Raw genomic sequence first — 57,671 nt, forward strand, 5'->3', positions numbered from 1 at the left:
GTAGGCGCAGATCATGTTGAGGCGAACACCTGGCAGCCCTGATGCAATCTCTGCCCCGGACCCTCCACCGGCAAAATACGGTTGGGCTGGGAGGTGTTCGCCTTTACAGGTGCAGCGCCTGGGAGATCGAGCGCCGCCCGCGCGGCGCATCGCTACCGTTTTTTTCTGGCCAATGTTGCCTGAGGCAGGGGGCGCGAGGCTGTGTAAAGCCATGCCCCGGGTCAATTATCCCGCCGCAAATCCGCCGGAATCGGCAGGTCATCCTTAAGCGGATCCGGGCGCTTGCCCTTGCCAGCGTGGTACTGGCGGATCTGGAACACATAGGCCAACACCTGGGCAACGGCCAGGTACAGGCCCGCAGGGATTTCGTGCTCCACTTCGGTGGAATAGTAGATCGCCCGCGCCAGCGCCGGTGACTCCAGAATCTGCACCTTGTGCTCTACCCCGATCTCCCGGATCTTGAGCGCCATGAAGTCGCTGCCCTTGGCCAGCAGCAAAGGCGCCGCATTGCCGTTTTCGGGGTCGTATTGCAATGCCACGGCGTAATGGGTGGGGTTGGTGATGATCACGTCGGCCTGGGGCACGGCCGCCATCATGCGCCGCTGCGACACCTCGCGCTGCAACTGGCGGATACGTTGCTTGACCTCAGGTTTACCTTCGCTGTCCTTGTATTCGTCGCGCACTTCCTGCTTGGTCATCTTCATTTTCTTGTGCGTCTGCCACAGCTGGTACGGCGCGTCCGCTGCCGCAATCAGCAGCAGCCCGGCAGACATCCACAAGGCACTCCAGCCCACCACCTGCAAGCTGTGAATGATCGCCTGCTCCAGCGGCTCGTTGGCAATCGACAACAAGGCCTGGCGGTCATTGACCAGCACCACCACGGCCACGATCAGAATCACGCAAAACTTCGCCATGGCCTTCAGCAGTTCGGTCAGGCCGTGCATCGAGAACATGCGCTTGAGCCCCGACAACGGGTTCATGCGGCTGAACTTGGGTTGCAGCAGGCTGCCGGAAAACACAAAGCCGCCCAGGGCGATCGGGGCCACGAAGGAGATCACGAACAACAGGATGAGCAAAGGCTGTACAGCCCAGATGGCCATCTTGCCGGACACCAGCAAAAACGCACCCATCGACCGCTCATCGACAATCACCTCACGGGTGAGGCTGAAGTTCATGCGCATCAGCGTCAGCAGCGTCTCGGCCAGGTTCCCGCCAAACGCCAGCAGCCCGCCAGCGCCCGCCAGGGTCACCGCCACCGTGTTCAGCTCTTTGGAGCGCGCGATCTCGCCCTTTTCGCGGGCGTCGCGCTTGCGTTTCTCGGTGGGGTCTTCTGTTTTGTCCTGACCGCTCTCGCTTTCCGCCATGCTCAGCGCGCCCTCGCCAGCTCACGCAGCCATTGCAGCGTCTCGCTGGCCAATGCCTGGTAATGGGACAACACATCGGCCAGGCCCACCCAGAAAATGAGCATGCCCATGACCAGTGTCAGCGGCAGGCCGATGGAAAAGATGTTCAGTTGCGGCGCCGCCCGTGTCATCACGCCGAAGGCGACGTTCACCACCAGCAAGGCGGCAATCACCGGCAGAATCAAAATCAACCCGGCCGCGAACATCCAGCTCATGCGCCCGGCCAACTCCCAGAAGTGGTTCACCATCAGCGCATTGCCCACCGGCAAGGTGGTGAAGCTTTCGGTCAGCACCTCGAACACCACAAGGTGCCCGTTCATCAGCAAAAACAGCACACTCACCAGCATGGTCATGAACTGGCTGATGACCGCCACGTTCACGCCGTTGGCCGGGTCCACCATCGACGCGAACGCCATGCCCATCTGCACCGCCACGATCTGCCCGGCGATGACGAACGCCTGGAACAGCAACTGCAGGGCTAAGCCGAACAGCGCGCCCACGATGATCTGCTCGGCGCACAGCAGCAGCCCTCGCAGGCTCAGGGGGTCGAACTGGGGCAATGGCGGTAACGCTGGCACGATCACCACGGTAATCGCCACCGCAACGTACAGGCGCACCCGTGCCGGCAACATGCGCGTGCCGAAGATAGGCATGGTCATCAGCACCGCCGTTACCCTGAACAACGGCAGGATGAACGTGGCTACCCAGGTGCCGATCTGCGTGTCAGTCAGTTCCAGCATCAGGCCGTCAACCGATCAGTTGCGGAATGTTGGTGTACAGGTTAGTGATGTACTCCATGAACTTCTGCACCAGCCAGGGCCCGGCCACGATCAGCGTGACCAGCATCACCAGCAGGCGCGGCAGAAAGCTCAGGGTCTGTTCGTTGATCTGCGTGGCGGCCTGGAACATGGCCACCATCAACCCCACCAGCAGGCTCGGCACCACCAGCACGGCCACCATCAGCGTGGTCAGCCACAAGGCATCGCGGAACAGGTCGACAGCAACTTCAGGCGTCATTCACAGCGCTCCCAGGCGGCATCACACGCCACCAAAACTGCCAGCCAGCGTACCCATGATCAGCGCCCAGCCGTCCACCAGCACGAACAGCATGATCTTGAACGGCAACGAGATGATCAGTGGCGACAGCATCATCATACCCATGGCCATCAACACACTGGCCACCACCATGTCGATGATCAGAAAGGGAATGAAGATCATGAAGCCGATCTGGAACGCCGTCTTCAGCTCGGAGGTGACGAACGACGGCACCAGGATGGTCAGCGGCACCTGGTCAGGGCCGGTGATGTCGGTGCGCTTGGACAGGCGCATGAACAGGTCCAGGTCGCTTTGCCGGGTCTGCGCCAGCATGAAGTCCTTCAGCGGCGCCTGGGCCTTGTCGATGGCCTCCTGCGCGGTCATCTGCTCGTTCAGGTAAGGCTGCAGGGCGGTCTGGTTCACCCGGTCGAACACCGGCGCCATGATGAACAGGGTGAGGAACAGCGCCATGCCCGTCAGGATCTGGTTGGACGGCGTCTGCTGAAGGCCCAGGGCCTGACGCAGGATGGAGAACACAATGATGATGCGGGTGAAGCTGGTCATCAGGATGACGAACGCAGGGATGAAGCTCAGCGCCGTCATGATCAGCAGAATCTGCAGGCTGACCGAATACTCCTGTTGCCCGTTCGCCCCGTTGGACAAGGTGATGGCGGGGATCGACAAAGGGTCGGCAGCCAGGGCCAGCGGCGCGGCCAGCAACAGCAGCAGGGTGAACAACGTACGCAGCGTGGCGCTCATCGCGTCTTGTCCTTAGGGTCCTTGCCCATCAGTTCCATCAGCCGTTGGGCAAACTCAGGCGTTGCCTGGCGCGCCCCCTGCGGGACCTCGACCGGCTCTGCCAGTACATGCAGGGTCTCGATGCTGCCGGGGCTGTGACCGATCAGGATCTGCTCCTTGCCCACCTGTACCAGCAGCAACCGGTCCCGCGGGCCGATGGCGCGGCTGCCGACGATCTCGATCACCTGCCCGCCCTTTACCGCCGAGCCCTGCACACGCCGCAGCAGCCACGCCAGCAGAAAGATCAGCCCCACTACCAGCAGCAGGCCGAACACCATCTGCGCCAGCTGGCCGCTCAGGCTGCCTGGCGGCGCCGCCGGGGTCAGTGCCGGCGTGGCCGCGGCCTGGCATAGCTGGCTGGCCAACAGTGCGATGGGTGCCGCGCTGGCGCGCCTCATGCCCTTCACTCAGCGCAGCTTCTTGATACGTTCGCTGGGGCTGATCACGTCGGTCAGGCGAATGCCGAACTTCTCGTTGACCACCACCACCTCGCCATGGGCGATCAGCGTACCGTTGACCAGCACGTCAAGCGGCTCACCCGCCAGGCGGTCGAGTTCGATCACAGACCCCTGGTTGAGCTGCAGCAAGTTGCGGATGTTGATTTCGGTGCTGCCCACTTCCATGGAAATGCTCACCGGGATGTCCAGGATCACATCAAGGTTCGGGCCTTCCAGGCTGACGTTGGGGTTGGGCTTGGGCGAGCTGGCAAACTCTTCCATGGGCAGGCGGCCCGGCCCTGGGTTGTTGCCGGTATCGCCCAGCAGTGCATCGATATCGGCCTGGCCGGCCGCGCCGGTTTCCTCCAGCGCCGCGGCCCACTCATCGGCCAGCGCCTGGTCTTCTGGAGAGGTGATCTCGTTTTCGTTAGCCATGGTTTCCTCGACAGGCATTCAATTCGGTAAAAGCGAGCGGCACGCGCTCAGCGGCGTTCGATCGGGTCGATGATCTGCAGGGCCAGGTTGCCCTTGTGCGAGCCCAGGCGCGCCTTGAACGCTGGTACGCCATTGGCGCGCAGCACCAGGTGCTCGGGCAGCTCGACCGGGATCACGTCACCACGCTGCATGTGCAGAATGTCGCGCAGTTTCAGCTGGCGGCGGGCGACGGTGGCGGTCACCGGCACGGCAACGTCCAGCACGTCTTCGCGCAAGGCCTTGACCCAGCGCTCGTCCTGGTCGTCCAGGTCGGACTGGAAGCCCGCATCGAGCATCTCGCGCACCGGCTCGATCATCGAGTAAGGCATGGTCACGTGCAGGTCGCCGCCACCGCCGTCCAGTTCGATGTGGAAGGTGGACACCACCACCGCCTCGCTGGGGCCGACGATGTTGGCCATGGCCGGGTTGACCTCGGAGTTCATGTACTCGAAGTTCACCGGCATGATCGCCTGCCAGGCCTCTTTAAGGTCGATGAAGCACTGGTCCAGCACCATGCGCACCACCCTCAATTCGGTAGGGGTGAACTCGCGGCCTTCGATCTTGGCGTGGCGGCCGTCGCCGCCGAAGAAGTTGTCCACCAGCTTGAACACCAGCTTGGCGTCGAGGATGAACAGCGACGTGCCGCGCAGCGGCTTGATCTTCACCAGGTTCAGGCTGGTGGGCACGTACAGCGAATGCACGTACTCACCGAACTTCATCACCTGCACGCCCCCCACCGCCACGTCGGCAGAGCGGCGCAACAGGTTGAACATACTGATGCGGGTGTAGCGGGCAAAGCGTTCGTTGATCATTTCGAGGGTAGGCATGCGCCCCCGAACAATGCGGTCCTGGCTGGTCAGGTCGTAGCTTTTGATGCTGCCAGGCTCGGATGCACTCTCGGTCTGTACCAGACCGTCGTCGACGCCATGCAACAGGGCATCGATCTCATCCTGGGACAGCAGGTCCTGTACGGCCATTGCCCACTCCTACTGCAATACGAAATTGGTGAACAGCAACTGGTCGATTACCGGCTTGCCGACTTCCTTCTGGGCCACTTCCTGCACCACCACGGTAGCCTTCTGGCGCAGCATCTCTTGCCCCACTGCACTGCTGGCCAAGGTATCGAAGCCAACCCCGGAGAACATCATCACCAGGTTGTTGCGGATCACCGGCATGTGCACCTTGAGGGCGTCCAGGTCCGCCTGGTTGCGGGCCTGCAGGGTAATGCTGACCTGCATGTAGCGCTGGCGGCCGTTCTGGTTGAAATTGACGACGAATGCCGGCGTCAGTGCCTCGTAGATGGCGGCGGGCTTGACGTTGGTAGCGGCGGCATCGGCAGCCGGGGCCGGCTCGCTCTTGTGCATGAAGAACCAGGTGGCGCCCACCGACAGGCCAATGGCCAGCAACAAACCCGCAACGATGAGCAGGATCAGCTTGAGTTTGCCTTTAGCGGCGGGGTCTTTCACTGCTTCGGTATTCGCCATGCCAATAATCCGTCGTCCATCAGGGGTTATAGGAAGAATGGGATGGCTTGAGCAAGTGTTATGCCAGATTGCGCGCAGCCCAGCTTACAGCTGCGCGAAGGGGGAATCGCCGTGTTGGCGAATCAGGCGTAGTAGTCGACCGCGCTGTCGCCGATGACCACCTGCTGCTCGACGGGCCTGGATGCCTCGGTCGTTTCAGCGGCGCCCTGCTCCGCTCGGCGCGCAGCCACCCCGGACAGCTGGCTGCCCTGCTGCTGCGCCTGGCCCTGCTGCTGGCCGCGGGACTGGTCGGCAACGTTGACGTCCGGCTGCGCCAGGCCCTGCTGGGTGAACAACTCCCGCAGCCGGTGCACCTGGCTGTCCAGGGCGTCGCGTACGCCAGCATGGCCGCTGATGAAGGTCACCTGGGTGGGCTGGTCGGCGGCAACGTTGACACGGATATCCAGGCGACCCAGCTCGGCCGGCTCCAGTTGAATATCTGCCGACTTCAGGTTCTGGCTGGACAGGTACATCACCCGGTTCACCAAACCTTCAGTCCAGGCACCCTGATTCATCGGCAGAGGCTGGTGCAGCGGGTTGGGGTTGACCGGTACGGCATTGGCAGTCTTCGCGGTGGCCGCTTGGGTCAGGTTGGCCAGGCGGCTGGCGAAATCATCAACCCGGGTATCGCTGGCGGCGCTCTTGGTATCCTTGAGGCCATCTTCGAGCAGGGCGCCGAAGGCCTTGTCGCCAGTACCGTCGGCCTCGCCCTCGGCACTGGTCACGCCACCCGCCAAGGTATTGACGGCAGTAGCATTACTTTCACCCTGGGTGCGGTCCGCGTCCAGCGCATGAGCCGATGTACTGCCTTTGGCCTGAGCGCTGTGCTCAAGCGCCAGGCGCAGCGTCGGTAGATTGGCGAGCGGGTCGGCATCTGGGTCAAACGCCTGCTCGGCAGGTGATTCTTCAGGCTGCGGGCCAGCGGCCTGGAGCACGGGTGCCACAGCCTGTGCCTGGGCCTGGATCAGTTGCGCGCCTGGTGGGGCGTCGGTGACCTGCCCAGCGACGAGGCTGGCGTCACGCATGCCGGTGTCGGCCGCAGTGGTGTCCTCGGCCGGCAACTTATTGCCGTCATCGGCAACCTTGCCCTTATCGGCTGCCGACTGTTTGCCGCTTACAGCCCCATCGCTTTTGTCCGACGGTTTGCTGGCAACAGCTTTATCGGCAGGGCCGGCAACCTTGTCGCGCCCCTGACGCGCCATTACCTGGCCGAAACCATCGCCGTTGTTGCCCTGTACCTGCGGCGTTTTGCCCGCTGACGCGGGCGCCGTACGGGAGGGATCGCCAAGGGTATTGGCTTGCAACAAGGGGTTGGATGCGACAGGCATTAAGCGGTCTCCGCGCCATAAACTGAATGATCACGTCGGTGTATGAGCAAAAGTCGCGCCAAGTTACCTGTCAGCCTGCGGATATGCCCTGCTGCTCGGCACGGTAGAAGCGCTGCACCTCGGCGAACTCCTGATCGATACGGCTGATCAGGTCTTCGATGCCGAACAAAGGGGGGCGGCGGGCACGTTCCTCCAGTTGCTGGCACAGGCCCGCCAGCGCAACGGCGCCCATGTTGCTGCTGCTGCCCTTGAAACTGTGGGCAGCGGCGCCCAGCTCCTGGGCGCTGCGGGCCGCATGCAGTTGCCCCAGGCGTCGCTCGGAGTCGTCTAGAAAGGTCTGTACCAGCTGCAGGTAGCCATCTTCCATGACTTCTCGCAGGTCGCTGAGTACCTTGTGGTCGATATGCATGTCAGCCACTTGTTCGCTCCTTGATCAAGCCAGATAAATGCTTGAGCCCGCCCCAGGCTCACCAGGCGAACTCCACGCGTGCGCACCGGCCACCTTCGGCCCAGGTCGCGCTGCTGGACAGGCGCCGGACCAGTTCCAGCCCGCGCCCGCTCAATCCCTGTTGCAATGCGGCCCGTGACAGCACCTGCTGCACGTCGAAACCCTCACCGCTGTCACGCACGTCGATCTTCAGACGCCCGCCCTGGGCATGCGGTTCAACCACAAGGTCGATGCGCACGAAGCCCTCGCTCAACAACGCCAGGCGCCGAGCGCGCTCCTGATAATAGTCGGCAAACCCCTGCACATCCCGCTTGAGCTGCGAATCCAGGCCAAGCACGCCATGTTCAAGCGCGTTGGAGTACAACTCGCTGAGCACACTGTACAGGTTCCCGCCACGGGCACGCAGGCCATGAACCTGCTGCAACAACTGCACCAGGTACGGCACGGGGTTGAACTGACGCAGGCTTTGACCGCGAACCTCGAACCCCAGCGACCAGTCTGCCGGGCTGGTCGGGCCGCTGTCCGGGTAGTTTACAGGAGCCGGCAACGGCTCTTGGGCGCCGGGCATGCGGATATCGCACAAACTGATGTCATCCCGAGGCTGCCCACCAAAAAGCGCCAGCGCCTGCATCAGCTCACTGAACAGCAGCGCTGGCTCGCGGTTGCCGGCCAACACCGACCGCAGGCGCTGCTCACCGAACAGGCGCTCCTGGGCATCCGCTGTTTCCAGCACGCCGTCGGACAGCAGCAAAACCCGCTCGCCCGCGGCCAGCGGCCACACCTCGACAGCGTCATCGAACTGCCCAGGCCCCAGAATACCCAACGGTAGATGACGTGACTGCAATGGCGTCAATACAGCACCTTCCGCCGACAGGCGGTAGCCGTCGGGCATGCCGCCGTTCCATACCTCCACTACCGCCCGCTGCTGGCTGAGGTTGAGCAACAGCGCGCAGCAGAACATGTCGACGGGCAGGATGCGTTTGAGCTTGGCGTTCATCTCGCGCAGCACCTGGGGCATGGTGTAGCCCTTGGCCGTCATGCCGTAGAACACCTCGGCCAGGGGCATGGCACCGACCGCTGCCGGCAGGCCATGGCCGGTGAAATCCCCCAGGAATACGCGCATGTCACCGGACGGCGTGAAGGCCGCGAGCATCAGGTCGCCGTTGAACAGCGCGTAAGGCGACTGCACAAAGCGGATGTTGGGCGCGGCAAGGCAACCGGAGTGGGCGACCTTGTCGAATACCGCCTTGGCTACCCGCTGCTCATTCAGCAGGTGGTGGTGATGCCGGGCGATCTGGTCACGCTGCTGGAGCACCGTGTCCTGCAGCCGGCGCAGGCGGTCCATGGCGCGGATCTTGGCAGCCAGGATCACGGCACTGTACGGTTTGGCCATGAAGTCATCGCCGCCCGCCTCCAGGCACCGCACCAGCGCCTGCTCTTCATTGAGGGATGTCAGGAAGATGATCGGCACAAGCGCCTCGCCGGCCAGGGCCTTGATCTGCCGCGCGGCCTCGAAGCCGTCCATCACCGGCATCAACGCATCGAGCAGCACCAGCTGCGGGCGGCGTTCGCTGAACAATGCCACCGCTTCCTGGCCGTTCTGCGCAGTGACCACCACGTGCCCCTGGCGCTTGACGATCTGCGCCAGGAGCATGCGGTCGACGTCACTGTCTTCGGCAACCAGCACCGTCAAACCCTGCCCGGCCGGCATATTGGCGCTCAACTGATGTCGAAGAGTTTGTCGAAATTGGAGATGGCGAGGATCTTGCGCACATCCGAGCTGGCATGCACCACCCGCACATCGGCTTCATCGCCCCCGGCGTGGTCGCGCAGCATCAGCAGCATGCCCAGCGCCGAGCTGTCGAGGTAAGTGGTGTCTTGCAGGTCGACCACCACGGCATCGGGGCGGCTTGGCTGACGCTCGTAGGCATCGCGAAATTCCTGGTGCCTGCCGAAATCGAAGCGCCCTTTGATCCTGATCGTGAGCTTTTTGCCGTCCTGCGAAAAATCCGTTTCAACTGCCATTTCAGCGATTCCTTCGATGATGGCGGGTGCGTCCTCATGAAGGTGTAGCAGCCACGGCGGGGGGCCGCAAGTGGTGGAGGCTAGAGCGATTCCTGGCGCGGCAGGCGCTGGGACAGTTCATCGAGCAGGCGCTGCTCGCGCTTGTCTTCGGCACGCCGGGCTTCATCCATGTAGCGCTGCACCAGTTTGCGCAACCCCTCAACCCGCGCGTAGGCCTGCTGCCACACGCCCCGCGCATTGTTGAGGTTGTTCTGGTGCCACACCAGGCTCTGACGCTGCTGGGTCATGGCGGTTTCGAGCTGCCCGAGAAAGCGCTGGTAATTGACCAGCCAACTGCCATTCACCCCCTGGCCACCGCGGTTGATCCACTGCTGCTGGTAATCTTCGCGAAAGCGCTCCAGCTCTGCCAGCTTGGCCTGGGCCGTGGCCACCTGCTGCTGGAACTGCCCCAGGCGCTGGGCGGCCTTGCGCTCGGCTTCTTCGGCCATGCCCACCACCGGCGCAAGGCGCGCGGCGCGCCCTGGCAGCGCCACCGGCTATCAGCCTGCCGGGGGCGTGAAAATCGCCCCCAACTGGTCGCGGCTTTGCGCCATGCCCACGTTCTCCTGCAACCCCTGGCGCAAATACTCGACCAGGCGTGACTGCAGGGCGATGGCCAAATCCGTTTCAGGGTCGCCACCTGCAACATAGGCCCCCACGCTGATCAGGTCGCGGCTTTGCGAAAGGCGCGACCACAGCTGCTTGAACTTCTGCGCCTCGCGCAGGTGATCGGCATCCACCACCTGCGGCATCACCCGGCTGATGGAGGCCTCGATATCGATGGCCGGGTAATGACCCTCTTCGGCCAGGCGCCGCGACAGCACGAAGTGACCGTCCAGCACGCCCCGCGCCGAGTCGGCGATGGGGTCCTGCTGGTCATCGCCTTCGGACAATACCGTGTAGAACGCCGTGATGGAGCCGCCACCCGCCTCACCGTTGCCGGCCCGCTCCACCAGCTTGGGCAACTTGGCGAATACTGACGGCGGATAACCGCGGGTAGCCGGTGGTTCGCCGATGGCCAGGGCAATTTCCCGCTGGGCCTGGGCGAAGCGGGTCAGCGAGTCCATCAGCAGCAGCACGTTTTTACCCTTGTCGCGGAAGTACTCGGCGATGCGGGTGCAGTACATGGCAGCGCGCAGGCGCATCAGCGGCGCATCATCGGCAGGCGATGCCACCACCACCGAGCGCTTGATCCCCTCCTCGCCGAGGATGTGCTCGATGAACTCCTTCACCTCGCGCCCCCGTTCGCCAATCAGGCCCACCACAATGATCTCGGCTTCGGTGAAACGGGTCATCATGCCCAGCAACACCGACTTGCCCACACCGGTGCCGGCAAACAGGCCAAGGCGCTGGCCGCGGCCTACGGTAAGCAGGCCATTGATACTGCGAATGCCCACGTCCAGCGGCTTGCTGATAGGGTCGCGGTTGAGCGGGTTGATCACCGGGCCGTCCATGGGCACCCAGTCCTCGGCCTTCATGCCACCCTTGCCATCCAGTGCACGGCCGGCACCATCGAGCACCCGGCCCAGCATGCTCATGCCCATGGGCAGGCGACCGCCGTCGTCCAGCGGTACCACCCGCGCGCCAGGGGCAATGCCGACAATACTGCCCACCGGCATCAGGAACACCTTGGGCCCGGCGAAGCCCATTACCTCGGCTTCAACCTGCACAGGGTGGTAGCTGTCATCGTTGATGACCAGGCAACGGCTGCCCACGGCAGCGCGCAGGCCTTCGGCTTCCAGGGTCAGGCCCACCATGCGCAGCAGGCGGCCTTCGACCACCGGTTGCGCCGGCAGCCCGATGGCCTCGGCGTAAGTGCCCAGGCGCTTGCCGAAGCTGGTGCGTTCAAGGCGCATCCGCTGGCTCCGCCGGTGCATCCAGGTCTACCGAGAGGTCAGCGGCGGCAGGGTGCAGGGAATGGTCGTGCAATTGATCGAACAGTTGTGCCACCGCTTTTTCGATGCGGGTTTCCATGGTCGCGTCGATGCGGCTTTGGGCCGTTTCGATGCGGCAGCCGCCCGGCAGCAAGGTGCTGTCTTCCAGCAGCCGCCAGTTTTCTTCATGGCGCTCGCGCAGGGCCTTGGCCAGTTCGAAGTCCTGCGGGTTGAGGTGGATGCGGATGTTGTCAGCGCCCATCGGCAGCAGTTTCAGCGCGCCGCGCAGTACCTGGGTGATCTGGCTGGAATCGTTGTGCAGCTCGCGGCCAATCACCTGCCGGGTGATGTGGGCCACCAGGTGCACCAGGGTTTTCTCGATGTGCGTGTCCTGCTCGGCGATCGGTTCCATCAGGTGGGTCATCAAGCGTTCGAGGCTGGCCAGCTTCACCTTGAGGGCTTCGTCGGCTTCTTGACGCACCTTCAGCTGGGTGCTGTGAAAACCTTCACGCTCCCCGGTGGCGAAGCCCTCGTTATAGGCCTCCTGGCGAATGGCTTCGAGTTCTTCGAGGGTAAGCGGCTGGACGTCTTCCAGCGGCACTTCCTCGACCTCTTCTTCCACTTCTACCGGCTGTTCCGGTTCGGACCGAGGCGGCGGCTGGGGGTCAAAACTGGGCAGCGCCCATACGTCCACACCCTCAAGGTCACGGGCACGGATCAGGTCGCTGGGATGATGTTCTTTGGTGGACATGAACTCGCCTGTTTAAATAGCTGCAAGTGGCAAGCTGCAAGCTGCAAGCTGCAAGCTGCAAGCTGCAAGCTGCAAGCTGCAAGCCAAAGCAGACTGCATGAGGGCTGCTTTTTTCTTACCCCTTGAAGCTTGTATCTTGCAGCTTAAAGCTACAAGCCTAAGCAGGCTGCATGGGGCTGCTTTTTCTTGCAGCTTGCAGCTTAAAGCTTGCCGCTTTCAGATCATTTCTTCGGCGCCCTTGCCACCGAGGACGATTTCGCCGGCGTCGGCCATGCGGCGGGCGATGGTGAGGATTTCCTTCTGCGCCGTTTCCACGTCGCTGACCCGCACCGGGCCCTTGGCCTCGAGGTCGTCGCGCAGCAGCTCGGAGGCACGCTTGGACATGTTCTTGAAGATCTTGTCCTTGACCCGCTCGTCTGCACCCTTGAGGGACACCACCAGCACATCCGAAGACACCTCGCGCAACAGCGCCTGGATACCGCGGTCGTCGACGTCGGCCAGGTTGTTGAACACGAACATCAAGTCTTCGATCTGCTCGGACAGGTCGCTGTCGATCTCGCGGATCGAGTCCATCAACGCGCCTTCCACCGAGCTGTCGAGGAAGTTCATGATGTCGGCAGCGCGCTTGATACCACCCAGGGTGGTACGCGCGGCATTGGAGTTGCCGGAGAACTGCTTCTCCAGAATCTGGTTCAGCTCTTTCAACGCAGCCGGTTGCACGGTGTTCAGCGACGATACCCGCAACACGATGTCCAGGCGCACCTTGTGGTCGAAGTTGCTCAGCACTTCACCCGCCTGGTCCGGGTCCAGGTAGGCCACCACGATGGCCTGGATCTGAGGGTGTTCGTAGCGGATCACGTCGGCAACCGCGCGCGGTTCCATCCATTTCAGGCTGTCCAGGCCGCTGGTGTTGCCACCCAGCAGAATGCGGTCGACCAAGCCATTGGCCTTGTCTTCACCCAGCGCCTGGTTGAGCATCTTGCGGATATAGGCATCGGAACCCACGCCCAGGCTGGTCTGGTCGCCGACCACTTCGACGAACTCGCTCATCACCTGCTCGACCTGGTCGCGGTGAATGTTGCCCATCTGCGCCATGGCCACACCCACCCGCTGCACTTCCTTGGGCCCCATGTGGCGCAGCACCTGCGCGGCATCGGTTTCACCCAGTGAAAGCAGCAGGATGGCCGCCTTGTCGACGCGGCTCAGCTTGGCGGTAACGGCTCGGTTATCACTCATCGGCATTGATCCAGTCTTTCACGACCTGGGCGACACGGCCCGGGTCCTCGGCCACAAGGCCTTTGATTGCGTTGAGCTGTGCCTCGTAGCCCTCGGTGGGGCTTGGCAGCAGAATGCTTGTCGGGCCACCCAGGCTGACGCGGTCGCTGGCCAGTTCGCCATCGAGCCCGATCATGCCGCCCAGCTCCATGTCGCTGTCCGGGGCAGCCTGCTTGCCACCCCCTGTGAGGTTGTTGAGCACCGGGCGCAGCACGCCGAACACCAGCACCAGGATGAACAGCACACCCAGCACCTGCTTGACGATATCCCAGAACCACGGTTGCTGGTAGAACGCGATGTCGGCAATTTCTTCACCGCGGTCTGGTGCGAACGGCACGTTGATCACCGTGACGCTGTCGCCCCGGCTGGCATCGTAGCCCACCGCATCCTGTACCAGGCGCGTGAAGCGTGCCAGGTCTTCGGCGCCCCATGGCACATGGGTGGTGTTGCCATTGGCTGCATCGACCTTGACCTGGTCATCCACCACCACCGCCACCGACAGGCGCATGGTGCGCCCCTGCTGCTGGCGAGTATGGCTGATGGAGCGGTCCAGCTCGAAATTCTTGGTGCTTTGCTGACGCTTGTCCGACGGGTAGGGCGCGAGCATGGGCTGGCCGGTGGCCGGGTCCATGATCTGCTGGCCATTGGCATCGACCAACGGCTGGCCAGGCTGGATCGCCCCGGCCGCCGTGGCCGCGCCACCGGTGGTCTGCGGCGCGGACGCAGCGCCCGGCGGCTGGTTGCTCAAGGCTCCGGGCACACCCTGCGGGCCCTGGCTGCTGGCACGCTGCTCGTCTACCGACTGCTCGCTGCGCAGCGCGGGCTGGTCAGGGTTGAACTGCTCGGAGGTGGACTCGACCGCACTGAAATCCAGGTCGGCAGACACCTCGGCCTTGTAGCGGTCATTGCCCAGCACCGGCTGCAGAATGTTGTGCACGCGCTGGGTGAGCATGCTCTCCACCCGGCGGCTGTAGTCGAACTGCTTGCCTGCCTGGGTCAGCGCAGAGTCCTGGATCTGGTCAGACAGCAGGTTGCCCTTCTGGTCGACCACGGTCACCTGGGACTTGTCCAGCTCCGGCACGCTGGTGGCAACCAGGTTGACGATCGCCATCACCTGCCCAGGCTCCAGGGCACGGCCTGGGTACAGCTCAACCAGTACCGAGGCACTGGGTTTGCGTTCATCACGGACAAACACCGAGCTTTTCGGGATGGCCAGGTGCACGCGGGCGGCCTTGACGTTGTTCAGGCTCGACACGGTCCGCGCCAGCTCGCCTTCCAGGCTGCGGCGGTAGCGGGTGGCTTCCATGAACTGGCTGGTGCCCAGCCCCTGTTCCTTGTCCAACAGTTCGAAGCCGACATTGCCGTCGCTGGGTGCCACGCCGGCAGCTGCCAGTTTCAGGCGCGCACGGGAGAGGTCGTCGGCCTTCACCAGCAGGGCGCCGGAATTGGGTTCCACGTTGTAGGGGATGTCAGCGGCCGACAGGGTATCCATGACCTGCTTGGTGTCCATGCCCGACAGGCTGCCGTACAGGGGGCGGTAATCAGGCTGCTGCGACCACAGCACCACGGCAAAGCCGATGGCCACGCTGGCGGCCAGGCCAACCATGAGGCCGATCTGACGCAGGATGGGCATCTGCGCGATGTTTTCCAGAAACGCCAGGCGCAGCATCGGCGGCTTGGACGCTGGCGGGCCACTTTTGGCGGGCGCGTTGTCGACGACTGCTTCAGCCATGGTCTACGTCCGCCCTCACACCGGCATCTGCATGATGTCCTGGTACGCCTGAACCAGCTTGTTGCGTACCTGGGTCAAGGCCTGCATCGAGACGCTGGCCTTTTGCGAAGCGATCATCACGTCGGTGAGGTCAACGCCGCTCTTGCCGATTTCGAAGGCGTTGGCCAACTGGTTCGAAGCCTGCTGGGTTTCGTTCACCTTGCCGATGGCCTGGCCGAGCATGTCGGCGAAGGTGCTTTGCCCAGGTGCCAGTTCAGGGGCGACAGCCACCTTCGGCAACGACATGGCGTCGGCCTGCATGGCGCGCATGTCCAGCATCAGACGATTGAATTCAACACCTTGGCTCATGACCTTCTCTCTCCTGCGGCCGCATTTTTTTGACAGTGATGCGGCAGATACCCTACCTAAGCAACAAAGGTGCCAGCCTTGGCAGGAGCGGTCGGGATGTTAGAGGGGAGGTGTTCTACTTACCTGGGTCTGCACCTATGAAACCGAGCGCCGCTGCAACCTGGCAGCCAGGCTCACTCACCGTACAAGCTGGCTTCCACATCGAAGCCGGCATCACGCATCTGTGCCAGCTTGTAGCGCAAGGTGCGCGGGCTGATGCCCAGGCGTTCGGCGGCTTCCTTGCGCCGACCGCGCTCGGCACGCAGGGTGTCAATGATCATCTGGTACTCGTGCCGGCGAACATCGCCCTCCAGCCCGGCGTTCTCCAGTAATGGCTCAGTGCCAGCTGCCAACGGAATGGCGCCTTCCAGACAAAAATCCGCCGCCTCGATCATCCCGCCCTGCTGCAGGATCAGCGCACGCTGCAAGGCGTTGTCCAGTTCCCGCACGTTTCCCGGCCAGGCCCAGGCCTGCAGGCAGGCACGGGCTTGTGCAGACAGCCGTACAGGTGGGTGCTTCATCTTCTGCGCATGCCGCGCCAGCAACTTTTCGGCAAGCGGCAGGATGTCGCCCTGGCGCTCGCGCAGTGGTCGCCAGGCCAGCGGGAACACCGAAAGCCGGTAGTACAGGTCTTCCCGGAAGCGCCCCGCCGCCACTTCGCCCGCGAGGTCGCGGTTGGTGGTGGCCAGCACGCGGATATCCAACTGAATGGGCCGTCGCCCGCCCACCCGCTCCACCTCACGCTCCTGCAGCACCCGCAACAGCTTGGCCTGCAAGCCCAGGGGCATCTCCGAAATCTCGTCAAGCAGCAGGGTGCCGCCGTCGGCCTGTTCGAACTTGCCGGGCTGGGCGGCGATAGCCCCGGTGAAGGCACCCTTCTCGTGGCCAAACAGCGTGGCTTCCAGCATGTTGTCGGGGATGGCTGCGCAGTTGATGGCCACGAACGGTTGGCTGGCACGGGTGGACTGCTGGTGAATGTAGCGCGCCAGCACTTCCTTGCCCGTGCCGGACTCACCAGAGATCAGCACCGTGGAATCGCTGCGGGCCACCCGCGCGGCCAGCTCCAGCAATTGGCGGCTGGCGGGTTCGCAGGCAATCGGGCCGTCCGCGTCCTCGGCGCGCCCTGCCGCGTGCTGTTGTACCAGGCTGAGCAAGGCCTTGGGTTCGAAGGGCTTGACCAGGTAATCAACGGCGCCTTGGCGCATGGCCTCTACGGCGCGCTCCACGGCGGCGTGGGCGGTCATCAGCAACACCGGCAGCTGCGGTTGCTGGCGACGTAATTGCGTCAACAATTGGTGCCCGTCCATACCAGGCATGTTCACATCGCTGATCACCAGGTGGAACGACCTTTCGCGTACGGCCTGCAGGGCCTGCTCGGCACTGCTCACCGCCTGATGGGCGACGCCGCCGAGGTCGAGGGTATCGGCCAGCGCCTCACGCAGCACGCGGTCATCCTCGACCAGCAACACTGTAACGGGCATCACGGGCCGTCTGCCCCATCGATCAGCGGCAGCTCGATGCGCACGCAGGTGCCACGGCCAACCTTGGAACGCAGGCTGAGCGCGCCGTCATGGGCCTTGACCACGGCCTTGACCACCGCCAGGCCCAGGCCGGTACCCGTGGATTTGGTAGTGAGGAACGGTTCACCCAGGCGGCCCAGCAGCTCGGGGGCGATGCCACTGCCGGCATCACTGACGCACAGGTGCAGGGTGCCCTGACGGCGCCACAGGTGAACCTTGAGCCTTGCCGGCGCCGGGCTGGCCTGCAAGGCATTCTCGATCAGGTTGAGCAACGCGCCTACCAGGGTGTCGCGGTTACACAGCAACTCGCCCAGGCGGCTGTCGCACTGCCAGCGTACGGCATGGCCCTGAACGTGGGTCTGGGCCGCTTGCTGCAGCGCTTGGAACAGCGCCTTGGGGGTTACACGGTCCTGTAGCGGCAGCTCTCCGCGGGCAAACACCAGCATGTCGCGCACTTGCTGTTCCAGCTCATGAAGGCGTTCTTTCAGGCTGCTGGCAAAGCGCTGGCGGGTTTGGGTGGTGAGGGCCTGCTCGGGGTCTGCCAGGTGGCTGGCGTACAGCATGGCGGCCGACAATGGCGTACGGATCTGGTGCGCCAGCGAGGCCACCATGCGCCCAAGGGACGACAGGCGTTCATGACGGGCCAGTTGATCTTGCAGGCGACGGGTTTCGGTCAGGTCATTGAGCAGCACCAACTGCCCGGGCTCGGCGTCCAGCGAACGGGTTGCAATGGACAAGCGGCGCCCGTCGCGGAGCGAAACCTCGTGGCCGTCGTCCTCACGCGGGGCGAAGCTGCGCGCGATCACGTGCCGCCACAGCTGGCCGAGCAATGGCTCGCCCAACAGCTCGCAGGCAGCCGGGTTCGCCTCGCGTACGCGCCCTTGCCCGTCGATCACGATAACGCCACCGGGCAGCAGGTCCAGCAGGTTCTGCAGGCGGTTGGCCAGGCGCTCCTTTTCGTTCAACTCCTCGATGCGCTGGGCGCTGACCACGGCCAGCTCGCCTTTCAGCTCGCTGACCCTGGCTTCGAGCAGGCTGTAGGACTGGCTGAGCTGGCTGGAGACCTGGTCGAACAGGGCGAACGCCTGCTCGACACCCTGCCGGCTCTCCTGCTCGGCCAGGGACGTGGATACTTGGGCGGCCTGGGGCATCGTGCTCTCTCGCATGGCTGACCGTCATAAAAACGGTGTGTTGCCAGCGATGAAGCAATAGCCGTGCCGAAACTTGAGCAGCGTGCACCCAGGCGATTCCCAGCTTACCCCGCTGTTATTGAGCAGTATCCGGCAACCACGCCCTGCCCCACCTGGCCAGGTTCTCCCCTTCCAGCATCCACCCGCCCAGCACCGCACTGCGCAGCTCATCACCCGCCCTGGCCGTGGCATCCAGGTCGGCAATGTGCATGCGGATCGCATCCACCCAGGCCCGGAAACGGTTTTTCACCAGGGTCACCGGCAATTCCGGGTAGCCCTGGTAGCAGCGCACATCACTGGCAATGACCGGGAAGCCGCACGCGCCGTACTCCAGCAAACGCAGGTTGCTCTTGCAGTCGTTGAACAGGTTTTGCTCAACAGGGGCCAAGGCCAGGTCCAGGTTCATCCTGGCCAGCGTTGCCGGGTAATGCTCGATGGCAACGCTCTCATGGTACTCATGAATGTACGGCCGCAGCTTGGCCGGGCACAGGCCGAAGAATACCCACTCCACTTCGCCTGCCAGCTCCTTGATCACATCCGCGATCACCTCCAGGTCACCGGTGTGGCTTGCACCGCCAGCCCAGCCCACACGGGGTTTGCGCGATTGCCGGCGCAAGGCACTGAGCCCGCTCCAGATCCGCGGCCCCAGGGTGTTGGGCACTACCCGTATATCGTCATGCAGCCCGGCGAAGGCCTCGGCCAGCGGCTGGGTGGACACCACAAAGCGGTCCACATAGGCCAGGCCACGGCGTATGGAGCGCAAGATGTCCTTGGGCATGTGCGACCGGTGCACGCTCTTGACCGGCAGGTTGGGCAGGTAGTCGTCCAGCTCGAACACCTTGAACGCCTGCGAAAACGCATGCATTCGGCGTATGTGTTCGATCTGCTCGTCGCCGACCTGGCGCTGCAGCACGATGCTGTCCGGGCCGAAACGCTCCAGCTCGGCAGGCGCCAAGTGGTTCCAGGACAACACGCCCTCGGCCAGCCCCTCCCGGCTGAGCGCCTCCAGCGGCTGCATGACGCGATAATGGCCGCACCCGTGACGGTCTGCGGCATGGGCCAGAATCAACGGCAGCGGTTTCCACGACGCCAGTGGCCGCCAGCTCAACTCGGTGGGCGCCAGGGCAAAGCCGTTGGTCGAAGACAGCGAGAAGTTGGGGTTGTAATACGGGTCGCGCGCCAATGCAGGCAGCCAGCGGGCATACAAGGCGTCTTCTTCCTTGACGCTGGGCGGCGTGGCGGCGTCTTCGCTGAGCAGCAGTTGCGCACGGGGGGTCCAGACGTTCAGGTAACCCGCGCTGTGCAGGCGCAGGCACAGGTCCACATCCACCCAGCGCTGCAACTCGGGCGACTCGTCGAAGCCGCCCACCTCCAGGAACAGGCCCTTGTTCACCAACAGGCATTTGCCGCTCACGGCCACGTAGTTCTGGTCCACCTGCAGGCGCTGCAGGTAGCCGGGCGCATCCAGCGGCAAGCCGGCGAACGCCTCGGCTACCGGGCCATTGAGGCCAAGCACGTAACCGGCATGGCGGATGGTCGCGTCGCCTGCCACCAGCTTGGCCCCTACAGCGCCGACTTCCTGACGCATGCCATGGTTGAGCAATTGCTGCAGCCAGTCGTTTTCGAGCACCGCAGCGCCTTCGTCAAGCCACAGCAGGAAGTCGCCACGGGCCTGGGTGGCGGCCTGGTTGCGCATCTGCGCCGGCGACAGGCCGGCAGCAAAGCGCAGGCAGCGAATGGCATCGGTACCCAGCTGGGCAACGGCGCCCAGCCAACCGTCAACCGCAGCGCCAGCATTGGCCGGGGCCACCAGCAGCACTTCGTAGTGGCGGTGGGTGGTCTTCTCCAGGATGGTTTCCATGCACCGCTGGGCCCGCTCGGTGCTGGGGCCTTGCAGCAGCACCAGGATGCTCACCGGAATGTCGCCAGGGGCGCCGTAGTTCAGGTCGTAACGCCCCGGCTGGCCCGACGCGACCTGCGCCTGGGCAAAGCCCCGGGCGTGCAGATGGCGCTGGATGACGCCGCGCTGGTCAGGGCAGTCCTGCAACGACGGGGCTTCACCGATCAGCAACGGCTCGCTGATATGCCCCAGGCCTGCAAAGCCGCCAGACTCGATCAACCGCAGGATGTAATCCAGCTCGACGGCCTGGCCGGCCTCCTGGCGGAAGCCGCCCATGTCCAGCCACACCTGGCGGTTGAACAGCCAGTGGCGCGACAGGCTCGCCGGCAGGCTCAGCAGCAGGTCCAGGTTAAGGTCAGGGCGCAGCGCTGCGCCCATTTCCGCGCCATCGCCGCGCAAGCCCTCGTCAGCATAAACGGCGCGGCAGCCCGGTGCCGCCAGCAGGTCCAGCGCCGCGATCAGCAAACCGCTGGCCGTGAACTCACTGCCCGCCTCCACCACCATGAACCAGTCGAACTCACCCGCCTGTACCAGCGGGTTGAGCTGCTCACCCAGGCCGGCATCGCTCAACGGCATGACATTCAGGCCATGTTGCTGCGCCATCGTGGACGTGTCGGCCGCAGTCAGCGCCAATACCTTAACGGTGGCGTACAGGCAGCGGTCACTGGCCAGGCTCTGCAGCGTGGCGTTCAAGGCATCCAGCTGAGCGTGCGCATCTACGACGATGACCCCAATTACCGGGCCACCTTCGTGCGCCTGCAGCCGCTGCTCGATAAGCCGCCGCTGCATGTCCCCAGGCACCCGCTGGTCCAGCCAGTCCTGCAAGGTCGATGCTGCGGGCTTGCCCGCCAGAAAATCCAGCATCTGCTGGCGGCCGCGCTGAATCTCCTCGCTGCCCGCATCGCTGTGGCGGGCGTACAACTCGCGGTACAGCGCAGGGTAGTCCTTCAGCGCTTGCTCCGAGCGCCGGGCAGGCGCGCCATCATCCAGGCGCATGCGCACCTGCACGGTCTCGTAGGGCAGGTGATGGAACGCGCTGCGGGCACACAGGCGCATGAGCAGGTCCCAGTCTTCCAGGCCTGCCAGGGTTTCGTCGAAATCCCCCACCGCCAACGCCAGCGCCCGTGGGCAGGCAAAGGTATTGATGGGGATGTAGTTGTTGATCAGCAAACGCTCACGGGAATACTGCCCATGGGGGTAGCGCTGCTCGCGGGACACCTCGTTGCGTTGCCCTGCCGTGATCACTTCCTGGATAAACACCGCGTCGGTGTACACCACGCTGTCGGGGTGCGCCTCCAGCCCCTGCGCCAACCGCTGCAGGTGGTCGGGCAGGTACAGGTCGTCATCGTCCAGGTACACCACGTACCTGCCACTGGCCAGCTGCAGCGCAGCGTTGCGCGCTGCGGCCGGGCCACGGTTACGGCCCTGGCGCAGGTAGGTGATGGGGAAGTCGTAATCGGCCAGCAGCGACTCCACCGGGTCGCCGTTGTCATTGACCAGAATGACCTCGAAGTCCGTGAAGGCCTGGCCGGCGATGCTGTTCAGCGCATCACGCAGCATGTGCGGGCGGTTGTAGGTGGTGAGGATGATGGAGAACAGCACTTGCTCCTGCTGGCGCGCCAGCTGTTCCAGACGCTGGCAAAGCTGACGTGCCCGTACGCCCAAGGCGGTACCGTGCTCATCAGGGTACAGTTCAAGACGCCGCTTGAGGTGAGCCCCTACCTCACGTTCACGCCCGCGCAGGTGGTGCTGCGCGTCGCGTTCGAACACGCCCTCGACCATTGCCAGGTGCCCCAGCAATGGCTCGGTGGAGGCGTAGAACTGGGTCGAATACTGCGCCCCATGCCAGCGGTAGCTGACACCCGGGGTATCCACATAAACGAAGTCCGGATAGCGCTCGGCCATCTGCACGACCATTTCCCAGTCGCCTGCGCCATAGGTGTTGCCCGGCCTCCAGGTTTGCAGGAACGCCTCGCGCCGATAGATGACTGCCGATGGCGTCATGTAACTGTCGTAGATCAGCAGGTCAGCCACTTCGTTGCGCCCGCCCACATAGTCACCGTTGTGGTAGCCCGGATGACGCGGCTGGTTCAGCGGCTGCCCGCTACCATCGACCCAGGTGATGCCGGTGTAGCCGACCGCACTGTGGGGGTGGCTTTCCAGTGCTGGCAGCAAGCGCGCCAGGTGCCCAGGGTTGAAGTAATCGTCTGCAGACAGGAACGTGAAGTAACGGCCCTGCGCAATACCCAGGCCATTACGCCAGTTGTACCCTGGGCCATAGTTGTAGCGGTTACGGATATAGCGCACCTTCGGGTTATCTGCGAATGCCGCCATCACCTGGGGGGTGTCATCGGTGGAGGCGTTGTCCAGTACCAGAATCTCGATATCGTCGACGCCCTGCTCAAGCACCGACTGGACGCAATCAACCAGGTACCGGCCGTAGTTATAGGTGGGAATGACCACGCTCAACAGGGGTTCGGCATGCCTTGCAGCAGCGGCTGCATGGGCTATTGCAGCGGTTACCTTGAATAGCCAGTAATCAGCCGAGCAATGGTAGTTTCGGGCGTGGTCGCGGTCTTGTGCACCCTGTTCGACAGGCCATGCCTGCGGCCCGTTCGAATCGGCTCCGGGCACTGTCAGGCTGTCGATATAAACGCTCGAATGCTGTGGCGTGCCTTCTTTTGAAGGAATGAAGACCCTGCTGAACGCCGACGCGTTGGGCAACGCCTGGTGCTGCCCGGCATCACGCAGCAGCAGGTAGCGCTGGGCCTCTGCCGAGAGGGGCAATACTGGCTGGCTTTCACGGTCATGAACAATCAGAAAGACCCCGTCACAGGCCTCAACGGCATCGGTAGCACGGGTGATGGCCAGGCCGTTACCGGCCCCATAGGCAGCCAGCGGCTGCAACGGCAAGGCCTGCTGCAGTGCCGCCCACTGAGTGTCGGACAGCAGGAAAGCCTGCTGTTCGTCCAGGCTGAAGCCGGCGACCTGCACCTGCCAAGGCTGCCCGGCACAATGCCCACCTGCGACCAACGCCCAATTCGTCATGCTCTCAATTCCCCCAAAAATGGTTGTTCGCTGTGTGAATGCGCCGCGCTGCCTTGCGGCACACGGCTGGCGGGTGCTCAGCCGTGTGACCCGGTCAGTGCTTTCCAGCTCAGCACAGTTGTCGACGGCCGCACATGCTGACGAATCAGCGCTTCCAGATAATGTTCATGGTCACGTTCCGAGCTGATGATCACCACATCGTCACCTTGCACATGCTCGGCCATCCAGCTCAGAGGGTGCATAGGCACGCCCAGCATCTTCTGGCCCTGACGATTGGCATTGGAATCGATGCAGGCGACCACCTGGTTACCACTTTTTTCGGCGTCGAGGATCAACAGGGCAGCAACGAAAGCGCTGCCGAAAATAATGACTCTGCGCCCTTCCAGCCCCGTCATGATGCTCGCCCCAGGGTTCACAACCCTGCTTTGCGCCCACGCCAGCAAGCACTGCGTGGCCTGAGGGTGGGATGCGGCCGACAGCGCGTCAAGCCCGCAGCCATAACGGCCGGGAAACAGGAGCTGGGCCAGCAAAAACACCGGCAGCCCGGCCAAAAAGGCATCCGGTGCGCGGGCCACGCTGGCCTGTAGGCCTACAGCCAATTTTTGCAGCTTGGCCAGCAGCGCCTTGCTGACGACCCGGGCCGACTGAGTCGTGACGGCTTCCTGAACAGTGAACCGCGCCGTGTGTGCATCGCACTGCAGTATCTGTGCTTCAAGGCCCGGTACACCCCTGGCGATACGTCCAAGTTCTCGATAAAGGTGCACCCCCGGCAACGACAGGCTCGCCACGTGGGAGAACTGCCTGGTATGTACGCGACGGCGCAGCAGCGGCTCGTCCAGGTAACCCACGGCATGCCGGCGGTTGATGCGCGCCGGCATCAGCACATCTTCGATACCCGCCGTTTCCAACGTGTTGCGGCCACCAGGGCTACCACCCAGGCACGCATGCACCGCATAGAACCTGGGCAATACCGCCCGTTCCAGCATCACCCCACTGGGCATTGGCCACAACCGCTCCCTGAGGAAACCGCTGATGAACTGCCCTGGCGCGAATACTCGGTCCAACCCGGCCTCAGCATCGCTGGCAAGCAGGGCCTGGCCGTCCTGGTCGATATCGCTGACACGGGTCCACACGAGCCGGACCTCCGGGTGTTCATCCATGAAGCGCATCTGCCGCTCCAGCATCTGGTGCTCCATCACATCGTCGTCATGGGTGACGATGACCCGTCTGCCCAGTGCCAGGTGATAGGCCGAACGGCAGTTGAACTCGACGGTGGAAATATTGCGCGAGTTCCTCACATAGCGGATACGCGGGTCCTGCAAACCCAGGACGAACTGTGCGGTGCCATCACTGCTGCCATTGTCGAGCACCAGCAGCTCGAATGCGTCGAAGCTCTGGTCAAGGATGGCCGCGATGGACTGCTCGAGATAATGCAACCGATTGTAGGTCAGCAGGGCCACGGTCAACGGTGGAATGGCTGGGCTCATGTCAGCGACCGCACCCTGTCCTGAAGTTCGCAGCGGGCATGTTCATGCACGAAAACGAAGTTGGTCTCCAGGGTTTGCTCATCAATGCCGGGGCAAGGATGAAGCCCACGCTCGCTCAGGGTGTAGGCCTGGTAGCCCAGCGCCAACAGGCGCTGCACCACGTCGTTGGGATGGTAGTCGAACTGTTTGGCCCACTTTCTCAACAGCTCGATCAGGATCACCGGCTTGTGCTCGGCCAGCACATGCTCGCCGCCCTGAATCACCATCAACTCGGCGCCTTCCACATCGCACTTGATGACCTGTGGCGCCAGCCCGTTCCGGGCGCAGAACAGGTCGAGCGTGGTCGCCTGGCAGGCCAGCTTCTGCAGGCTGGCCTGATCACCCGGCTGCCCTGCCACCACCTGCGAAGTGGCGCCCGAGCAATCCGGGGTATACAGAAACTCCAAGGTGGTCTCCTGGTTGGAGAAAGCCAACTGGTGCGGGGTGATGTTGAACAGGCCGTTGTGCTGGATGTTGCGCGTTAGAATTTCGTGCGTATGCGCAATGGGCTCGAACGCATGTATAACCGCGGTGGGGCGGTGCTGCGCCAAGGCCAGTGCGTACCAGCCGCAGTTGGCGCCGATGTCCAGGACCACAGCATGGTCACCGGTGACCGCCTTTAGAAACTCGGTCTCCAGGGTTTCGTAGGCGCGGAAGTTCATCAGCGTGCAAGGCACCAGATGCTGGTCCTTTGGGTCCAGCAACAGCTCGATCTGCTGCGAGCGGGAGCGAACAAAGACGCCTTCCGGCAGCAGGCGCACACACTCAACATCAGTACCGGCAAGAAACGCTGGGTAGTCGAACAGCGCGGCATGCTGTGCATGGATGGCTTCAATGTAATCCTGCTTGGCACTGGTGCCTGATTCATAGGCGTTGCGCAAGCGGTCAAGCGTACTCTTGGTCATTCACCCGCTCCAGTTGCAAGGCTGAGAATGCGGCCACGCCAGCCAAACTGCTGCTCGAGCGTGTTGCGGATTTGCGCAGCGTAGGTGGTACTGGCAATGAACACTGTGGTGTCCGCCTGGCCTGCCAGGCTCGCCGGGTCGGTGATGGTCACACCCAGCAGGGGCTTGCCTTGAAGGTTGCGGTTTCTATCGACGATGCCGCAGATGTTGGCCTTGCCCAGCGGTGTATCGCAAAGCAGTCGACTGGTCAGCGAGCCGGCCCCCCAGATCACAACCGGCTCTGCACTTGCCTGAAGTTGTTCGGCCAGCACTTGGACGGGGCGCAGCACCTGCTGCGACAGCTCGACATAACGGCGCAGGCTGTTGCCTGCGACCTCATCGGCCGCCCAGGGGGTGGGGGCGTTGCTTGCCTTGCGGTACAAGGCCAGCAGGTAATGGTTGTCGTAGAAATCGTTGTGCTGGGAAATCACCGTCACCTTCTCAAAGCCATTGGCGCTCAGCAGGTTATCCAGGCTGACGGCGCTGAAGAAGTTGATGTGTTCCAGCGCGAACTCCAGAAATGGCTCAGCCGGCAGGGCCTTGCCAAAGGTTTCGGCATCTGGAACAGCAACGAACAGATAACCCTCATCCGCCAACAGCGCCCCGATCTTGTCCAGGCTGCGGCGCAGGTCGGCGATGTGCTCCAGCACGCCACACAGACTGATCAGCTGGAAGCGCTCTGATGTGACGAAAGCATCCACCGTCGCGCTTCTGATCTCCAGCCCATAGGTGGCCAGCCCCTGCTCGGCAGCCGCAGGGCTGGGTTCCATGCCAAGCAGGCGGGGGTAGCCTGCGTGCTTGAAGTGAGCCAGAAAATGGCCCATGCCCGAGCCTATATCGAGAATGCGCGCATCGGCGGCCAGGTCAGCATGGGTTTCGACGAACTGGAAGAACCGCTCATGGATACGCGCAAGACCGGGCGGCAGCTCGGTATGCAGGTGGTGCTCCACGCTCTGGTAGAACTGATCGAGGGCCGACTGGTCCGGTATGTCGCTGGCGTAGGCAAAACCGCAATGCTGGCACGCCACCACATCGTAATGGACAGGCTGGGCAAGCCCGGGGAAGAGGAAATGCTGACGATGCAACTGCGCCAGCTGGCTCCCACTACAGACTTCACATGTTCTCATGTTGCGCTTCACCCTGTTTCATTGTTCAGTGCCGCTTGCCTGACGGTGCTGGCGGGTTAGATACCAACGCTGTGATAGGGCGTTGACTTGGGCCAGCTTGGCGAAAACTTCATCTGGAATGCCCGCGCAAAGTGCCAGCTGCGCTTCCAGATTGAGCAGTTCTTCGGCTGCCGGGCCGGGCGCATGCTCCTCGCGAGCCACCCGAACATCCGGCTCGGGCTCCCAACTATCGAGAAGGGCGCCGTCTGCGCCAATGTTGCTATCCAGGCCCACGGTACGCAGCGTTTGCACGAAGCTGGCATAGGCCCGCTGATAACGCGGCAGCGTGGCGGTGTAGTCACAACGGGACAGGAAGTAATCGACTGTCATCGTTGCGGGCAGGTCGTGCTCTGCGACAAAGGGCAATGAGAAGAACTCGCACATCTCCCGAACCCTGGCGTCGTGGGCAATGAATACCGCCGGCTTGCCAGCATGCACCGCTGGCGTCACGCCATGCATCCTGGCGCCGAAGACGAAATCCATCGAGCCGAGAAAGTCTTTCCACAGGGTGTAGTTGGTGAAATAGCGCACACGCCCTTGCTTGAGCAAAGCCAGCAATGGCGACAGGTCTTTGTAGAGCCGTCGAGCGGTGTACACATCCGCTCCAGTGATCTTGCCGGGGTAGTACAGCACCTGGGCAAGCAGGCCGAATACCTGCTCGACATAGTAGTAATGGTTCTGGCTGGCCAGGCGCAGAACGTCGTCGATGCGGCTATGGTCATTGCCCTGGTAGTTCGAGTAGCACACCGCCACTTTTGCAGGCGCGTCTGGCACGCTCAGCAGCGAGTGCTTGAGCGAGGGGCCATTCAGGTAAAGCGAGGGGCAACCCAGCGGCACTGCATTCTTGATGCCCAGGTCATTGAGCACCTGGGCAGAGTAATGGCCCCGGGTGCCTACCAGCGGTGAGCGGTCGGCGATGACCTGCAGGTAGCGAACCACGGCTGGCGACAGGGCCCGGTGAAAGTCAGGGCGATATTGATATTCCCTGGATTGAATGGATTCACCGAGGCTGAAAAAGGGAATGGTCAGCTTCTCGATGAAGCGTGTGACGTATTCATAGGGGTACCCGTCGTGATCGTAAGGCGCCGGGGCAATCCTGCACGGGATGAAGAAGATGACCCTCGCATACTTTTCGTTGACCTCCTCGGCACTCATGCCGAAGTTCCAGGCCTCGAAATGACGCCCTGAAGTGAGCATCGCGCCGGCATTGGCGTAGACAATATCGCCAATGTTGATCAACTGGGCATGGTGCGGGTAATTCGCTCCCGTCTTGCGGATACCTCCGGGTGGAGGCAGATAACCGATCAGGGTCGGTCGTGGGTCGGCAACGTTCATGTATTGGCCTGCCAGAGCCTGGACAATCCCACATCCAGGCAGGTGAGAGGCGCCCATCCCAAGGCGCGGATCTTGTCGATATTGAAGTGCCCGGCGCTTCTGGCTGCCGGTGCCAGGCCGTTGCGGGCCCTGGGCAGCACGCTCAGTCGCCCGGTTTTGCCAGCAGCTGCAATCAGGCGCTCGGCCAGTGCCAGAATGCTGGTTTCCTGGGTTTCACCGACGTTGTAGGCATGCCCAGGTTCGCCACGCAGCAGGATATGCAACAGCCCGAGCACGGTATCGGACACATAACAGAACGGGCGCGAGGCGCTACCGTCGGAGTCAAGCTGGATATCGCGGTCGTTCAGCACATCGGCAAGCAGGTCAGAAATAGCCCGGCCATCGTCCAGCCGCATGCCCGGCCCATAGCAATGGGAGATGCGCGCGATCCGGGTGTCCACGCCGTACTGGGTGTAATAGGCACGGCACAGTGTCTCGGCCAGGCGCTTGCTTTCGCCGTAGCAGGCCCGCGGCGACAGAGGGTCTTCATGACCAAAGTCACCCTCGGCAATCGGCCCGGCCTGCCCTGGATTGTCGCCGTATACGGCACCGCTGCTGAGAAACAACAACCGTGCCTGGGTGGCCCGGGCAAGTTCCAGCAGCGCCCGAGTGCCATCAGTGTTGGCGCGAATCGTATCGACGGGCCGTTGCAGATAGTCCCGGGGGCTGGCGGGGCTGGCGGCATGAATGATGAAATCAAGGGGTGCCGCCGGTTGGCACGGTTGCGTCACATCCTGGATCAGCGGCGTCACTTCACCGGGGATGTCTACCCACGGCATACGCCTTTGCAACTTCTGCAGGTCGCGGGCCAGCGCATACAGGCGCAGGTTCGCCTGTGGGTGATGGCGGTTGAGCCAGACCAGCGCTTCGACCACATGGCCGCCAATAAACCCTGACGCGCCAGTGACCAGCACATGCCGGCCATACAGCGCTTCCCACGGCAACGAGGCACTCAGCAGGCCGGTCAGGTCCTGCGCGAGAATACGATCAGGCGTCTTCATAGATGCTGTCCAGGCCGATGATGCGCTGCGCGGCAATGCCGACACTCAGCAAATGCTGCCGAATGTCCGTGGCGAAACGAATCGAACAGATGACGACAGGCAAGTTGGCATGCTGCTGCGGGTCGTAGCCGGTGACCACGTGCTTACCGAAACGCTGCCCCCATTTAGCAGCTGAAGAGTCGAGCAAAGCTCGGATATGCAGCGACTCCGCCAGGGGAGCGATGTAGTTGAGGTAGTCACCCCCGATGCCATACACCAGGAACGGGCCACCTGTGCGTTGCTCGAAGCGCTGCAGCAAAAACTGTTGGCGTTGGTCTGCGGCAGGTTCGAGGTGCGCGACAAGCCGCAGCGAATCGGAGTACACCGGCGATTCGTAATGCCCTGCCGACAGGGCTTGGCAGGCAAACCCGCAGCGGGCCAGCAGCAGGGCCAGGGACGCCGGGGTGAACTGGTGCAGATGCTCGGGGTTGCAATCACTGGCCAGCAGTGGGTGCCCGGCCTGGTTCGGCACCTCTACCAGCACACGCCCTTGCCCGCTCAGCAGCCTGGCCCAGGCCGCTACCTCCTGTTCCGGTCGCAGGATGTGCTCAAGCACATGGAATGAAACGATAAGGTCATACGGGGCCGCCTGAACCTGGCTGGCCGGCGTGCTGAACACGGTGTCCAACTGCTGCGCAGCCAGCAACCGGTCCTGGGACAGCTCTACCCCATCATAGGTGACAGCACAGCGCGCCTTTATCTCACGCCCCAGTTCGCCTTCGGCACAGCCGATTTCGAGCACGCGCTCACTGCCGGTTTCCAGCAGCCCGGACACAGCAACAACGCGCTCGCGCATCTTGCGCTTGAACCACGGGGTGTTCAGGTCGTTACGGGCAATCAGGGTTTCGTAGTAGCCAAGCCCCTCCGTCGGCAACCGCCAACGGTGCCCGCAGCAGCGACAGCGCGTATAGGCCGGGCTGGGCAGCAACACTGCGGCGGTCATGCAGCAGGGGCATTGGCTGGCGGTGCTGGAGGTATTCATCAGGGGACCAGGCGCTCCAGCATCTGCTGCGGCGAACGCAAGGGTTGCTCGCTGCTGGCGAAGTGGCCATAACCCCACGCCACAGGCCAGAACTCCACGCCGTTGCCCGCCGCTGCACGGCCATCTGCCGACGTATCGCCGATGTAGATCGCTTGCTCGGCAGCGATACCTGCCTCTTCGAGCAAAGCGGCAATCATGCCGGTCTTGTCCTGATAGCGACCTGGGTAGGAATCGCTGGCGAACACCTTGCTGAATAGCCCCTCCCAGCCGAGTGCCGCAAGAATGCGCTGGGTTGGCAACAGGCGTTTGTTGGTGGCGATGCACAGGTTGAAACCCTGGGCGTGCAACTGCTCGATAACCGCCTGGCAACCGGCGTAGGCGGCAGTTTCCAGGCATGCCTCTGCGTCGTACAGGGTCTTGAATGTGGCGCTCATGGCGTCGAGCAGCGCGTTGTCGGAGCTGCCGCTCAGGGTCGCAAGCGTCTGGCGCAGCGGTGGCCCGATAAGGCTGTCGTCCACCGGGCACACAGCCTGCTGGCCATGCACCTGGAGCACGCGGGAAAAACAGCCGAGAATGGCCGGCGCAGAGTCCACCAGGGTGCCATCAAAGTCGAACAGGATGTGACGTTTCATCATTCCCCCTGCCGAACTCGGCGCGACACCTGCGCGAGGTTGCCTGCCATTTCTTTTTCCAGTACCGCCAGCGGCAGCAACGGGCTCATGTCCTCCAACGGCATGGACGTCATTGAGCCGTCGGCCTGGGGAATCGCCGCCACCTTCGGGCTCAATGCCTCATCCTTCATCAACAGCACCTCGACGATCATTGGCCGAGGTACTTGCAGCGCCTCGGCCAGGCCTTGCTCCAGCTCGGCAACATCACTGATGCGCTTGAACGGCAAGTGATAGGCCTGGGCGAGTTCTTGCAGGTCCGGCATCCACAACCCTGCTTCGGGCCCAGTGCCCACATAACGGCCCTCGAAATAGTTACGCTGGGTATTGCGGATCGAGGCGTAACCGCCGTTGTTCATCACCACCAGGCAGATGGGCAGGTTGAAGCCGCGCATTGTGGCCAATTCCTGGATGTTCAGTTGCAGGCTGCCATCACTTTCCACCGCCACCATCGGTTTGCAGCCATTGGCGAAGCAGGCACCAATTGCCGCCGGCAGGCCATAACCCATGGCGCCGAGGCCCGAGGTCAGAAACACCCGCTGCCCTGCACGGTTGCGGAAAACGGTGTAGAACACTTCAACCGCCAGGCCGGAACTGCCTGTGCTGACGAGCGTGTTTTGCGGTACGGCATTGGACAGCGCGTCGGCAAACTGGAAGTGGCTGATCGGCCCCCTGTCAGGGAATGGCTTGCCATCATTGACGCCGTAACGGGCCTTCCAGTCGCGGCAACGCGACAACCACTGCGGGCGACTGAACGATGCACCTTGCAGCGATGCTGCCAGCGCCTCGATGAAACCGGCAGCATCACTGTTGACCGCAACATCAATGGCCATGTCCAGCTTGGCGATCTCGTTGGCATCCACATCGACCACCACCTTGCGTGCATGACGTGCAAAATCGCGTGGAGCATAGGCGGTGATGATGTTATCCAGGCGGCAACCAATGGTGATCAGCAGGTCGGCGTTCTGTACAGCGAAGTTGGGCGCACGCAGCGCCACTACGCCGGGGCGGCCCACATAAAGAGGATGCTCGTAAGGCAGCAGATCCATGGCATTCCAGGTGGTGACCAAGGGCACGCCGATGCTCTCGATCAAGTCGCGGAACGCTGCTGCACCGCCACTCAGGCGAACCCCATGGCCCGCAAGAATCAACGGCCGCTCGGCACCTTCGAGCAAGCTGCGAACCTGCGCGAGGGTAGCCGGGTCGAGGGCCTCGACCACTGCTGCCTGCTCGTCGAAGCCGGCCAGGTTGGCGGCATCGATTGGCGCACCTTGCACGTCCAGGGGCACGTCGATCCACACCGGCCCGGCACGGCCGTCCCGGGCCAGGAAGACGGCCCGCTCCAGCTCCCGGCGAATGTCCTCCGGCTGCTGTACGGTGATGGCATATTTGGTGATCGGCTCGACCACACTGACGATGTCGACTTCCTGTACGCCTTTCTGGCGCAACGGCGCACCGCGCAGCAGGTCGGCACGCTTGACCTGCCCGGATATGACCAGCAACGGTACCGACTCGATCCAGGCACCTGCCACGGCCGTCACCGCGTTGGTGGCGCCAGGGCCTGTGGTCACCATCGCCACACCGATATTTTCGTTGATCCGGCAATAGGCTTCGGCAGCGATCGCAGCGGCCTGCTCATGATGGCAGGCCACTACGTCCAGGTCGGGGTGTTTGCCGACCGCGTCATTGAGGTGCATGGCACCGCCGCCCGGCAACAGGAAGACATGCTGCACCCCAAGTCCTGCGATGAAATCAGCGATGTAGTCGGCAACACGATAAGGAGTCGGCACGTCAGTCCATCCAATAGCTCAAGAGGGTTTTACGGTCGCGATCGGCATTGATCGCTTCGTCGGTATAGAACGAATCATTGCTGAAATGGGTAGAAGACAATTCTTCGATGATCGCCCCTTCCTGGCTGTGGAAGGCATGGCGTACACCCGGCTCCACGGTAACCACGTCACCGGGGCGGCAGACCCGCGTCACGCCATCCAACTCCAGCGTCAGCTCGCCGTGCAGAACGTGGAAGGTTTCTTCCTTGCGCTTGTGGTATTGCTCCGGGTGCCGCTGGCCCGGCAGCAGCATCAGCAGTTTCTTGCAGTAGCCGCGGTTGACCACCGTGAGCATGGCCAGCCCAGTCTCGTCGAAGCGGTCCAGGCCATAGTGGTGGGAGATCTCCAGGTCGACACGCCCTGGCACCACGACGTGGCTGCCACTGAGCTGCGCCCGCACCTGCTGGACGATGGCCCAGACCTTGCCCCGCACATCACGCTGGTTGCTGTTGTCCGGGCTCAGGGCAGCGTGTTCGGGGATGTCCGCCTGGGCGGTGAAGGTGCTGTACTTCGACCAGTCGTTGGCCGTGAACTGGCCGTCTTGCGGTGGAAAGGCGAAATACACATCGTCAGCCTGCACCACCTCACCCGCTGCGATGGGCCGGCGAGCGAACACGCCCCGACGCAGGGACCGCAGGCTGGCGCGTTCACTCTCGTTTACCGGCAGGCGCTGCTCGCCTTCACCACACAGCAACAGGGCATATTGGGCCGCTTCCAGCCAGCGCCGGACCTGCTCGGGGCTCGCGGAATAGGCGTTGATCGGATAGTGCTCGGTCGGCAGCCCGACATGCTTCTCGAAGACCCGGGCGCCCTTGGCCAGCGCTATCTTGACGATGTCGGTGTTGTCCGGGTTCTCGTGGGTGGAGAAACCTACGCGCACACCGGGGTAGCGGCGGCGCAGAAAGTCCACCTGCGACAGGTGCATGTTGGCATCAGGCGTCGGGTATTCGCCCACGCAGTGCAGGATGGCGAAGCTCTTCTGCCGGTGGGTAAGGAAGCTGACCAGCCGGTCTAGCTCCTCCAGGGTGGAACCTGCGGTTGACACAATCAGTGGGTGCCCGGTCTGCACCACGCGCTCCAGCAGCGGCCAGTCGCTCATCGAGCAGCTTGCAACCTTGATTGCATCAAGCTGCTGGGCTTCGATCACATCGACTGACGCTTCATCGAACGGCGTGGACAGGCAGAGAAACCCATGCTCACGAATTTCCGCGACCAGGGCATCGAACTGCTCGCGGGATAACCGCGTCTCGCTGAAGCGCTTGATGTATTTCACATCATCGCGGCCACGCATCGACGGGTGAATGAAGGTGTCCAGGTCGCGGTATTGCAGCTTGAAGGCAAAACGGAACGGGAAATCCTTGCAAACGGCGGCAAATGCCCGAATCAGCGCCACACCATGGGCCACGTCGCCCATGTGATTGTTGGCCATCTCCAGGATGAACAGGGGTTTGTCGAACAAAGTACCGGCGGTGGCGGCAGGGGCTGTGCTCATCAGTGTGTTCCTCGATTGAGCCAGGCTTCGATGTGACTGGCCGCGTGTTCCAGGTGACCATCGCTCAAGCCCGGCCACAGGCCGATCCAGAACGTGTCGTTCATGATCTTGTCGGTGACTGCCAGCTCACCCGCCACCCGGTACCGCAACCCCTGCATGTAGGGCTGGCGGGTGAGGTTGCCGGCGAACAGCAGGCGTGTGCCGACGCCCTGGGCGTCCAGGTAGCGCACCAGCTCCACGCGGCGGCCTTCAGCACCATCGCGCAGGGTGATGGGGTAGCCGAACCACGACGGGTCGCTGCCGGGCGTGGCCTGGGGCAGGATCAACTGGTCGGAACAACCGGCCAGGCGCTCGCTCAGCCAGGCGAAGTTGCGTTTGCGTGCGGCGACGAACCCGTCCACACGGTCCATCTGCGCCAGGGCGCAGGCGGCCTGCATGTCGGTGATCTTCAGGTTGTAGCCCAGGTGCGAGTAGGTGTACTTGTGGTCGTAACCTTGTGGCAGGTCACCCAGCTGCCAGCAGAAGCGCTTGCTGCAGGTGTTGTCCTCCCCCGGCGCGCAATAGCAGTCACGGCCCCAGTCGCGGAACGATTCGATGATGCGCTTGAGCAGCGGCGACTCCGTGAATACCGCCCCACCCTCGCCCATGGTGATGTGATGCGCCGGGTAGAAGCTGAGGGTACCGATATCGCCAAAGGTGCCGACCATGCGCCCTTCGTAGGTGGAGCCCAAGGCATCGCAGCAGTCTTCGATCAGCCACAGGCCGTACTTGTCGCACAAGGCGCGGACCACGCCCAGGTCGAATGGGTTGCCGAGGGTGTGGGCCAGCATGATGGCCTTGGTCTTCGGGCCGATGGCAGCCTCGATCAGTGCCGGGTCGATGTTGTAGGTGCCCATCTGCACATCGACGAACACCGGTACCGCGCCAAACTGCAGGATCGGGTTGACCGTGGTCGGGAAACCGGCCGCAACGCCGATCACTTCATCGCCAGGCTTGATCGCCCGATCACCCAGCCGCGGCGAGGTCAGGGCCGAGAACGCCAGCAGGTTGGCCGAAGAGCCGGAGTTGGTGGTGAGTACGCAGCGCCGCCCGAGGTATTTGGCCAGGCGCTTCTCGAACGCCTCGTTGAAGCGGCCCGTGGTAAGCCACCCGTCCAGTACCGCTTCGGTCATGGCCTGCAGTTCGCCCGCGCCGATGACCTTGCCCGAGGGCGGCACATTGCTCTGGCCCGCGACAAAGGGTTTGGGCGCCATCTGCAGGTCGGCATAGCGGCCGACCAGCTCGGCAATCTGTTGGCGCAACTGCTGCGCCGTGCTGTCACTCATGGGTTTCGCCTTGATGAGCCGCGATCTGCTCGCGGGTAACAATGTTCATGTCACGCCCCGCACACCATGCCAGGTGCCAGGCCAGGGTCTGCTTGAGGGTGTGGTCCAGCGACCAGCGTGGCGCCCAGCCCAGCAACTGCCGCGCTTTGCTGGAATCCAGGGCCAGCAGCCCTGCCTCGTGGGGCTGGGCATCGGCCGCCACCGACCAGCGGGCTTCGCCGGGCCAGTGCCGGGCAAGGCGGCTGACGATGTCACCCACGCTGGCCAGCCCAGCGGTGTCCGGGCCGAAGTTCCAGGCGCCGGCGTGCCGGTCGCCCTCGGTGAGCAGGCTTTGGGCCAGTTGCAGGTAGCCCATCAGCGGGTCGAGCACGTGCTGCCAGGGGCGCGTAGCGCCTGGGTAGCGCAGAACCACTTCTTCTCCGCTCTGCCAGGCGCGGAAGATGTCCGGCAACAGGCGTTCGGCAGACCAGTCACCGCCACCCAGCACGTTGCCCGCCCGCGCCGTGGCCAGGGCCACGCCGGCCGTGCGCAGAAACGAGTCGCGGTAACTGGCGCACAGCAGTTCGACACAGGCCTTGCTGCTGCTGTAGGGGTCGAAGCCGCCCAGGGCGTCCTGTTCACGGTATGGCCAGGGCCACTCGCGGTTGTCGTAGCATTTGTCGGTGGTCACCACCAACACGGCGCGCACTGAAGGTGTAGCGCGCACCGCTTCCAGCAGGTTGAGCGTGCCCATGACGTTGGTGGCGTAGGTATCGACGGGTGTACGGTAGGCCTCGCGTACCAGCGGCTGGGCTGCCAGGTGCAGCACCAGTTCGGGCTGGAACGCCTGCACGGCGCCCGCCAAGGCCGAGCCATCGCGGATGTCGCCAAAGTCACCGGCCACGTGCTGCTGCAATTGCGCCACCTGCCACAGCGAAGGCGTGGTGGCTGCGGGCAAGGCGAAGCCACGCACGTCAGCGCCCAGCTGGCGCAGCCACACTGCCAGCCAACCGCCCTTGAAGCCGGTATGGCCGGTGAGCAGCACCCGGCGGCCCGCCCAGAATGCCGGGGTCAACGCCATAGCTGCCACGCTGCCTCGCCGTTTTTCCAGTGAGCCTCGAGCAGGTTGCGGTCACGCAGGGTATCCATGGGTTGCCAGAACCCCCGGTGCAGGTGGCTCATGAGTTGGCCGTCCTCGGCCAGGCGGCGCATGGGCGCGTCCTCCCAGGTGGTGGCATCACCGTCTATGTAGTCCAATACGGCCGGCTCCAGCACGAAGAAGCCACCGTTGATCCAGCCGCCATCGCCTGCGGGCTTTTCCTGAAAACCGCGTACCTGGTCACCCTGCACGTCCAGCGCGCCATAGCGCCCCGGCGGCTGCACGGCGGTGACGGTGGCCATCTTGCCGTGCTGGCGGTGGAAGTCGATCAGGCGCGGAATATCCACGTCCGAAACGCCGTCACCGTAGGTCAGGCAGAAGGTTTCATCGCCAACGTAGTCGCGCACCCGCTTCAGCCGGCCACCGGTAGCGGTGTATTCGCCGGTGTCGACCAGCGTTACCCGCCAGGGCTCGGCGTGGCGGTTATGGATGTCCATGCGGTTTTCGGCCATGTCGAAGGTGACGTCCGACATGTGCAGGAAGTAGTTGGCAAAGTACTCCTTGATCACGTAGCCCTTGTAACCCAGGCAGATGATGAAGTCGTTGATGCCGTAGTGGGAGTAGATCTTCATGATGTGCCAGATGATTGGCTTGCCGCCTATCTCGATCATCGGCTTGGGTCGCAGGTGGGATTCTTCGCTGATGCGTGTGCCCAGCCCACCGGCCAGAATGACTGCTTTCATTGTACTTTTCGTCCGCATTGGTCGGAGGGGTGACAAAAAACCGACCCCTGGCACTGGATGCTAGGCAATAGCAAAACACATGCCGGGTTGGTGGGTGGGCGGGCGGATTTTGGGGAATTGGAGGGAAGTGGGGAGGAGGGGCTGCTTTGCAGCCCATCGCGAGCTCTGCTCGCTCCTACGAATGCGCGAGCGGAGGCCGCTTGAGCGTTAGTCTTCTGCCTGGTCCTCGCCACCTTGGCGGCTCATGCCGTATTTGCGCATCTTCTCCACCAGGGTGGTACGGCGGATGCGCAGGCGTTCGGCGGCACGGGCAACGATACCGTTGGCATCGTCCAGCGCCTGCTGGATAAGACCTTGCTCCAGGCTGCCCAGGTAGTCCTTGAGGTCGAGCCCCTCTGGCGGGAGCATGGCAGGGTTGCTGAAGTTGGGGGTGTGGCCGTTGATGGCCACGCGCTCTTCCAGGTCACTGCGCAGGCTGTCGACCATCTGCTCGTCTTCGTCGTCGATGTAGCGGAATTTCTTCGGCAGTTCCGACACACCAATGACCCCGTACGGGTGCATGATCGCCATGCGCTCGACCAGGTTGGCCAGTTCGCGCACGTTACCCGGCCAGCCATGGCGGCACAGGGACATGATCGAGGCCGAGTTGAAGCGGATGGAACCCCGTTTCTCGTGCTCCATGCGCGAGATCAACTCGTTCATCAGCAGCGGGATGTCCTCGACGCGCTCGCGCAGGGGGGCCATCTCGATGGGGAAGACGTTCAGCCGGTAGTACAGGTCTTCGCGGAAGGTGCCGTCCTCGATCATGTTTTCGAGGTTCTTGTGCGTGGCGGCGATGATGCGTACATCGATGCTCTGGGTCTTGTTGCTGCCCACGCGCTCAAAAGTGCGTTCCTGCAGCACGCGCAGCAGCTTCACCTGCATAGGCAACGGCATGTCACCGATTTCATCCAGGAACAGCGTACCGCCATTGGCCAGTTCGAAGCGCCCTGCCCGGCTGGTGATGGCCCCGGTGAATGCGCCCTTTTCATGGCCAAACAACTCGCTTTCCAGCAGTTCAGCCGGGATAGCACCACAGTTGACCGGCACGAAGGGCGCCTCACGGCGCTTGGAGTGGTAATGCAGGTTGCGCGCAACCACCTCCTTGCCGGTGCCCGACTCGCCCAGGATGAGCACGCTGGCGTCGGTGTCGGCCACCTGCTGCATCATCTGGCGCACGTGCTGGATGGCGCGGCTGGTACCGACCAGGCTGCGGAACAGGTTGGGCTCGCGCTGACGCCCCCGTTCACGGGCCTGGTCATACATCTCGCGGTATACCTGGGCGCGGTGCAGCGAATCGAGCAACTGGCTGTAGCTGGGCGGCATTTCGAGGTTCGAAAGCACGCGGCGGCGCAGGTCTTCAGGCAACTCGCCAGAAGAAATATCGCCTAAAAGCAAGACCGGAAGGAACTCATCCCAGGTTGCCACTGTCTTAAGCAACCCAAGCAGGGTGCCAGGCGCATCCACAGCGCCGACGAGTACGCACAGTACCTCGCGGCTGGAAGACAGCGGCTCGACCACCTGCTGCCAGTCAGCACTGGTGCAGGGCAGGTTGTCTTCGCCCAGGAAGTTCAGCACCACCGCCAGATCGCGGCGGCGGGTGCTGTCGTCATCGATCAGGAGAATCTTGGTTTCACGCCACATGCAATAGCAACTTCCCTAGTCATATCGGCGCCCGAAGGCATGCTCGACATCATTCCGACTGAATGGTCAGTGTTCGGACGTCTGAAATACGAAAACAGCCACTAGTTAAGTCAAAAAGGGTCGCACAGTCAAATTTATGGCGCCTTTTGTTCAGTTGTTCGCATCTTAACTGAACAAATGATAAACCTTTGAAGCATTCTTCGCTTGGTTGATCTGTGTCATCTCTTCGGCAATTGCCTGGCGCTCGCCGGTTGTCACTTCGATGAGGCTGCGGTAGACCTCCATCACCCCTTCGAGCTTTTCCCGCAGCAAGCCTTGGTCGTACGCGTGCGTTTCGAGCACTTCGTCGATACAGGTACGGCATGCAACGTCCAGCTTCGCAATGGAATCCCAGTCACGCTCGCCCAGGGCGCCAAGCAGGGCATCACATGTATCGTCGAGGCGTTGCAGTGCAGTCATGGTCGTCTCCTTGCCGTCAGCTGGCAGGCTGGATGTCGGCGATGCCGTCCCAACCGCTCTTCACGGTGATCAGCAGCCGGGCCACTTCATCGATGATGCCGGCATCGTTGTCGATGTTGGCCTGCATCAGGCGGTTGGTCATGTACACGTAGAGGGCATCGAGGTTTTCGACGTATTGCGGGTTCTCGCTCTTCTCAGGCGAGAGGCCGTCGCGCAAGCCGATGATGATGTCGATCGCCTTGCCCAGCATCAGCCCCTTCTCGGCCACGTCACCCCGCGCCATTGCCCCTTTGGCCTGCGCCATGCGATCAAGGCCACCTTCCATCAGCATCTGCACCAGGCGGTGCGGCGTGGCTTCGGAAATCTGGGCATGGGAATTGACCTTCTGGTACTGACGAAGGGCTCTCATGGGATTCATCTTGCGACCTCGTGGCGGGCATGCTTCTGGAAGGTTGATACTTTATGTATCGGGCAAAACACGGAAAACTTTACGGGTTATTGCCCGAAACCAGCGATAAAACCGGTTTCGGGCAACGGCTTACGGTCAGTCGTCGCTGCTGGACTTGTTCAGCGCATTCAACGTGCTGAGCACCGAGCTTTGCTGCTGGCGCAGCTGGGTAACCAATGTGTCCATGTTGTTGTACTTGTCCTGCAGGCTCTTCTGCAGGGCCTCCATCCGTGCATCCAGGGTGTCCTGCTCGGTCTTGAGCTTGGTCAGGCTTTCGCTAAGGGTTTTCGAACGCTCGGCCAGGGTACCGGTGGACGCCTTGGCAAACGGCTCGGTAACTTTTTGCAGGCGGGCCAGCAGCCCGTCCTTGCCATTGAAGATGCTGGTCAGGTCTGCCGCATTGGTGCTGGCGACCTTGTCCCACTTCTTGTCATCCAGGCTCAGCGTGCCGCCATCCTGCGAAGAGGTAACCCCGAAGGCTGCCAACGACTTGAGGGTGCCGTTGCCGGACACCGCATTGAGTTCTTCACGGATGGACGTCATCAGAGTGCGCATCGATGCATCGCCGGTCAGCGCAGCCGCTGTCATGCTGCCATCTGCATTCTTGGTGACCTTGGTTTCGGCGTTCACCACTTTCAGCAGCGCGTTATAGCTATCGATGAAGCCTTTGAGGCCCGACTTGAGGGTAGCGCTGCTGGTGCTGAGTGAGAGCGTGGTAATCGTATCTTCGCCCGTTGAGCTTTTTGGAGATACACCTACCAACTTGATGTTCAGGCCACTCACTGCATCGGTAATATCATTGGTCTTCGATTTCATGGCAACGCCATCGAGCATGTACTCGGCGTCCGCGGGCTCGTCTACGACCTTGTAACCCGTGTCGATTCCAGAATTCCCAGACAGGGTAATGTCCGACCCCTCGCCCATCTTGGTCGATGTAATGACCAGCCGCGAGCCTGTGGCATCCGTGAGCACGTTGGCACTCAGGCCTGCAGGGCCAAACTGACTGTTGATGCTGTCGCGCACCTGCTGCAACGTTGCACCAGCCGGAACGCTCAGGTCGTAAGCCTTGCCATTCTGGGTCATGGTCAGGGTGGTTGCGGTAGTGCCTTTGTTGACCACCGACCCTGCCCCGTCCGCGTACACCTGGGTGGACACCTTGGACGCCTTGGCCAGCTTGCTGACCAGCAACGAGAACGAACCATTGGCAGCGCCGGCGCCCATGGTGACGGTAGCCACCTTTTCGTTGGACGACTGCAGGCTCAAGCCGCCAAAACTATTGGTATCGGTCATGTTGGTCAGCGCACCACGGAAGGCATCGAGCGCTGACTGAATCTTGCCAATCGAGGACAACGTGGTGGTTGCCTTCAGCGTTTGGGTATTGATTTGCGTCTGCTTGGGCGCCTTCTGGGCGGCCACGAGCGAATCGACGATGGCCTGGGTGTCGATACCCGAGCCGATACCACTGACGGTTGTACCTGCCATCATTGCTCTCCTTGAACGGTAGCTGCCAGATCCTTGGCGAAAAAATCCTTGAAAGACCTAACAACAACAAAAATCATGCCAGCCTAAGCGCGCCCCTCGAACAGCAGGCTGCCGGCTTCGCTGAGGCTTTGCGCGAGCTTTAACGCCGTTTCAGACGGTAGCTGGCGGATGACCTCGCCCGAGTCGGTGGCGATCACCTTGACCACGACCTGCCCGGTGGAATCATCAATGGAAAAGTCCAGCTGACGCTGGCTCGACTGGACGAAATCACGGATATCGCCAACCGCTTTTTCCAGGTCCTCGCGCGTGTGCGGCTTGGGTTCTGGCGGCGCGGCTTCCTGCACCTTGGCAGGCACCGCCGGGTCCCGCTCCGCCGCAGAGGGCTGGGGTAACACAGGGGGGTACACCTGACTCAGCTTGAGACTGATGTCCATGTTCCGAACTCCTCATGTCAAAAAGGGTGAAAGGGCACGTAAACGCGCCCTTTCACCCTTTACTCAGGCGCCTGAATTACTGGAGCAGTTTCAGGACCGAGGAAGGCAGCTGGTTGGCCTGGGACAGGATCGCGGTGGATGCCTGTTGCAGGGTTTGCTGCTTGGTCAGCTCGGCAGTTTCCGAGGCGAAGTCCACATCCTGCACGGTGGAGCGGGCAGCGGTGGAGTTCTTCTGGATGTTCTGCAGGTTGTCCACGGTGGTTTGCAGACGGTTCTGGGTTGCACCCAGGCCCGAACGTACGCTGTCGATCGAACCGATGGCCTTGTCGATAACGGCCAGGGCGTTCTGGGCGTTGACGGCAGCGGTCACGTCGGTGTCGGCGATGGTGGTCTTTTTCGACGACACCGAAGCTGCACCGAACAGGTCAGTTGCGCCAGTACCGGTTGCGCCGTTGGCAACGGAGTAGCCTTTGGCCGAGTCCAGCGAGATCTGGCCAGTCACTACGGCCTTGTCGTTCGCAGTCGCAGACAATGCAGTCAGTGTTGCAGCGTATTCGCCACTGCCATTCTTGGCACCGACCGAGATCGCCTCTGCACCTGCTTTCGAGGTGAAGCTGAGGTTCTCACCGGTGTCGGACTTGACCTCCAGGCTTTTGGTAGATTCGTCGTAGTTAACGCTGATGCCGAGTTTGGCAGCGTTAGACTTCAACTGGTCAGCCAGGCTGGCAGTGTCGGTCACGCCGATGAAGCTGACGGTGCTGCTGCCGACTTTCAGGTCGAAGTTGGCAGGAGTGGTGGCAGCGCCGCTGGCAACGGTCAGCTTGACTTCGGTGCTGGCAGCGGCAGTCAGGCCACCGATAGCGCCATTGAGCTTGGCCGCGATGTCCTTGGCCGAAGCGCCGGCATCGTAGCTGACAGTTTTGGTCTGGCCGTTGCCGGTCACCACCAGGTCGGCTGCAGTCACGCCGCTTGCAGTCGGGGTGATGGTGCCGGATTTAACCTGCTGCGAACCAATGCTCTTGGCCGAGACGTTGTCCAGGGAAACGTTGATGGTTTCGTTGGCGTTGGCACCAACCTGGATGGCCTTGGTACCGTACGAGCCGTCCAGCAGCTTCTGGCCACCGAAGGTGGTGGTGTCGGAGATACGGTTCAGTTCGGCAGTCAGGGCCTGGTATTCGTCGTTGTTCGACTTGCGGTCGTCGGCGCTCAGGGAGCCAGTGGCCGACGACAGTGCCAGGGTACGCATTTTTTGCAGGATGTCGGTCGAAGCCTGCATTGCACCTTCAGCGGTCTGCGCGATCGAGATACCGTCGTTGGCGTTCTTTACAGCCTGGCCCAGGCCGTTGATCTGGCTGGTCAGGCGGTTGGCGATCTGCAGGCCAGCAGCGTCGTCTTTAGCGCTGTTGATACGCAGACCCGAGGACAGACGCTGCATCGCGGTGGCCTGAGCGTTGCTGGCCTTGTTCAGGTTTACTTGGGTAGTAACCGAAGCAATGTTGGTGTTTACAGTTAAAGCCATGACGAAATCCTCGTTGTATGGGTACTGCGGCTTCCGGCCTTGGCAACCGCCGGATTGGCCTAGAGAACCTTCGTAATAGTTATCGTCGGATGGCCTGGTTGCTTGAGGGGTTTTTCAAAAAAAAAATGCTGGCACGCGGCCAGCCTTTGAAATCAATGGGTTGAGGGCGGTTTGTTGGCGCCAGAAATAATGCATACCGGGCATGTAGGAGCGAGCAAAGCTCGCGATGGGGTGCAAAGCATCCCCATCAGATTGCGCATGACTGCCGAGATAGCGGGGGGCTGCTATGCAGCCCATCGCGAGCTGCGCTCGCTCCTACGGGGCACACTAGGCCACGCCGGAGAGGCCTTAACTGCGATAAAGAATCGCCGAGCCCCACGACAGCCCTACACCAAAGCCGCTGATGGCCACGCGCTTCCAGTTGCCATCGAGCATGTGCTTCTGCAGCAACAGCGGCACGCTGGAGGACACTGTGTTGCCGGTTTCCAGCATGTCCTTCACGAATTTCTCGGGGTGATGCTCTTCGAAGCGCCGCGCCACGGCATCGACGATCGCCGCGCTGCCCTGGTGAATGCAGAAGGCATCGATATCCGCAGACTGCAGCCCGCTGGCGTCGAGCAGCTCGTGCAGGTGCGCCGGCACCTTGACCAACGCGAAGTTGAACACCTGGCGGCCATTCATGAAGAACTTGCCATCGCTCACCTTCAGGTGCTCGGCGCCCGAGCCGTCGGTGCCGAAGCGGGCTTGGCCCAGGTTCCACACCGCATCTTCAGCCATCCACGTCGCGGTGGCGGCGTCACCGAACAGCATGGTGGTATTACGGTCCTCGGGGTCGACGATCTTGGAGTACGGGTCTGCGGTAATCAGCAGGCCGTTCTTCAGGCCCGCCGCCTCCATGAAACCCTTGATCGCGTACAAGCCGTACACGTAACCGGAACAGCCCAGCGAAACATCGAAGGCCGCCACGCGGGTGGACAGGCCAAGCTTGCTTTGAACGATGGCGGCCGTGTGCGGCAGGCCTTCTTCATCGCCGTTCTGGGTGACCACGATCAACGCGTCGATCGACTGCGGATCAAGATCGGGGTTGCTGGCGAACAGGGCCCGTGCGGCCTCTACGCACAGGTCGGAGGTCTCCTGCTCCGGGGCCTTGCGTGGCAGGAAGGACGCGCCGATCTTGCCGAACATGAACTCTTCGTCCTTGCCGAACTTCGCACCCTGGACGTAGTTGTCCAGGCCAGCGGTGGGCACGTAACTCGCGATGCTTTTGATGCCAATCATTCTGGCTTCCCAATGAAAACAGCCAAAGACCACCACTCGATAAATTGAGGGCGCCAAATACCGGGGCGTCACCGCTGGGGAAGGAAAGCAGCGCTTTCCTGCGCACCGGTAACAAAATGCTGCTGCATAGAATACAGGGAAGATGACCGTTTTGACTCATTGGTCACATTGAAATGCAATGAAAGCCGGGTAATGCGGCGCAGCACAGAGGTGCGCCGCCCCGCCCCCGTAGGAGCGAGCGCAGCTCGCGATGGGCTGCGCAGCAGCCCCGCATTGCATGAGTGATCAGAGCTTGTTGAACAAACTCAACTGGGAAATGCGCGAGAAGGCCAGCTGGGAGGCCTCCAGCATGGCCTGCTGCAGGGTCAGGGTGATCGCAGCCTGAGACATGTCGGTATTGCCGATCGCATCCTGGGTGGTCTTGTTGGCCAGGCCCAGGCTGGTGTTTTCCTGCCGCTGAATTTCCAGCGAACTGCCCCGCGCACCGATCGAACCCCGGGTGATGTCCACCTGCTCGCGCGCACTGGCCAGGTTGGCAATGGCCGAGGCCACCGCATCCTTCAGGCCGTTGGCCGCCCCTGCGCCAGTCACGGGAGTGTCCAGCGCCGCACGCAGCTGGCTGATGGTTTCCAGCACGTTCTGGTTCTGGTGGGTGTTGGCCGTGACCGCGAACTGGTCGCCGGCCTGCGGCGCGCCGTTCACGTCATAGGTCACCCCCGCCACCGTCAACTGCGGCGCAGTGAAGGTACCGGTGGCCACCGGTTTGCTGTCAGCTTTCATGGGCTGCGCATAGAACTCGTACGTGTCTGGCCCGGTGAACTTGATCACCGCCCCGTTGCTGGGGAACGTGCTGCGGTAGGCGGTTGGGTCGGTGACAGCACTGCTGGTGACTTGCGCGGTGGAAGAGTTGCCAGCGCCACGGGTCGTGGTGAAGGAGTCCGGGCGCGCTGCCAATGAGAACTCGCGCCCGGCCACGGCCGCGTCGGCGTCCTTGCCCTCCTCCAGCGTGACGGTGATTTCGAACTCGACACCGCGCAGGGCAATACGGTTGGCCCCCTCGGTCTTGCTGTCGAAATGACCGTTGGTGGGGGTTTCGGCCGTAATGTCGTTGCCATTGGCATCGGTGATCGAATACTGGGTAGCGCTGGTGAACGTGAGCTTGTACGGCTGGCCGGCAGTAAAGCTGTCGTTGTAGCTGTTGCTCGACTTCAACAGACCCGGCGAAACGCCGACCACGCCATCATCGGTGGCCGGCACCAGCAAGGTCGACTGGGTACGGCTCTTGTTCTTCGCTGCATCGAACACGCTGGCACCGCTGTCGTTGGTGGCCAGGTTCAGGGTGTCGGAAACCTGCAGGCTCAACTGGGTCTGGTCACCGTGGTAGCTGTAGGTGCCATCGGAGTTGCGCACGTAGGGCGGTGTAGTGCTCTTGGAGCCGGCGAACATGTAGTCGCCATTGGCATCGCGCGAGTTGAGCAAGCCAAAGATATTGGCCTCGATTTCCTTCAGCTCGGTGCTGATCGATACCCGGTCAGCGTCTGTCACACCCGCGCCGCCGGCACGGATGGCCAACTCGCTGGCCCGCTGCATCGCGTCATTGATGGTGGAAAGCACGCTCTCTTCCTGCAGCAGCGCATTGCTTACCGTGTTCATGTTGCCGCTGTACTGGTCCAGCAGCGACTGCTGCTGCTGCAGCAGCAGCAACCGCGCCGCGCCCACCGGGTCATCGCCGGCGGTCTGGATACGCACGCCCGACGTTACCTGGGCGCTGGTCTTGTTCATGTCCGAGAAGTTCTTGGAGTAGCTGCTGGCGCTGGCTTCATAGAACTGAGCAGTGGAAATACGCACGGTCGCTACTCCTTACAAGGCGTTGATCAGGGTGCTGAAGGTTTCTTGCGCCGCCTTGATGATCTGCGACGACGCGGTGTAGTAGTGCTGGAACTTGACCAGGCTGGCCGCCTCGTCGTCCAGGTTCACCCCAGACACCGCACTGCGGCTTTCGCTGGCCGACTTGAGCACCGCCTGGGTGGCGGTGGTATCGATGGTGGCCTGGCTGGCTTTGGCCCCTACCCGCTCGACCAACGACGCATAGGCCGAGGTGAAACTGGTGCCGCCGCCAGACCCGGTATTGACCGTAGACTTGGTCTGCAAGCCCAGCAGAGCCGTGGCGTTGCGGTTGTCTGCCTTGCCATCGGCGTTGAACGACAGGGTAAAGCTGTCGTTGGCTGCCGGGCTGCCACCAACGGTGGTTTCCAGCGCGAAGGTGCGCGGGTTGCCGCTGCCATCGACAATCGGGTTGCCAGCCCCGTCGCGCATGGGCACCGATATGGAGAGCTTGTTGTCCTGCCCCGGCACCACGGTGCCGGTACCGATTTGCGTGCCCTTGGCATCGAACACCTTGTAACCCTGGGAGCCGCCGTTGGCGGTGTCCATCACCACCCGTACCGGCATGGAGTCGCGAATCGCCTGCTGCACAAGGGCATTGTCGGCGCCGCCATAAATATTCAGGGGCTGGCCCAGCGTAGGCTGGGTGATGGTGCCGGTACCGCTGTTGCCACTGCCGGTGGTGGCACTGACCGGGCCGGCGAAGGCCAGCTTGTTGGCATCGGTGAGCACCGTATTGATGGCACCTGCCGCCGACCGGGTGGGGATGACCTTGAAGCTGTCGCCCGCCGCCAGCGCCCCGCCCTTGAGCGAGAGGCTAAAGCCGTCGATCACCGGCGCGGGGTCGGCGTTGAGGTCGAACGAGCCCATGCTGGTGCCGTCGGAACGGCGCACGCTGTACTGGTTGGCGCTGGTGAACTTGACCTCGTAGTCATAGGTGCTAACCGCGCCGCTGTTGGCGATGGTCACGTCGAGGTTGCCGGAGCCTGCGCTGTTGTTGGACGACGCCAGGCTACGCTGGGCGATGGCAGAGGCGCTGTTGATGCTGGTGAACAGCGAGCTGCCAAACTGACCGTTGGCATCCAGGCCCTGGCCCAGCTGGCTGTTGATGCTGTCAGCCACCACCAGGGCGACGCGGCCCAGTTCGTTCATGGACGGGGTCAGCACATCCTGGCGGTAGCGCAGCAGGCCGCCAATGGTGCCGCCGGTGGCGACCGAGGTCACGTCCGAGCTGAACGACTCATAGTTGATGCGCAGGGTGGCCTGGCTCTTGTCCGCCACCCCCGGCTGTACCGACAGGGGGTTGGCCTTGCCGCCGGTGACCAGCGACTGGCCGCTGCCCAGAATGACATCGTAGTTGCCTTCGCGCTCCTGCACGGTCACGCCCACCAGCTCGTTCAGCTGGCGTACCGCTTCGCTGCGGGCATCGAGCAGGTTGTTGGGAGTACTGCCGGTGGCCGTGGCCGCGACGATCTGCTTGTTGTACTCAGCAATGCTGGTGGTGAGCTTGTTGACCTGCCCGGCCAGCGTGTCGAGCTGCGAGTTGATCACTTCGTTCTGCTGGGTCAGCTGGGTGCTGACGGCGTTGAAGCGGTTGCTCAGGGTTTGCGCCTGGGTCAGCAGCAATTGCCGCGAAGCGACGTCACCTGGCTTGGCGGATGCTGTCTGCAAGGCCGAGAAAAACGCAGTGAGCACCGAGCTGATGCCGGTATCGCGGTCGGCCAGCAGTTTGTCGACGCTGGTGATCTGGTCCTGGAAGGCAGCCGAATCGGCCTGCAGCGACGTGGCGGTCTGCAGCTGGTTGTCCAGGTAGGCGCTGTACACCCGGCGCACGTCGGCCAGTGTGGTGCCACTGCCCAGAAACCCCGCACCGATGTACTGCGACGGGCCCGCCTGCTGCATTGCCTGCTGGCGTGAATAGCCGCTGGTCGCAGCGTTGGCGATGTTGTTACTGGTTACCGACAAGGCCGCCTGGCTGGCACTCAGGCCACTCAGGCCGATGGAAATCAGGCTCGACATGATTTAGTCCTTTTAAAGATTCGTGGGTCTGCCAGCCATGGCGTATTGCGGTGTGTTCTGCATCTGCTGGGCAATGCTGATGATCTTCTTCGCATAGCCCGGGTCGGTCGCATAACCTGCTTTTTGCAGCTCGCGTGCAAACTGTTCGGGGTTATCGGCCGAGTTGAGTGCATCTTGATAGCGTGAATTGCTCTGCAACAAGGTGACCAGGTCGTGGAAGCTGTCCTGGTAAGAGTCGTAGCTGCGGAAGGCGGCCGTTTCCTTGACGAACTGCCCGTCGCGGAACTCGCTGGTGATCGCCCTCGCCTGCTCACCCTGCCAGTTGCCGGTGGCCTTGATGCCGAACAGGTTGTGACTGCTGCTGCCGTCGCTATTGCGCATCACCGATTTGCCCCAACCGGTTTCCAGTGCTGCCTGGGCCACCAGGTAGCGCGGGTCGATACCGATGCGCTTGGCCGCCTGTTCGGCCATGGGCAGCATAGTGGCGACGAACGTGTCGCTGTCGCTGAACGCCTTGTTGGGGGCCAGCGGCGGCTGGGCAACCGCACGGCCGACGATGCGCAAGCCGTTATCCGGCACCGCAAAGGCCCTGGCCGGCTGCTGGCCATCACGGGCAGGCACGGCGGCGGTGTTGACAGTAGCGGCGTCGCTTGCGGTAGCAGACGGCACGATGCCTGCCAGCAGGCGGTCGGTGAGCCTGCTCGGCAACGCCAGGCGCCGCGCATTCAGCGCGGCCACATCGTTGCGGGTGCCAACGGCATCATTGCCGTGCACCGGCGCTGCCACCTTGTTGCCCCACAACGCCGGGCCGCCGCTTTCGCCACGCGGGAACGGGCTGGTGTTGGCAGAGGCGCCACGGCTCTTGGTCAACTGGCGCACCAGCACATCCTGCAGGCCGATGCCACCGCCCTCGCGGGACATGCTCACGGCCAGCTGCTGGTCGTACATGTCGCGGTACTGTTTCACCGTCTCGGTGTTCATCGGGTTGTCGTCGGCCAGCACGTCGCTAGCCTTGCGCGAAGCCTTGAGCATTTCGCTGATGAACAGCGATTCGAATTCCTGGGCCACCTTGCGCACGTTGGCGGCGCTGTCGCGGTCACCGTGCTTGAGGGCGTTGAGGCGGTTGAGGTCGGTGAAGGCACCACTGTCGCCACTGCCAGACACCAGGCTCTTGCTGTTCATCACTGGCGTCCTCAGATCACGATCAAGTCGGCTTGCAACGCGCCGGCCTGTTTCAGGGCTTCAAGGATGGCCATCAGGTCACCGGGCGCTGCGCCCACCTGGTTCACCGCCCGGACAATTTCATCCAGCGTGGTACCCGGGCCGAACTTGAACATCGGCTTGGCTTCCTGCTCGGCATTCACCCGGGAGCGCGGCACCACGGCGGTCTGGCCGTTGGACAGCGGCCCTGGCTGGCTGACGATAGGGTCTTCGGTGATGGTGACGGTCAGGCTGCCGTGGGTGACCGCCGCAGGCGACACCTTGACGTTCTGGCCGATGACGATGGTACCGGTACGCGAATTGATGATGACCTTGGCCACGGCCTGGCCGGGGTCGATTTCGAGGTTTTCCAGAATCGACAGGTAGTCCACCCGCTGGCTAGGGTCCATGGGCGCGCTGACCCGCACCGAACCACCGTCCAGCGCCTGGGCCACACCTGGGCCGAGCAGTTCGTTGACCTTGTCGACGATGTGCTTGGCGGTGGTGAAGTCGGGGCGGTTCAGGTTCAGGGTGAGGGTATTGCCCTGGTTGAACCCGCTCGGCACCGCACGCTCGACACTGGCCCCGCCTGGAATACGGCCAGCAGACGGTACGTTGACGGTGATCTTGGACCCGTCACGGCCCTCGGCGTCGAAACCGCCCACCACCAGGTTGCCCTGAGCGATGGCGTAGACGTTGCCGTCGATACCCTTGAGCGGCGTCATCAGCAGGCTGCCGCCGCGCAGGCTCTTGGAGTTACCGATCGACGACACCGTGATGTCCACCACCTGGCCCGGTTTGGCAAACGCCGGCAGGTCAGCGTGCACCGACACCGCCGCCACGTTCTTCAACTGCACGTTGCCAGAACCGGCCGGCACCTTGATGCCGAACTGCGACAGCATGTTGTTGAAGGTTTGCAGGGTGAACGGCGTCTGGGTGGTCTGGTCACCCGTGCCGTTGAGCCCCACCACCAGGCCGTAACCGATCAGCTGGTTGGAGCGCACGCCGGAAATACTGGCGATGTCCTTCAAGCGCTCGGCCTGCGCGGCAAAGGCGCAGGACAGGAGCAAGGTTGCGGCAATCAGCTGCCTCAGGTTGAGCATGGTCTGTGTACTCAGAAGGGCCAAAGCGGGCTCATGAAGAAGCGGTCCAGCCAGCCGGGCTGGCTGGCGTCGGCAAACGAGCCGGTACCGGAATAGGTGATGCGCGCATCGGCTACCCGGGTGGACGGTACGGTGTTGTCGGTGGCGATGTCATCCGCCCGGATCAGGCCCGCAATGCGCACCAGTTCTTCACCGGTATTGAGCGTCAGCCACTTCTCGCCGCGCACGGCGATGATGCCGTTGGGCAGCACCTCGGCCACGGTGACGGTCACCGAACCGGTCAGGGTGTTGCCCTGGGTGGCCTTGCTGTCGCCCTTGGTGGTGCGGTCGCCGCTGTAGCCGGCGTCCAGCGACAGGTCGCCACCGCCGAACGGGTTGTTGGTATTGGGCTTGCCGCCGAACAGCGACGTAAGGCCCAGGTTGGCCTTGCTGTTCTTCTGGATCTGCGAGCCGGCGTTCTTGCTGGCCGAGGTGCGTTCATTCAGCGTAATGGTGATGATGTCACCCACGCGGAAGGCCTTGCGGTCGCCATACAGGTTCTGCTCGAAGCCCGCCTGGTAGATCGAGCCGTTGTTGGCCGCTGCCGGCAATGGGGTGCGCGGCAGTACCGGCGCATAGTACGGGTCGTTGGGCTTGGCCACCGGGGCGACACAACCTGCCAGCAACACCGCCCCGCCCAGGGCGAAAACGGACAACAGACGATTCATGGTGCTTACCTCACGGGTGCAACGGGGTTGCAAGGGTTACAGCTGCTGGGTCACGAACTGCAGCATGGAGTCGGCGGTGGAGATCACCTTGGAGTTCATCTCGTAGGCACGCTGGGTGGTGATCATGTTGACCAGCTCTTCCACGGTGCTGACGTTGGAGTTCTCCAGGGTTTGCTGCAGGGTGGTACCGAAGCCGTTCAGGCCCGGGGTACCCACCTGGGGCGCGCCACTGGCCGCGGTTTCCAGGAACAGGTTGCCGCCGATAGCCTGCAGGCCGGCCGGGTTGATGAAGTCGGCGGTCTGGATGTTGCCGATCACCTGGGCAGCCGGGTTGCCGGCAGTGGTGATCGACACGGTGCCGTCCTGGCCCACGGTGAAGGTCTGCGCATCGTTGGGCACCACCACCGCAGGCTCCAGCGCGTACCCGTTGGCGGTGACGATCTGGCCGTCGGAGTTCAGGTGGAAGGTGCCGTCACGGGTGTACGAAACGGTGCCGTCCGGTTGCAGGATCTGGAAGAAGCCACGGCCGTTGACTGCCATGTCCAGGGGGTTCTCGGTGGTCTGCAGGCTGCCGGCCACGAAGCTCTTCTGGGTGCCGACGATGCGCACGCCAGTACCCACCTGCAGGCCGGAAGGCAGTTCGCTGTCCTGGGTCGACTGGGCGCCAGGCTGGCGACGGATCTGGTACAGCAGGTCCTGGAACTCGGCACGGTCACGCTTGAAGCCGGTGGTGGACACGTTGGCCAGGTTGTTGGAAATGACCGTCAGGTTGGTGTCCTGGGCGGACAAACCCGTCTTGGCGACCCAAAGGGCTGGAAGCATGTGTGTTCTCCTCGCGCGCCTGTTTTACGGCACCCGTTCAAATGTGATTAGCCGATTTGCAAAACCCGAGCCATGGCTTCGTCGCCTTCCTTGGCCGTGTTCATCATCTTGACGTGCAGTTCGAACTGCCGGGACAACGCCAGCACCGAGGTCATTTCCTCGACGGCGTTGACGTTGCTGCCTTCCAGAAAACCCGACACCACCCGCACATTGACGTCGGCATCGGCGGGCCGCCCGGAAGCGGTATGGATCAAGCCGTCCAGCCCTTTGGTCATGCCTTTGGTGTCCGGGTTGACCAGCTTGATGCGGTCCACTTCGGCCATCACCCGTGGGCCTTCACCCATGGAGCGGATACTGATGGTGCCGTCTTCACCCACTTCCACCTTCTGCTCGGGCGGGATGGCAATGGGGCCGCCATTGCCGATCACCGGCATGCCGTTGCCGGCACGCAGCACGCCCAGGGCGTCGATGTTCAGGCTGCCGGTGCGCACATACGCTTCGCTGCCATCAGGGGCCTGCACGGCGATGAACCCTTTGCCGGTAACCGCCACGTCCAGGTCACGGCCGGTTTCCACCATCGGCCCTTCGCTGAAGTCGGTTGCCGGGCGCTCGGTCATGGCAAAAGCACGCGCCGGAAAGCTGTCACCAAACACCGGCATCGAGCGGGCCTGCTCCAGGTCTCGCTGAAAACCGTTGGTGGATACGTTCGCCAGGTTGTTGGCATGAGCCTTCTGCGCCAGGGCGTTCTGGCTGGCACCGGTCATGGCCACATAAAGCAGTTTGTCCACAGCATTTCCTCCGCGCGCCACTGCCGCGCTGTCACCTAGGCAGGGTAAAGCAATAATCGAACCAGCTTTGCAAGCCGTTAAAATAGGGCGCTGCAGCCCGTACAAGGCTTAGCAGTGTCAGTTTGTTGTCGTCGGGCTGCAGAAGGCAGGTTGCATCACTGATCGCGGCAGGCCGCGTTGTTGTAAGGCCCCGAAAACTTCATCCAGCCAGGGCCCGGATTGTTCTCGGTGCAGAAGTAGCGGCCGGTGGCCACGCTCTGCCAAAGATAGAAAGGCCTGGGTGCCGCGTAGGCCGACAGGGCCAAGCCAACCCCCAGGGCCGTGAGCAGGGCCAGCGCCCATGCCTTGTTCATTACATACCCCTCCAACCGCCGCCGGTCACCCGGCGGCGCTACCTCACTCAGCTCATCTGGATGATGGTCTGCATGATGGTGCTTTCGGTGGAGATGGTCTTGGCGTTGGCCTGGTAGTTGCTCTGGGCCTTGATCAGGTTGACCAGCTCACCGGTGAGGTCGACGTTGGAGTCTTCCAGCGAAGCGCCGGCAATCTGGCCCAGGGTGCCGGTGTCTGGCGCACCGATCACCGGTACGCCCGACGAGTAGGACTCCTGCCAGTTGGTACCGCCAATCGGGGTAAGGCCCTGCATGTTGGCGAAGCTGGCGACAGCCACCTGGCCAATGACCTTGTTCTGGCCGTTGGTGAAGCTGGCAAACAGCACACCGCTCTTGTCGACGTTCAGGCCCGACAGCTCACCGGTGGCGAAACCGTCCTGGTTCTTGGCAGTTACAGCGGAGGCCGCGTTGTACTGGGTGGTCTTGAGCATGTCCAGGCTGATGCCACCAGTGCTGGCGGTGGCGCCATTGGACGACCACTGGCCGGCAGCGTTTTTCTGCGCAGGGACCCAGTTGTCGAGGTTGAAGGTTTTGTTGGCGTTTACGCTCAGGCCGCCCGTCACCGGCCCTGCAGTGAGGCCATCGGCGTTCAGCGTACCGTCGGACTTGAACGGCAGGTTATTGATCAGCGGCTGGGTCGAGGTCGGGTCGGTAGGATTGCGGCCGTCGATGGTGGTGTACATCTTCCAGGAGTTGGATGCATCGTCCTTGAGGAAGTACTGGTTCAGCTGATGCGCATTGCCCTGGCTGTCATACACGTCGCTGCTGAACGTGTAGTTGTAGCTTTTCACATCGGACGGGTCGAACGGGGTAACGGTGGGCGCCGCATCGCTGGACTTCAGGTTGATGGTCTGCTCGATCTTGCCAGTGGCCTTGGGTGTCAGGTTGGCGGTGTCGATTTGCAGGTTGGTCAGCACACCCTGGATGATCTGGCCGTTGGCATCCACGGCGTACCCTTGCAGGTTCGCACCAGACGAGTTGACCACGAAGCCCTGCTTGTCGCTGTAGAACGCACCGGCGCGGGTGTAGATTTTCGAGCCGTTGTCGTTAAGGGCAAAAAAGCCGTTGCCATCGATGGCCATGTCCAGCGCCTGGCCAGTGCCGTTGATGTTGCCCGAGGTGAAGCGCTGCGATACCGCTGCAGTGGTCACACCGGTGCCGATGGTGGTGCGCCCGGCGCTGGTACCCCGAATGGAGCTGGAATACTGGTCGGCGAACTCGGCACGGGACGACTTGAAGCCGGTGGTGGCAACGTTGGCAATGTTGTTGCCGGTGACGTTCAGGGCCTTGTTTGCTGCGTTGAGGCCGCTAAGGCCGATGTTGTAAGACATGTGCTAACTCCTGAAGGTTGCTGAAGGCCCTAGATGCCGATGCTCTGGATTTTGGAGAGCGGAACACTGCCCAGCCCGGCGAGGTTGAGCGTCATTTCTGCGCCATTGCTGCCCATGGTCACGCTGGTGACACTGGCCGGCAGGTTGGTGGTCATGGCGGTGGCGGTGCCGTCGATCGAGGCCGTGGCCTTGAACGTATAGGTACCTGCCGCCAGCGCGGTGCCGTCGTCGCCCTTGCCGTCCCAGGTGAAATCGACCTTGCCGCCCGCCTGGCTACCCAGCTCGAGCGTGCGCACCAGCTTGCCATCCTTGTCGTACACCCCCACCGAGGTGGCGGTGCTGGACGCGGTCAGGTTCACCGAGCCTTTCATGTCCTTGCTGGTGTCCACCATGGCCTTGTCGGTTTGCACCATCACGTTGCGGCCCACCAGTGATGAGGCCTGCAAGGCCTGGGAGGACTGGAACGCGGCAGCGATGGAGGTCACCGAACTGTTGAGCGTCTGAATACCTTCAAGGCTGCTGAACTGTGCCAACTGGGCCACGAACTCGCCGTTCTCCTGCGGATCGAGCGGGTTCTGGTTTTTCATCTGGGTAACCAGCAGCTGCAGGAACGCGTCCTTACCCAGGGCGCTGCCGGCCGCACCGGTGTTGCTGTTGTTCTTGCTTTGCTGTTGCTGCAGCGACGTCAGGTAGGCACTACCGACGTCAGCCGTGGAGTTGGTGGTGGTCATGTCGGCTTCCTATCACTGGCCCAGGGTCAGGACCTTCTGCATCATGCTTTTGGCGGTGTTCATCAGCTCGGCATTGGTCTGGAACGCACGGCTGGCAGAAATCATGTCGGCCATCTCTTCCACCACATTGACATTGGGGTAGTACACATACCCGTCCTTGTTGGCGGCTGGATGGTTCGGCTCGTAGCGTGCCTCCAGGTTGCTCTGGTCCTCGACAATGCCGGTCACCTGCACGCCCTGCCCGGCTTCGCCCTGGTCTTCGAACAGCGACTGGCTGCTGCCGGCCTGCGCGTTCTGGAACGTGGTGGCGAACACCGGGTGGCGGGCGCGGTAGGTCTGGTCGATGCTCGAAGACACGGTTTCGGCGTTGGCAATGTTGGAGGCAACGGTGTTCAGGCGCGTGTTCTGCGCGCTCATGCCGCTACCGGCAATGTTGAAGACACTGGACAGCGACATGGTCATTCTCCCCGCAGGGCCGAAACCAGCCCTTTGAATTTACTGTTGAGCAGCGTGAAGCTGGCCTGGAAGCCGATGGCATTCTCGGTGTAGTTGGACTGCTCGATCTGCGCATCCACGGTGTTCTGGTCGATCGAGGGCTGCGCCGGCGTACGGAACTTGAGGCTGTCGTCCGCCAGTGCCATGCCTTCGGCTTCGATGTGCCGGCTGTTGGTCCGCTCCAGGCCGATGCGCCCGTTGTTCTGCTGTTTCTCGCTCTCGGCAGCCAGCACCGAGGCGAAATCCATGTCGCGGGCCTTGTAGTTGGGCGTGTCGGCGTTGGCGATGTTGTTGGCCAGTACCTCGGCACGTTGGGCGCGGAAGCCCAGGGCCTTCTCGTGGATACCAAGCGCCTTGTCGAAGCTGATGCTCATATCGGGGAAACCTTCAGAGGTTGACCGGAATTACGTTGAGCAAGCTATAGCAAAGGCTGTGCCAATCGGCCGAAAGCCTTTAGATAGGGGGGCTGAGCGAGAAGTGCCCCAACCGTGATGCCAGAAAAGCGGCAAAGGGCTGCCGCCAGGCGTGCCGAAAGCGGCAATTGCAGGGCGCCATAAGCGGCAAAACAAAAAATTGACAGCACCTGCAACGAAAAAGGCCGGCAACCCTGGTTGCCGGCCTGAAGTACCTTATTTGGCCTGGTAGATGATACCCGGGCTGCATTGCACCATCTGGTAGTGGTCAGGCAAGCCGTTAAGGGCTTCGGAGGCACCCAGGAACAGGTACCCGCCCGGCTTCAGCGTGCTGTGAATGCGCAGCAGGATGTCTTTCTTCACCTGGGCCGAGAAGTAGATCAGCACGTTGCGGCAGAACACCACATCGAACTTGCCGAGGCTGGCGTAGCTGTCCAGCAGGTTGAACGAGCGGAATTCGACCCGGCTGCGGATCGCGGGCTTGACCGCCCAGCGCCCTGGCCCCTTGGTCTCGAAGTACCGCTGCAGGCGCTCCTGGGACAGGCCGCGTGCGATGGCCAGGCTGTCGTATTCACCATTCTTGCAATTGGTCAGCATGGTGCCTGACAGGTCGGTGGCCACAATTTGCGCCCCCATCTTCAACTGGCCCAGGTTGCTGCGTTCGAACTCGTCGATGGCCATCGAAATGGAGTACGGCTCCTGCCCCGACGAGCACGCGGCCGACCACATGCGCAGGCGTTGCCCCGGGTTGGCGCGGATGAACTCGGGGATGACCTTGTTCTTCAGCACCTCGAACGGGTAGGTATCGCGAAACCACAAGGTTTCGTTGGTGGTCATCGCATCCACCACCTGTTCGCGCAGGCCGCTGCGTGGCTGGGTCTGGATACGCTGCACCAGCTCGCCCAGACTCTTGATGCCCTGCTGTTCCATCAACTTGTTGAGACGGCTGGACACCAGGTATTGCTTATTCTCGCCCAGCAGAATGCCACAGGCTTTCTCCAGGAATACCCGGAACTGTTCGAAATCCAAATTACCCGTAGACACTACTGCCGCCTCTTTTCAATCACTGTGGCCGGGGCTCGCCCCGGCTGCTTTCAATGCGTTGCCTTGATCCGGTCGACCACGCGCT

Annotated in this window: 54 protein-coding genes (1 of these 54 running past the window's edge); all 54 read right to left on the reverse strand. The window is 62.7% G+C overall.

Annotation, left to right across the window (positions count from 1 at the left end; genetic code table 11):
• Window positions 1-221 precede the first annotated feature (221 nt).
• Window positions 222-1,364 (reverse strand): flagellar biosynthesis protein FlhB, encoded by a 1,143-nt coding sequence (flhB, locus tag IAE33_RS16560; protein ID WP_201164305.1) that lies wholly within the window; start codon window positions 1,362-1,364, stop codon window positions 222-224.
• A gap of 2 nt (window positions 1,365-1,366) precedes the next feature.
• The gene (fliR, locus tag IAE33_RS16565; protein WP_201164306.1) at window positions 1,367-2,143 is read right to left on the reverse strand and encodes a flagellar biosynthetic protein FliR; all 777 of its coding nucleotides are present in this window, start codon (window positions 2,141-2,143) and stop codon (window positions 1,367-1,369) included.
• Between the two features lie 7 nt (window positions 2,144-2,150).
• Window positions 2,151-2,420, reverse strand: coding sequence for a flagellar biosynthesis protein FliQ (fliQ, locus tag IAE33_RS16570; protein WP_028633458.1), 270 nt, complete (start codon window positions 2,418-2,420; stop codon window positions 2,151-2,153).
• 21 nt (window positions 2,421-2,441) lie between these two features.
• The gene (gene fliP / locus IAE33_RS16575) at window positions 2,442-3,197 is read right to left on the reverse strand and encodes a flagellar type III secretion system pore protein FliP (protein WP_201164307.1); all 756 of its coding nucleotides are present in this window, start codon (window positions 3,195-3,197) and stop codon (window positions 2,442-2,444) included.
• A complete protein-coding gene (gene fliO, locus IAE33_RS16580) occupies window positions 3,194-3,643 on the reverse strand; it encodes a flagellar biosynthetic protein FliO (protein WP_201164308.1) in 450 nt (149 codons plus the stop codon). The genes fliP and fliO overlap by 4 nt, the downstream gene beginning before the upstream one ends.
• On the reverse strand, window positions 3,644-4,108 hold the full coding sequence (gene fliN / locus IAE33_RS16585; RefSeq protein WP_201164309.1) for a flagellar motor switch protein FliN: 465 nt from the start codon (window positions 4,106-4,108) through the stop codon (window positions 3,644-3,646).
• A gap of 47 nt (window positions 4,109-4,155) precedes the next feature.
• A complete protein-coding gene (gene fliM, locus IAE33_RS16590) occupies window positions 4,156-5,124 on the reverse strand; it encodes a flagellar motor switch protein FliM (RefSeq protein WP_201164310.1) in 969 nt (322 codons plus the stop codon).
• A gap of 9 nt (window positions 5,125-5,133) precedes the next feature.
• Window positions 5,134-5,631 carry a flagellar basal body-associated protein FliL gene (gene fliL / locus IAE33_RS16595; protein ID WP_201164311.1) on the reverse strand — a complete coding sequence of 166 codons (498 nt, stop codon included), beginning with the start codon at window positions 5,629-5,631 and terminating at the stop codon, window positions 5,134-5,136.
• 122 nt (window positions 5,632-5,753) lie between these two features.
• Window positions 5,754-6,998: a flagellar hook-length control protein FliK gene (locus tag IAE33_RS16600; protein ID WP_201164312.1), complete on the reverse strand. Its 1,245-nt coding sequence runs from the start codon at window positions 6,996-6,998 to the stop codon at window positions 5,754-5,756.
• Between the two features lie 70 nt (window positions 6,999-7,068).
• Window positions 7,069-7,416, reverse strand: coding sequence for an Hpt domain-containing protein (locus tag IAE33_RS16605; RefSeq protein WP_201164313.1), 348 nt, complete (start codon window positions 7,414-7,416; stop codon window positions 7,069-7,071).
• A 49-nt stretch (window positions 7,417-7,465) separates the two neighbouring features.
• Window positions 7,466-9,157 (reverse strand): fused response regulator/phosphatase, encoded by a 1,692-nt coding sequence (locus IAE33_RS16610; protein WP_201164314.1) that lies wholly within the window; start codon window positions 9,155-9,157, stop codon window positions 7,466-7,468.
• Window positions 9,158-9,165: 8 nt separating this feature from the next.
• Window positions 9,166-9,471 carry an STAS domain-containing protein gene (locus tag IAE33_RS16615; protein ID WP_201164315.1) on the reverse strand — a complete coding sequence of 102 codons (306 nt, stop codon included), beginning with the start codon at window positions 9,469-9,471 and terminating at the stop codon, window positions 9,166-9,168.
• A gap of 80 nt (window positions 9,472-9,551) precedes the next feature.
• Window positions 9,552-10,004: a flagellar export protein FliJ gene (fliJ, locus tag IAE33_RS16620; protein WP_201164316.1), complete on the reverse strand. Its 453-nt coding sequence runs from the start codon at window positions 10,002-10,004 to the stop codon at window positions 9,552-9,554.
• A gap of 6 nt (window positions 10,005-10,010) precedes the next feature.
• Window positions 10,011-11,366 (reverse strand): flagellar protein export ATPase FliI, encoded by a 1,356-nt coding sequence (gene fliI / locus IAE33_RS16625; RefSeq protein WP_201164317.1) that lies wholly within the window; start codon window positions 11,364-11,366, stop codon window positions 10,011-10,013.
• A complete protein-coding gene (gene fliH / locus IAE33_RS16630) occupies window positions 11,356-12,135 on the reverse strand; it encodes a flagellar assembly protein FliH (RefSeq protein WP_201164318.1) in 780 nt (259 codons plus the stop codon). The genes fliI and fliH overlap by 11 nt, the downstream gene beginning before the upstream one ends.
• A gap of 216 nt (window positions 12,136-12,351) precedes the next feature.
• The gene (gene fliG, locus IAE33_RS16635) at window positions 12,352-13,371 is read right to left on the reverse strand and encodes a flagellar motor switch protein FliG (protein WP_028633471.1); all 1,020 of its coding nucleotides are present in this window, start codon (window positions 13,369-13,371) and stop codon (window positions 12,352-12,354) included.
• Window positions 13,364-15,142: a flagellar basal-body MS-ring/collar protein FliF gene (gene fliF / locus IAE33_RS16640; protein WP_028633472.1), complete on the reverse strand. Its 1,779-nt coding sequence runs from the start codon at window positions 15,140-15,142 to the stop codon at window positions 13,364-13,366. The genes fliG and fliF overlap by 8 nt, the downstream gene beginning before the upstream one ends.
• A gap of 15 nt (window positions 15,143-15,157) precedes the next feature.
• Window positions 15,158-15,490, reverse strand: coding sequence for a flagellar hook-basal body complex protein FliE (gene fliE / locus IAE33_RS16645; protein WP_028633473.1), 333 nt, complete (start codon window positions 15,488-15,490; stop codon window positions 15,158-15,160).
• 173 nt (window positions 15,491-15,663) lie between these two features.
• Window positions 15,664-17,010: a sigma-54-dependent transcriptional regulator gene (locus IAE33_RS16650; protein WP_201164319.1), complete on the reverse strand. Its 1,347-nt coding sequence runs from the start codon at window positions 17,008-17,010 to the stop codon at window positions 15,664-15,666.
• Window positions 17,010-18,200 (reverse strand): sensor histidine kinase, encoded by a 1,191-nt coding sequence (locus IAE33_RS16655; protein ID WP_201164342.1) that lies wholly within the window; start codon window positions 18,198-18,200, stop codon window positions 17,010-17,012. The genes IAE33_RS16650 and IAE33_RS16655 overlap by 1 nt, the downstream gene beginning before the upstream one ends.
• Window positions 18,201-18,315: 115 nt before the next feature.
• Window positions 18,316-23,187 (reverse strand): glycosyltransferase, encoded by a 4,872-nt coding sequence (locus tag IAE33_RS16660; RefSeq protein ID WP_236406769.1) that lies wholly within the window; start codon window positions 23,185-23,187, stop codon window positions 18,316-18,318.
• A 77-nt stretch (window positions 23,188-23,264) separates the two neighbouring features.
• Window positions 23,265-24,674: a glycosyltransferase family 2 protein gene (locus IAE33_RS16665; RefSeq protein WP_201164320.1), complete on the reverse strand. Its 1,410-nt coding sequence runs from the start codon at window positions 24,672-24,674 to the stop codon at window positions 23,265-23,267.
• Complete coding sequence (locus tag IAE33_RS16670; protein WP_201164321.1) at window positions 24,671-25,618, reverse strand: FkbM family methyltransferase; 948 nt, start codon at window positions 25,616-25,618, stop codon at window positions 24,671-24,673. The genes IAE33_RS16665 and IAE33_RS16670 overlap by 4 nt, the downstream gene beginning before the upstream one ends.
• The gene (locus IAE33_RS16675) at window positions 25,615-26,784 is read right to left on the reverse strand and encodes a class I SAM-dependent methyltransferase (RefSeq protein ID WP_236406772.1); all 1,170 of its coding nucleotides are present in this window, start codon (window positions 26,782-26,784) and stop codon (window positions 25,615-25,617) included. Before IAE33_RS16675 ends, IAE33_RS16670 begins: the two co-directional genes overlap by 4 nt.
• 18 nt (window positions 26,785-26,802) lie before the next feature.
• A complete protein-coding gene (locus tag IAE33_RS16680; RefSeq protein WP_201164322.1) occupies window positions 26,803-28,158 on the reverse strand; it encodes a polysaccharide pyruvyl transferase family protein in 1,356 nt (451 codons plus the stop codon).
• On the reverse strand, window positions 28,155-29,198 hold the full coding sequence (locus IAE33_RS16685; RefSeq protein ID WP_201164323.1) for an NAD-dependent epimerase/dehydratase family protein: 1,044 nt from the start codon (window positions 29,196-29,198) through the stop codon (window positions 28,155-28,157). The genes IAE33_RS16680 and IAE33_RS16685 overlap by 4 nt, the downstream gene beginning before the upstream one ends.
• A complete protein-coding gene (locus tag IAE33_RS16690; RefSeq protein WP_236406776.1) occupies window positions 29,185-30,219 on the reverse strand; it encodes a class I SAM-dependent methyltransferase in 1,035 nt (344 codons plus the stop codon). Before IAE33_RS16690 ends, IAE33_RS16685 begins: the two co-directional genes overlap by 14 nt.
• Complete coding sequence (locus tag IAE33_RS16695; RefSeq protein ID WP_201164324.1) at window positions 30,219-30,851, reverse strand: HAD family hydrolase; 633 nt, start codon at window positions 30,849-30,851, stop codon at window positions 30,219-30,221. Before IAE33_RS16695 ends, IAE33_RS16690 begins: the two co-directional genes overlap by 1 nt.
• Entirely contained in the window at window positions 30,851-32,677 is a 1,827-nt protein-coding gene (locus tag IAE33_RS24805; RefSeq protein WP_201164325.1) for a thiamine pyrophosphate-binding protein, read from the reverse strand. Before IAE33_RS24805 ends, IAE33_RS16695 begins: the two co-directional genes overlap by 1 nt.
• A 1-nt stretch (window position 32,678) precedes the next feature.
• The gene (locus IAE33_RS16705) at window positions 32,679-34,208 is read right to left on the reverse strand and encodes an N-acetylneuraminate synthase family protein (protein ID WP_201164326.1); all 1,530 of its coding nucleotides are present in this window, start codon (window positions 34,206-34,208) and stop codon (window positions 32,679-32,681) included.
• Window positions 34,208-35,533, reverse strand: coding sequence for a lipopolysaccharide biosynthesis protein RfbH (gene rfbH, locus IAE33_RS16710; protein ID WP_201164327.1), 1,326 nt, complete (start codon window positions 35,531-35,533; stop codon window positions 34,208-34,210). The genes IAE33_RS16705 and rfbH overlap by 1 nt, the downstream gene beginning before the upstream one ends.
• Window positions 35,526-36,593 (reverse strand): CDP-glucose 4,6-dehydratase, encoded by a 1,068-nt coding sequence (gene rfbG, locus IAE33_RS16715; RefSeq protein ID WP_201164328.1) that lies wholly within the window; start codon window positions 36,591-36,593, stop codon window positions 35,526-35,528. The genes rfbH and rfbG overlap by 8 nt, the downstream gene beginning before the upstream one ends.
• Entirely contained in the window at window positions 36,584-37,354 is a 771-nt protein-coding gene (gene rfbF / locus IAE33_RS16720) for a glucose-1-phosphate cytidylyltransferase (RefSeq protein WP_060481428.1), read from the reverse strand. Before rfbF ends, rfbG begins: the two co-directional genes overlap by 10 nt.
• Window positions 37,355-37,561: 207 nt before the next feature.
• A complete protein-coding gene (gene fleQ, locus IAE33_RS16725) occupies window positions 37,562-39,037 on the reverse strand; it encodes a transcriptional regulator FleQ (protein ID WP_060481427.1) in 1,476 nt (491 codons plus the stop codon).
• 165 nt (window positions 39,038-39,202) lie between these two features.
• On the reverse strand, window positions 39,203-39,496 hold the full coding sequence (gene fliT, locus IAE33_RS16730) for a flagellar protein FliT (RefSeq protein WP_028633477.1): 294 nt from the start codon (window positions 39,494-39,496) through the stop codon (window positions 39,203-39,205).
• A gap of 16 nt (window positions 39,497-39,512) precedes the next feature.
• Window positions 39,513-39,914: a flagellar export chaperone FliS gene (gene fliS, locus IAE33_RS16735; RefSeq protein ID WP_028633478.1), complete on the reverse strand. Its 402-nt coding sequence runs from the start codon at window positions 39,912-39,914 to the stop codon at window positions 39,513-39,515.
• 126 nt (window positions 39,915-40,040) lie between these two features.
• Complete coding sequence (gene fliD / locus IAE33_RS16740; RefSeq protein WP_201164329.1) at window positions 40,041-41,426, reverse strand: flagellar filament capping protein FliD; 1,386 nt, start codon at window positions 41,424-41,426, stop codon at window positions 40,041-40,043.
• Between the two features lie 83 nt (window positions 41,427-41,509).
• Window positions 41,510-41,860, reverse strand: coding sequence for a flagellar protein FlaG (locus IAE33_RS16745; protein WP_060481425.1), 351 nt, complete (start codon window positions 41,858-41,860; stop codon window positions 41,510-41,512).
• 76 nt (window positions 41,861-41,936) lie between these two features.
• Window positions 41,937-43,379 (reverse strand): flagellin N-terminal helical domain-containing protein, encoded by a 1,443-nt coding sequence (locus tag IAE33_RS16750; protein WP_201164330.1) that lies wholly within the window; start codon window positions 43,377-43,379, stop codon window positions 41,937-41,939.
• Between the two features lie 348 nt (window positions 43,380-43,727).
• Complete coding sequence (locus IAE33_RS16755) at window positions 43,728-44,657, reverse strand: ketoacyl-ACP synthase III (RefSeq protein ID WP_060481423.1); 930 nt, start codon at window positions 44,655-44,657, stop codon at window positions 43,728-43,730.
• 285 nt (window positions 44,658-44,942) lie between these two features.
• Window positions 44,943-46,505 (reverse strand): flagellar hook-associated protein 3, encoded by a 1,563-nt coding sequence (locus IAE33_RS16760; protein ID WP_201164331.1) that lies wholly within the window; start codon window positions 46,503-46,505, stop codon window positions 44,943-44,945.
• 12 nt (window positions 46,506-46,517) lie between these two features.
• The gene (gene flgK, locus IAE33_RS16765; RefSeq protein WP_201164332.1) at window positions 46,518-48,560 is read right to left on the reverse strand and encodes a flagellar hook-associated protein FlgK; all 2,043 of its coding nucleotides are present in this window, start codon (window positions 48,558-48,560) and stop codon (window positions 46,518-46,520) included.
• Between the two features lie 12 nt (window positions 48,561-48,572).
• Window positions 48,573-49,742: a flagellar assembly peptidoglycan hydrolase FlgJ gene (gene flgJ, locus IAE33_RS16770; RefSeq protein WP_060481421.1), complete on the reverse strand. Its 1,170-nt coding sequence runs from the start codon at window positions 49,740-49,742 to the stop codon at window positions 48,573-48,575.
• Window positions 49,743-49,753: 11 nt separating this feature from the next.
• Window positions 49,754-50,863 (reverse strand): flagellar basal body P-ring protein FlgI, encoded by a 1,110-nt coding sequence (locus IAE33_RS16775; protein ID WP_028633486.1) that lies wholly within the window; start codon window positions 50,861-50,863, stop codon window positions 49,754-49,756.
• Between the two features lie 11 nt (window positions 50,864-50,874).
• Complete coding sequence (flgH, locus tag IAE33_RS16780; protein WP_028633487.1) at window positions 50,875-51,570, reverse strand: flagellar basal body L-ring protein FlgH; 696 nt, start codon at window positions 51,568-51,570, stop codon at window positions 50,875-50,877.
• Window positions 51,571-51,606: 36 nt separating this feature from the next.
• Window positions 51,607-52,392, reverse strand: a complete 786-nt coding sequence (flgG, locus tag IAE33_RS16785; protein ID WP_028633488.1) for a flagellar basal-body rod protein FlgG — start codon at window positions 52,390-52,392, stop codon at window positions 51,607-51,609.
• A gap of 47 nt (window positions 52,393-52,439) precedes the next feature.
• Window positions 52,440-53,180 (reverse strand): flagellar basal body rod protein FlgF, encoded by a 741-nt coding sequence (locus IAE33_RS16790; protein ID WP_028633489.1) that lies wholly within the window; start codon window positions 53,178-53,180, stop codon window positions 52,440-52,442.
• Window positions 53,181-53,335: 155 nt separating this feature from the next.
• Window positions 53,336-53,533 (reverse strand): hypothetical protein, encoded by a 198-nt coding sequence (locus IAE33_RS16795; protein ID WP_028633490.1) that lies wholly within the window; start codon window positions 53,531-53,533, stop codon window positions 53,336-53,338.
• Between the two features lie 47 nt (window positions 53,534-53,580).
• A complete protein-coding gene (flgE, locus tag IAE33_RS16800; protein WP_060481420.1) occupies window positions 53,581-54,903 on the reverse strand; it encodes a flagellar hook protein FlgE in 1,323 nt (440 codons plus the stop codon).
• A 29-nt stretch (window positions 54,904-54,932) separates the two neighbouring features.
• A complete protein-coding gene (gene flgD, locus IAE33_RS16805; RefSeq protein WP_201164333.1) occupies window positions 54,933-55,634 on the reverse strand; it encodes a flagellar hook assembly protein FlgD in 702 nt (233 codons plus the stop codon).
• Between the two features lie 12 nt (window positions 55,635-55,646).
• Window positions 55,647-56,090, reverse strand: a complete 444-nt coding sequence (flgC, locus tag IAE33_RS16810; protein ID WP_028633493.1) for a flagellar basal body rod protein FlgC — start codon at window positions 56,088-56,090, stop codon at window positions 55,647-55,649.
• Window positions 56,091-56,092: 2 nt separating this feature from the next.
• Window positions 56,093-56,503 (reverse strand): flagellar basal body rod protein FlgB, encoded by a 411-nt coding sequence (gene flgB / locus IAE33_RS16815; protein ID WP_028633494.1) that lies wholly within the window; start codon window positions 56,501-56,503, stop codon window positions 56,093-56,095.
• 255 nt (window positions 56,504-56,758) lie between these two features.
• Window positions 56,759-57,586, reverse strand: coding sequence for a protein-glutamate O-methyltransferase CheR (gene cheR, locus IAE33_RS16820; RefSeq protein ID WP_201164334.1), 828 nt, complete (start codon window positions 57,584-57,586; stop codon window positions 56,759-56,761).
• A gap of 50 nt (window positions 57,587-57,636) precedes the next feature.
• A protein-coding gene (locus tag IAE33_RS16825) for a chemotaxis protein CheV (protein WP_028633496.1) crosses the window boundary here: on the reverse strand, window positions 57,637-57,671 show its 3' end. 895 nt of this gene lie beyond the right edge of the window; 35 of the gene's 930 nt are visible here — the last part of the coding sequence; the start codon falls outside the window, past its right edge; it ends in the stop codon at window positions 57,637-57,639.

Origin of the sequence: Pseudomonas sp. S60 (genome assembly GCF_016647865.1) — a bacterium.
Taxonomy (GTDB): Bacteria; Pseudomonadota; Gammaproteobacteria; order Pseudomonadales; family Pseudomonadaceae; genus Aquipseudomonas; species Aquipseudomonas parafulva.

Bases quoted from the DNA above. Each gene is read 5' to 3' on its own strand.
- flhB (WP_201164305.1), bottom strand. From the start codon at position 1,364: ATGGCGGAAAGCGAGAGCGGTCAGGACAAAACAGAAGACCCCACCGAG.
- fliR (WP_201164306.1), bottom strand. From the start codon at position 2,143: ATGCTGGAACTGACTGACACGCAGATCGGCACCTGGGTAGCCACGTTC.
- fliQ (WP_028633458.1), bottom strand. From the start codon at position 2,420: ATGACGCCTGAAGTTGCTGTCGACCTGTTCCGCGATGCCTTGTGGCTG.
- fliP (WP_201164307.1), bottom strand. From the start codon at position 3,197: ATGAGCGCCACGCTGCGTACGTTGTTCACCCTGCTGCTGTTGCTGGCC.
- fliN (WP_201164309.1), bottom strand. From the start codon at position 4,108: ATGGCTAACGAAAACGAGATCACCTCTCCAGAAGACCAGGCGCTGGCC.
- fliM (WP_201164310.1), bottom strand. From the start codon at position 5,124: ATGGCCGTACAGGACCTGCTGTCCCAGGATGAGATCGATGCCCTGTTG.
- fliL (WP_201164311.1), bottom strand. From the start codon at position 5,631: ATGGCGAATACCGAAGCAGTGAAAGACCCCGCCGCTAAAGGCAAACTC.
- IAE33_RS16600 (WP_201164312.1), bottom strand. From the start codon at position 6,998: ATGCCTGTCGCATCCAACCCCTTGTTGCAAGCCAATACCCTTGGCGAT.
- IAE33_RS16610 (WP_201164314.1), bottom strand. From the start codon at position 9,157: ATGCCGGCCGGGCAGGGTTTGACGGTGCTGGTTGCCGAAGACAGTGAC.
- IAE33_RS16615 (WP_201164315.1), bottom strand. From the start codon at position 9,471: ATGGCAGTTGAAACGGATTTTTCGCAGGACGGCAAAAAGCTCACGATC.
- fliI (WP_201164317.1), bottom strand. From the start codon at position 11,366: ATGCGCCTTGAACGCACCAGCTTCGGCAAGCGCCTGGGCACTTACGCC.
- fliH (WP_201164318.1), bottom strand. From the start codon at position 12,135: ATGTCCACCAAAGAACATCATCCCAGCGACCTGATCCGTGCCCGTGAC.
- fliG (WP_028633471.1), bottom strand. From the start codon at position 13,371: ATGAGTGATAACCGAGCCGTTACCGCCAAGCTGAGCCGCGTCGACAAG.
- fliF (WP_028633472.1), bottom strand. From the start codon at position 15,142: ATGGCTGAAGCAGTCGTCGACAACGCGCCCGCCAAAAGTGGCCCGCCA.
- fliE (WP_028633473.1), bottom strand. From the start codon at position 15,490: ATGAGCCAAGGTGTTGAATTCAATCGTCTGATGCTGGACATGCGCGCC.
- IAE33_RS16650 (WP_201164319.1), bottom strand. From the start codon at position 17,010: ATGCCCGTTACAGTGTTGCTGGTCGAGGATGACCGCGTGCTGCGTGAG.
- IAE33_RS16655 (WP_201164342.1), bottom strand. From the start codon at position 18,200: ATGCCCCAGGCCGCCCAAGTATCCACGTCCCTGGCCGAGCAGGAGAGC.
- IAE33_RS16660 (WP_236406769.1), bottom strand. From the start codon at position 23,187: ATGACGAATTGGGCGTTGGTCGCAGGTGGGCATTGTGCCGGGCAGCCT.
- IAE33_RS16665 (WP_201164320.1), bottom strand. From the start codon at position 24,674: ATGAGCCCAGCCATTCCACCGTTGACCGTGGCCCTGCTGACCTACAAT.
- IAE33_RS16670 (WP_201164321.1), bottom strand. From the start codon at position 25,618: ATGACCAAGAGTACGCTTGACCGCTTGCGCAACGCCTATGAATCAGGC.
- IAE33_RS16675 (WP_236406772.1), bottom strand. From the start codon at position 26,784: ATGAGAACATGTGAAGTCTGTAGTGGGAGCCAGCTGGCGCAGTTGCAT.
- IAE33_RS16680 (WP_201164322.1), bottom strand. From the start codon at position 28,158: ATGAACGTTGCCGACCCACGACCGACCCTGATCGGTTATCTGCCTCCA.
- IAE33_RS16685 (WP_201164323.1), bottom strand. From the start codon at position 29,198: ATGAAGACGCCTGATCGTATTCTCGCGCAGGACCTGACCGGCCTGCTG.
- IAE33_RS16690 (WP_236406776.1), bottom strand. From the start codon at position 30,219: ATGAATACCTCCAGCACCGCCAGCCAATGCCCCTGCTGCATGACCGCC.
- IAE33_RS16695 (WP_201164324.1), bottom strand. From the start codon at position 30,851: ATGAAACGTCACATCCTGTTCGACTTTGATGGCACCCTGGTGGACTCT.
- IAE33_RS16705 (WP_201164326.1), bottom strand. From the start codon at position 34,208: ATGAGCACAGCCCCTGCCGCCACCGCCGGTACTTTGTTCGACAAACCC.
- rfbH (WP_201164327.1), bottom strand. From the start codon at position 35,533: ATGAGTGACAGCACGGCGCAGCAGTTGCGCCAACAGATTGCCGAGCTG.
- rfbG (WP_201164328.1), bottom strand. From the start codon at position 36,593: ATGGCGTTGACCCCGGCATTCTGGGCGGGCCGCCGGGTGCTGCTCACC.
- rfbF (WP_060481428.1), bottom strand. From the start codon at position 37,354: ATGAAAGCAGTCATTCTGGCCGGTGGGCTGGGCACACGCATCAGCGAA.
- fleQ (WP_060481427.1), bottom strand. From the start codon at position 39,037: ATGTGGCGTGAAACCAAGATTCTCCTGATCGATGACGACAGCACCCGC.
- fliT (WP_028633477.1), bottom strand. From the start codon at position 39,496: ATGACTGCACTGCAACGCCTCGACGATACATGTGATGCCCTGCTTGGC.
- fliS (WP_028633478.1), bottom strand. From the start codon at position 39,914: ATGAATCCCATGAGAGCCCTTCGTCAGTACCAGAAGGTCAATTCCCAT.
- fliD (WP_201164329.1), bottom strand. From the start codon at position 41,426: ATGGCAGGTACAACCGTCAGTGGTATCGGCTCGGGTATCGACACCCAG.
- IAE33_RS16745 (WP_060481425.1), bottom strand. From the start codon at position 41,860: ATGGACATCAGTCTCAAGCTGAGTCAGGTGTACCCCCCTGTGTTACCC.
- IAE33_RS16750 (WP_201164330.1), bottom strand. From the start codon at position 43,379: ATGGCTTTAACTGTAAACACCAACATTGCTTCGGTTACTACCCAAGTA.
- IAE33_RS16755 (WP_060481423.1), bottom strand. From the start codon at position 44,657: ATGATTGGCATCAAAAGCATCGCGAGTTACGTGCCCACCGCTGGCCTG.
- flgK (WP_201164332.1), bottom strand. From the start codon at position 48,560: ATGTCGAGCCTGATTTCCATCGGCCTGAGTGGCCTGAGTGCCAGCCAG.
- flgJ (WP_060481421.1), bottom strand. From the start codon at position 49,742: ATGAACAGCAAGAGCCTGGTGTCTGGCAGTGGCGACAGTGGTGCCTTC.
- IAE33_RS16775 (WP_028633486.1), bottom strand. From the start codon at position 50,863: ATGCTCAACCTGAGGCAGCTGATTGCCGCAACCTTGCTCCTGTCCTGC.
- flgH (WP_028633487.1), bottom strand. From the start codon at position 51,570: ATGAATCGTCTGTTGTCCGTTTTCGCCCTGGGCGGGGCGGTGTTGCTG.
- flgG (WP_028633488.1), bottom strand. From the start codon at position 52,392: ATGCTTCCAGCCCTTTGGGTCGCCAAGACGGGTTTGTCCGCCCAGGAC.
- IAE33_RS16795 (WP_028633490.1), bottom strand. From the start codon at position 53,533: ATGAACAAGGCATGGGCGCTGGCCCTGCTCACGGCCCTGGGGGTTGGC.
- flgE (WP_060481420.1), bottom strand. From the start codon at position 54,903: ATGTCTTACAACATCGGCCTTAGCGGCCTCAACGCAGCAAACAAGGCC.
- flgD (WP_201164333.1), bottom strand. From the start codon at position 55,634: ATGACCACCACCAACTCCACGGCTGACGTCGGTAGTGCCTACCTGACG.
- flgC (WP_028633493.1), bottom strand. From the start codon at position 56,090: ATGTCGCTGTCCAGTGTCTTCAACATTGCCGGTAGCGGCATGAGCGCG.
- flgB (WP_028633494.1), bottom strand. From the start codon at position 56,503: ATGAGCATCAGCTTCGACAAGGCGCTTGGTATCCACGAGAAGGCCCTG.